Below are 54,423 nucleotides of genomic sequence, written 5' to 3' on the forward strand. Positions count from 1 at the left end.
CGTCAGGTGGGTGGTGTTCTCGCCCTCGTACGTGGTCGGGGCGGCGGCCCCGCCGCTCGCGCACGGCACCGGGCTGCTCGGGTCGCCGGGGGCGAGCGGACTGGTGAGGGCCGCGTCGTCACGGATCAGGCAGGCCCGGGAGTCGGCGAACCGCTGGGAGAGCAGGCCGCCCGTCGGCACGGACTCGAAGGCCGGGTCGCCGACCCAGCGGCCCCGGTCGGCGAAGGCGATGCGGCTGGCCTCGATGAAGCGGTGCAGGTAGCGGGCCTGGGAGGCCGTCGAGAGGTCGGTGCCCTCCAGGATGTTGAGCGCCTCGCCGACGCTCGTGCCGCCGGAGGAGGACGGGGCCATGCCGTAGACGTCGAGCCCGCGGTACGAGACCTTCGTGGGCCTGCGGGACTCGGTGCGGTACGCGGCGAGGTCGGCTTCCGTCAGGTCGCCGGGCCGGACGATCCGGGTGGCGCCCTCGCGGAGCGCGGGTGCGCGGACGGTGTTCACGATGTCGCGGGCGAGCGGCCCCCGGTAGAGGGCGCCGACGCCTTCGCGGCCGAGCTTCTCGTACGTACGGGCCAGGTCGGGGTTCTTGAAGACGGAGCCGACCACGGGCAGTCGCCCGCCGGGCAGGAAGAGCGCGGAGGTCGCCGGGAAGTCGCGGAACCGGGCCTCGTTGGCCGCGGTCTGGGAGCGGAAGGTGGGGTCGACGGTGAAGCCCTCGCGGGCGAGCCGCTCGGCGGGTTCGAGCAGGGTGCCGAGCCGCTTGGTGCCCCAGGCGTCGAGGGCGGTCCTCCAGGTGGCGGGGGTGCCGGGGGTGCCGACGCCGAGGCCGCTGGTCTGGCCCTCCTCGAAGGGGATGGGCTTGCCGTCCTCCGTGAAGAGGTCGGGGCCGGCGGTGCGGGGGGCGGTCTCGCGCCCGTCGACGGTCCGTACCGTACGGCTCTTCGCGTCGTAGTACACGAAGTAGCCGCCGCCCCCGATGCCCGCCGAGTAGGGCTCCGTGACGCCGAGGGCGGCCGCGACGGCGACGGCGGCGTCGACCGCGTTGCCGCCCTTGCGGAGCACCTCGACGCCGGCGGCCGAGGCGTCGGCGTCGACGCTGGCGACGGCGCCGCCGTAGCCGACGGCGACGGGTTCCTTGACGGGTGGGTCCACGACGGGCGGGGCCTTCGGGGGCGCGGCGGCGCCCAGCGAGAGCACCGTCGCCGCGACGGCGAGAAGAGAGACCCTGCCAGCGGCGGAGCGACGCATTCCTACCTCCAGTCAACGACCGTCCGCGCAGCGTAACTTCCCGCGCCCCTTTCCGTCAGGACCGCCTCGAACGGGAGGCCGGATCGCCGCTAGCATGCGCGCCCATGAACGACGACGTCCGCAACATCGTGCTCGGAGTCCTGGCGACCGGGGTCAGCGCCGCCTTCGGCTGGCTGGGCCGCACGTACCAATGGCGGCGCAGGCTCCGTCGCAAGCAGGCGTTCTTCGGTCTCCCGCGGAGCTCCGAGTGCCTGCTCGTGGTGAACAAGGAGGCGGGCGGCACCACCGCCGTGCACCGCTACGACGTGTTCGCCCTCCTCGAACTCTGCGCGCTCATCAAGGACTGCGGGGCGCACGCGCGCATACTGCAGCACGACCAGGCGCACCAGGGCTTCGGCGACCGGACGGAGTTCTGCGTCGGGGGGCCGTACTCGAACAGGCGCATGGCCGCCCATCTGGCCACCCTGCTGCCCGGGCTCACGATGAACACGGACGTGGAGCGGGGGCCGGACCAGGGTTCGTTCCTGATCGGTTCGGAGCGCTACCGGATGGACTCGGGGGTCGAGGAGTACGTGGTCCTGGCCCGCCTCACGGCGGGCGAGGACTGCCGTCCGGTCTTCCTCTTCTGCGGGCAGACGGCCATCACCAACCAGGCGGCGACCCGCTACCTGGCCCGTCACTACGAGTCGTTGGCGCGCCGCCACCGCGACGGCTCCTTCGTGATCCTCCTGAAGGTGGTCAACTCCCAGGCCTACGGCCCCGACGTGGTGGAGCTGGTGGCCGACGTCACGAGCGCGGCGCGGAGGGCTCCAGCGGTCGAACCGGCAGCGACTTGACGCCGTTGACGAAGTTGGAGACGAGGCGCCGGGGCGGTCCGGCGAGTTCCAGGCCGCCGCAGGCCGCGCGCACCTCCTCGTGGAACACCCGGAGCTGAAGTCGGGCGAAGTGGGCGCCGAGGCAGACGTGCGGGCCGTCGCCGAAGGAGACGTGCGGGTTCGGGGTCCGGCCGAGGTCGAGGCGGTGCGGGTCGGCGAAGACGCGCTCGTCGTGGTTGGCGGAGGCGTGGAAGACGACGACCTTGTCGCCCTCCCGGATCCGCTGCCCGGCGAGTTCGGTGTCGCGGGCGGCGGTGCGCCGGAAGGAGAGCACGGGCGGGTGCACGCGGAGGAGTTCGTCCACGGCCGTGTCCACGGAGACCTCGCCGGCCCACAGCCTCCGCCGCTCGTCGGGGTGTTCGGCGAGGGCGAGGATGCCGCCGGGGGCCGCGCTGCGGACGGTGTCGTTCCCGGCGACGGTCAGCAGGAAGAAGAACATCTCCAGTTCGGCGTCGGCGAGTTCGGAGGCCGCGAGCACGCTCATGACGTCGTCGGCCGGGTGTGCGCGCTTGTGTGCGGCGAGCTCCTGGGCGTAGCCGAACATCTCGGCGAGCACGGCGGGAGAGCGGGGGTCGACCGGCCGCCCCCCGGCGTCGAGGACGGGCGGCTCGTCGGGGTCCTGGTAGGCGATGACCTGTTCGGTCCAGGTGTGCAGCAGCCCCCGGTCGCTCGCGGGGATCCCGAGCAGGTCGGTGAGGTTGAGCAGCGCGTAGTCGTCGGTGACGGCCCGGACGAGGTCCACCTCCTCGCCGGCCGCGAGCGCGGCGCCGAGCAGTCCGCGGGCCCGCTCGCGCGCGGTCACGGCGAAGCGCTCGATCCGCCCGGGGGTGAAGGCCCGACTGACGAGCCGCCTCAGCCTGCCGTGCCCCGGCGGGTCCTGGTTGAGCATCATGCGCCGGATGAAGGGCAGGTCCGCGGGGTCGGGATCGCGGATCTGGGTGGCGCCGAGGTGCGAGGAGTACGTCCCCGGGTCCTTGAGCACCCGGACGACGTCGGCGTGCCGGGTGACGGCCCAGAACCCGGACCCGGCGGGCCAGCCGAGGACCTCCGGCTCCTCCTGGCGGGCGACGGGGGCCCGGTCGCGCAGGGCGCGGAAGCGGTCGTGCGGGATGCCCGTGGCGTAGATCCGCGGGTCGAAGACGTCGGGCGTGTCGTCCGTGCTCCCCACCGACCCTCCCCTCGGGGCGAAGACGCCCCCATCATGACAGGCCGGAGCCGGTTCTCGCAGGACGGAACGCACGGGCGGAGGCCACCGCCCTCCAGGAGGGCCGGGGACCAATCGTTACCCGCACGTAACTTACCGACCGGTTACCACGGGTAAGCCCCTCCGGTTACCGTCGGGTCACTTTCACTGCCCCCACAGTGCCCCGTGAGGAGTGCCCCGTGCGCACATCCCTGGTCCTCGCCGTCTCGGCCGCTCTCGTGGCCGGGACGGCCCTCGGGCTCGCCCCCGCCGCCCGGGCCGCCGACACCGCCGCCTCCCTCAGATTCGTCGACATCACCGGGGACGGCGGCACCGTCCTCAAGGCGAACGTCGTCACTCCCGCCGGAGCCGACGCCGCCTCCCGCCGCCCCGTGATCGTGCTGCCCACCAGCTGGGCCCTGCCCCAGGTCGAGTACCTCGCCCAGGCCCGGAAGCTCGCCGACTCCGGCTACGTCGTGGTGAGTTACAACTCGCGCGGCTTCTGGCAGTCCGGCGGGGAGATCGAGACCGCGGGCCCCCGGGACGTCGCCGACGCCTCCAAGGTGATCGACTGGGCCCTCGCGAACACCCCGGCCGACCCGGACCGCGTCGGCATGGCGGGGGTCTCGTACGGCGCGGGGATCAGCCTGCTCGCCGCCGCGCACGACCCGCGGATCAAGGCCGTCGCGGCGCTCAGCGGCTGGGCCGACCTCATCGAGTCCATCTACAGCGGCCGCACCCAGCACCTCCAGGCCGCTGCCCTGCTCGGCGGCGCCGGCTACCTCACCGGGCGACCCGGCCCCGAACTCCAGCAGATCCTGGGCGACTTCCTCTCCTCGAACCTGGCCAAGGAGGAGGACATGATCGCCTGGGGCCGCGAGCGCTCCGCCGTCGAGCAGATCGACCGGATCAACGCCAACGGCGCCGCGATCATGCTCGGCAACGCCTGGGGCGACACCGTCTTCCCGCCCAACCAGTACGCGAGCTTCTACGAGAAGCTCACCGGTCCCAAGCGCCTGGAGTTCCGCCCGGGCGACCACGCCACCGCCGAGGCCACCGGCCTCCTCGGACTGCCCAACGACACCTGGACCAGCGCCCACCGCTGGTTCGACCACTACCTCAGGGGCGTCGACAACGGCGTCGACCGCGAGCAGCCGGTCCGGCTGAAGCCCCGGTCCGACGCCGGCTACGAGGGCTACCCCGACTGGAAGTCCCTCGACGCGGACCGACGGAAGTTCGACCTCGCCGGTACGCAGCGGATCCGGGCGAACGTCGACTCCGGCGCCGACGGCGGCGTCGTCATGCTCTCCAACCTCCTGGACCAGTTCTTCCAGGCCCCGCCCGTCGTCTCCGTCCCCCTCCTCCCCCGCGCCTTCGCCGGCGTCTGGCAGTCGGAGCGGTACGACACCCCGCGGCGGGTGCGCGGCACGGTGAAGCTGCACACCACGGTCAGCTCCACCGAGGAGAGCGGCACCTTCGTCGCGTACCTCTACGACGTGGGCCCGCTCGGTCTCGGCAAGCTGGTGAGCAACGCCCCGTACACCTTCCACGACCGGACCCCCGGGCAGCCGTTCGGCGTCGACCTGGAGCTCTTCTCGACGGCCTACGACGTCCCGGCCGGGCACCGGCTCGCGCTGGTCGTCGACACCGTCGACCCGCTCTACATCGAGCACAACCCGACCGGCGCGCAGCTGACCTTCTCCTCCCCCACGGCCGACCCCTCGTACGTGTCGGTCCCGCTGCGGGCGGAGTGATCTCCGGCTGCTGCCGGGCGGGTGCGGCTCCCTGCTCGCTACTGCCGTCCCGGCAGCAGCGTCCTCGGTTCGGCCGGGGCGACGTCCGCGGCCTTCGTCTTCGGGCTGCGGCGCTCCCCGCGGGCCACCCGGGTGGCGAACCAGGAGAGCAGCATGCACATCCCGATGCAGATCGGTGAGATGACGAGCACGACGGGGACGAACGGCAGGTCGTGGTCGAGGTCGGCGGGGCGGTGAAGAACTCCTCCGGCGTGCGGTCCTCGACGATCCGGCCGTCGGCCAGGAAGACGACCCGGTGGGCGGCCGAGCGGGCGAAGCCCCTCTCGTGGGTGACGACCACCATCGTCATTCCCTCGCGGGCGAGTTGCCCCACGACCTCCAGGACCTCGTTGATCATCTCCGGGTCGGGGGCCGGGGTCGGCTCGTCGAAGAGGAGGGCCTTGGGGTCCGTGGCGAGGGCGCGGGCGAGGGCGACGCGCCGCTGCTGGCAGCCGGAGAGCCGGGCCGGGTACTTGTCGGCGTGCGCGGCGAGCCCGACCCGGTCGAGGAGTTCGCGCGAACGCCGGTCGGCCTCCTCCTTCTTGCGCTTGCGGACCTCGGTCTGCGCGCGGGGGACGTTCGCGAGGACGGTCTTGTGCGCGAAGAGGTCGAAGGACTGGAGGACGTGCAGCGTGCCGTGGTGCTTGTTGACGCCACGCAGTTCGATCAGCGGATCGACGACGGCCATGCGCTGCCCTGCCCCGTTTCTCGGCGGTGTCGCGGTCAGCGCAAACTATCCACGAGAAAAGGGACTTCGCGCCCGACACGCATAAAACGGGAATAAGCCTTATTTACTGCGGAAGGGCGGCGCGGGGGCGGTCCGGAGCTCAGTGCTCGGAGGCTTCCGCGTACACCTGGGAGAGCTGCGGCGCACCCGTCATCGCCCAGTCGAGACCGGCCTCGACGACCTGGATCTCCCGGCCGGAGGCCAGCCTCACCACGGGACCGCCGCCGGGCCACACCTGCCACCGGGCGCCCGGCACGTTCCGGACGATCACGGTGCCGAGGTAGAGCCCGGCGTCGTTCCCGAACCAGGGGAGCTCTTCAGGATCGTTTCGCCAGCGGGGCGAGAGCTGGTCGAGCTCCTGGAGGGAGCCGGGCGTGTCGTCCAGGGCCACCCCGGCCTCCGCGACCCGGGAGCGCAGCAGCTCGCACTCGGAGAGGAGCTCGGCCACCCCCTCCGGGTCGCGGTCGAAGGCCGCGACCAAGGGGGAGGCGGCGGGCTCGGGCTCATGGCGCTTGCGCCAGCCGTCCAGAAAGGGAATGTTCATCCGAACAGCGTCGCACCGTCGCCTCCCGGTCGACCACCCGGCGCGCGGTGATCTTCGTGACCCGGCGTCAGACGTCGAGGTCGACGACCACCGGGGCGTGGTCCGAGGCGCCCTTGCCCTTGCGCTCCTCGCGGTCCACGTAGCTGTCGGAGACCGCCTCGACGAAGGTCTTGTTGCCGTAGACCAGGTCGATGCGCATGCCCTTGTTCTTCGGGAAGCCGAGCGCGCGGTAGTCCCAGTACGTGAAGGGGTGGTCGTACTTGAGGGGGCGCGGGACCACGTCGGCGAGACCGGTCCCGCGGAGCCCGGCGAGCGCGGTCCGCTCCGGCTCCGTCACGTGCGTGGCGCCCTCGAAGACGGCGATGTCCCAGACGTCGTCGTCGGTCGGGGCGATGTTGTAGTCGCCGAGGACCGCGAAGGGGCGCTCCCCCGCCGCGTCCTCCGCGACGGCCGCCTTGAGCGCCTCCAGCCAGCGCAGCTTGTACGCGTAGTGCTCGTGGGCCACCTCGCGGCCGTTCGGCACGTACACCGACCAGACGCGGACCGGGCCGCAGGTCGCCGAGACCGCCCGGGGCTCCTGCACCCCGTCGTACTCCGGGCCGCCGGGCAGTCCGGTCACCACGTCCGCGAGGCCGACCCGGGAGACCAGGGCCACGCCGTTCCACCGCCCGGTGGCGTTGACCGCCGACTCGTAGCCCAGGGCGCGCAGCTCCTCGACGGGGAACTGCTCGGCGGTGCACTTGGTCTCCTGGATGCACAGCACGTCGGTGCCGCTGCTCTCCAGCCAGGCCAGGAGCCGGGGCAGCCGGGCGGTGATCGAATTGACGTTCCAGGTGGCGATGCGCATGGGCGCAAGCCTACTGGCGGGGTGTGACAGCGCGCGGTCTCAGAGCTCGACGGACGCGCCGGAGGCCAGTCGGGCGTGGGCCGTACCGCCCAGCCCGCCGATCTGGCGGTCGTAGATCGGCCGCGCGAGATCGGTGAGCAGGGCGTCGTGGATGTCGTACGCCCGGCGCGGCCCGACCTCGCGCACGTAGTCGATGACCTCGGAGATCTTGTTCCAGGGGGCCATGACGGGCAGCAGCAGCGTGTCGACCGGCCGGTCGGGCACGGTCAGCGCGTCGCCGGGGTGGAAGACGGCACCGTCGACGAGGTAGCCCACGTTGGTGATGCGCGGGATGTCCGGGTGGATCACCGCGTGCAGCTCGCCGTGGACCTGGACGTCGAAGCCGGCCGCCGTGAAGGCGTCGCCGTGCCCCACGGTGTGCACCCGGCCCGGAAAGGCCGCCGAGAGCCGGTCGGCGACGCTGCGCAGCGTCCAGATCTCGACGGCCCCGTCGGCCTCCAGGGCCGTGCGCAGCCGGCCCTCGTCGAAGTGGTCGGGGTGCTCGTGGGTGACGAGCAGCGCGTCGGCTCCGAGGACGGCGTCCTCCTCGGTGAACATGCCGGGGTCGAGGACGAGCGTGCGGCCGTCCTTCTCCAGCCGCACGCAGGCGTGGGACTTCTTCGTCAGCTTCACGCCGCCAGGCTACGCCGGGGGCGTCGTCTCCTCCGCGACGACCCGGTTGACCACCCGCAGCGCCGTCTCGGCGGCCGGGAGGCCGCAGTACACGCCCGCGTGGAGGACGATCTCGCGGAGCTCCTCGGGTGACAGGCCGTTGCGCAGGGCCGCCCGGGTGTGGTCGGCGAGGGCCTCCCGATGGCCCCCGGCGAGGAGGGCGGTGAGGGTGACGGCACTGCGGACGCGCCGGTCGAGCCCCTCGCGGCTCCAGACCTCGCCCCACGCGTAGCGGGTGACGAACTCCTGGAAGGCGCCCTCCGGGTCGTCGGCGAGGGCCTGGTCGACATGGGCGTCGCCGAGGACCTCGCGGCGCAGCCCGAGCCCCTTCTCGTACGGGTCGGGCCGGCCGGTCCCGGCGGGCTCGGCGTCCGGGGCGGGCTCGGCGACCGGCACGGGCGGCACCGGCGGCACGGGCGGCGGCACGTTCAGGGTGCCGCTGGCCTCCTGGGCGGTGCCGGAGAAGTGCTCGGTGAGCAGGTCCGTGACGGCGGCCGGCTGCTCGACGGGGGCGAGGTGCGAGGCGCCGGGGACGACGGCGAGCCGGGCGTCGGCGATGCCGGCGACCAGGGTGCGGGCCTCGGCGGGACCGGTGACCTGGTCCTCGGAGCCGACGAGGACCAGGGCGGGGATGCCGATGTTGCCGAGGGCCTCGCGGACGTCGAAGACGGCGAGGGCCTCGCAGGCGGCGATGTAGCAGGCGGGGTCGGTGGTCCGGACCATCTGGACGGCCCAGTCGACGATGGCGGGCTGGGCGCCGGCGAAGAGCGGGGTGAACCACCGCTCGGGGGCGGTGCGGGCCATTGGCTCCAGGCCGTTGGTGCGGACGATGACGCCCCGTTGGCGGAACTCGTCGGCGGTGCCGAACCGGGGCGAGGTGGCGACCAGGGCGAGCGAGGCGACCCGGTGGGGCGCGCGCAGGGCCAGGTCGAGGCCGACGGCGCCGCCCAGGGAGCAGCCCGCGTATCCGAACCGCTGGACGCCGAGCGCGTCGAGGGTCGCGAGGACCCGGTCGCCGAGTTCGGCGACGGAGGTGAAGGGCTCCGCGGGCGCGCCCCCGTGTCCCGGGAGGTCGAAGCGGACGACCCGCCACTCACGGGTGAGCTCCGGTATCTGCCGGTCCCACATGTGGAACGTGGTGCCCAGTGACGGGCCAAGGACCAGGACCGGAGCCTGTTCCGGCCCGTCAACGCGGTACTGCAGGGTGTTCGTCGGTGTCTCGCTCACCCGCTAGACCCTCTCATCTCTCACGATCCCTCACATCGCCGGGTCGAACCTAGCGGCTCCCGCCCCTCGGCCGAATGCCGGATCCGGAACCGGCCGCCCCGTCGAGGGGCCGTGAAGACCGTCCCGTGTCACGGCGGCCCCACGAGGATTCTCCACGTCCGGCTTCACGTACCGCCTCTTGGCGGCATCCACGTCCGCTCAGCCGCCGACGTGGATGCCGGGGCGGCGTTCGGGATCGGGCTCGTTCTCCCGGATGATCTCGCGGGTGACGGGGGCGGTGTCGCCGCGGCCGAGGAGGAAGTAGCGGAACATGTGCTTCAGGGGACTGCCCTCGGCCCAGGCGAAGTAGCAGTGCGGCCGGACCCCGGTGGCGTCGCGCAGGGCGAGGAGAACCGCGGCGATGGCGTTCGGGGCGGCCGGAGCCTCGGCGCGCAGCACCCGGTAGCCGTCGACCTCGACGCCGTGGACGGCGAGGACTTCGCTGAAGTCGGAGGGGTCGACGACGTCGATCTCCAGGAAGATCACGTCGGCCGGCCCGGGGACCGGATTGGTCCCTCGCTGCTCCCGCTCCTTCTCGCCGTACTCGGCGCCGTCACCGGCCTGACGGCGGTTGGCGATGATGTTGATGGCGTTGTCGTGGGCGAGGGTGTCGGCGATGAACTTCCGGGCGGCCTCGTCGAAGGCGATGCGGTCGGCCCGCAGTTCCGTGGTGCGCGAGACGCGGGAGACCAGCGAGACGACGACGATGCCGGCGATGAAGAAGCCGGAGATGGTGATGCCGTCGGGCTTGTCGACGATGTTGTAGACCAGGGCGTACAGCAGCACCAGGGCGAGCAGGGCGAATCCGGCGGCGACGGCTCGGCGGCCCCGGCGCGCCACGGAGACGGTGACGGCGAAGGCGCCGGAGACCATCATGGCCAGGATCCCCGTGGCGTACGCCCCCGCCTGCGCGTCGACGTCGGCGTCGAAGGCGATGGTGATCAGGACGCACAGGGCGGTGTAGACGAGGACGACGGGCCGGACGGCGCGGCCCCATTCGGGGGCCATGCCGTAGTCGGGCAGGTAGCGCGGGACGATGTTGATCAGTCCGGCCATGGCGGACGCTCCGGCGAACCAGAGGATCAGGATGGTGCTGACGTCGTAGACGGTGCCGAACGCCTCCCCGACGTGCTCGTGCGCGAGCCAGGCCAGGGCGCGGCCGTTGGCCGCACCGCCGGGCTCGAACTCCTTCTCGGGGATGAGGACGGTGGTAACGAAGCTGGAGGCCAGCAGGTACACGCTCATGACGAGCGCGGCCGTGGTCAGCAGCCTGCGGGCGTTGCGGACGCGCGAACGCAGCCGTTCCTCGTCGTCGGCGCCCTCCGCGGAGATCAGGGGCATCATGCTGACCCCGGTCTCGAAGCCGGACAGACCCAGCACGAGCAGCGGGAACGCCAGCAACGCCGGTTCCATCAGGCCGCCGAAGCCTCCCCCGCCCCCGACCAGCGCATCGGTCCAGGCGTGGAACGCCCCCGGGGTGGTCACGACCTGGACCAGACCGATGCCGATGACGACCGCGTTGAGGGCCAGGAAGACCACGACCAACGGAATGGCCACGCTCACGGCCTCGCTGAAGCCGAGCAGGAACACGCCTCCCAGCACCAGCAGCAGGGCCACCGTGAGTGCCACCTCGTGGCCGTGCAGGGCCTCGGGGAAGAACGGGTTCTCCACCACGTGCACGGAGGCGTCCGCAGTCGACAGGGTGATCGTGATGATCCACGACGTGGCGACGAAACCGAGCAGCACCAGCACGAACAACTTGCCCCACCAGAACGGCAGGAGATCCTCCAGCATGGCCACCGACCCGGCGCCGTGCGGGCTCTCCTCGGCCACCCGCCGGTACATGGGCAGCATGCCCAGCAGGGTCAGCGCCACGATCAGCAGCGTCGCCAGGGGGGAGGCCGCTCCCGCGGCGACCGCGGCGATGGCCGGGACGTACGCGAGACTGGAGAAGTAGTCGACCCCGGTCAGGCACATCACCTTCCACCAGGCGTGCGGCTCTGCGTGCCCCTCCCCGCTCGCCGGCCCGGCGGGCTGCACCCGGTGGCGCAGCAGCCACCGCGCCAGTCGCCCGGTCGGCTGCCGCCGCGGAGCGGGACTGTCCACCACCTCGGGCACGGCCGGGCCGTTCGCGTCCTTCATGTCTCCCATCGACTTCCCTCGCTCCTCCGCACCCGGGCCGGCGGCTGCGCTCCTCGCGGCGACGCGACCACCGGGTGTGCGGGACCTCGATACCGCCCTCTGTCTCCCTGTGACGTTCCGACTTCCCGCTCACCGGCCTGCCGAAGACGATGTCGAGGCGCTTCGTCCCTTCCGAGAAGGGGCCGTGTGCGCCTGTCGCGCATGCGTCCGGCGCACCGTGGTTCCCGAGTGACGGTTCCCGTCCGTCGTCCGGGCTGCCCCGTCCCGTTCCGTGAGGAGCATCCCGATGCGCCCGCCCCGTCCTGCCCGTCGCGGGCCCCCGCGCGGGCGGCGGCCGTCCTCACGGTCGCCGCCGTGGCGGCCGCGCCGCTCCGGACCGCTGCCGCCGATCCGTCCGCTTCCGAGGTCGACGCCTTCCTCGACGGGAGGAAGGTCGGTCACCGGAACTTCTGGATCGCCGGCGCGGCCCACGTCACCGGTGACGAGCAGCGCGTGAACGGGGTCGCCGGGCGTTCGGACGTCGCGAAGACCGTCATGGAGCAGACGTACGAGCTCGGCGGCTCGGCGTCGACGTCCGCTCGACGTGGCCGGGCAGCACGTACGACGCCGTCCGGGGAGCCGTACTCCTGCGGGGTTCCGTCGGGCGCGGTGGGCACGGAGAGCCGTGCGGTGAGGCCGAGTGCGGTCGTGGCCGTGTCCGTGGCTCCCCGGCACGCTGCCGGGGAGCCACGGCAGCCACGGCACGCTCGGGGAGTGACGACGGCGGGCCGCCGGTCAGGGAGTGACGACGGCGAAGTCGGCGTCGGGATCGCTGAGGCGTCCGAGCAGCTCCGCGATTCTGCCGGGGTCACCGGTGACCTTCACGTCGTCCCGGGCGCTCAGGTCCGCCGGGGCGACGACGCCGAGGAGGACGGCCCTCAGGTTCCGCTCGGTGAGGGTGATCTCGACGTCCGGGTCCGCCACGGCGGGGCCGTTGCCGGTCACGTGGGTGAGGACCCCGTTGCGGAGTCGCTGGGTGACCGGATCGCCGTCCGTCAGGTTCCAGCGCACGGTGGTGTCCGCGTCCCAGCTGCGCGGGCCGTCGATCCGGATGGCGAGGGCGTCGAGGTCCCAGACCGCGCGCCCGGCGGCGTCGCGAACGAGGTTGTCGCGTGCCGTGCCGATGAACCCGCGCCGCGCGGCCTCCAGGTCCTGGGTGTCGTCGAAGGGGAAACGCCGCCGCACGGCCCGGTTGGCCTCGGCGATGCTCGGCTCCGCGGGCTCGGGCTCGGTGGGCTGGGGCATGCGCGGATCTCCCTCTCGGACGACGGACCGCGGCGGACGCCGCTGCGGACGCCGCCTTGCCACCCTCGCCCGGCGCCCCGGCGCCCCGGTGCACACGAACGGATGCAGGCCGTCCGGGGCACAGGGCACGGGCCCCCTTCTCTCCTCCGGGACGACGGGCAAGGCCCGCGTGGCCCATGGACGCGTGGGACTCTGCGGACCGCCGTGCCCGCAGGCCGGCGCCGACGCCCCGCGCGTACGGTCACGCCCCGCGCCACGCACAAGGAGGAGTCGGGCAGGGCCGGGCGCGCGAGGCGGCGGAGCACGGTGGTCCGCCCGGCAGGACCGGGCGGACCACCGTGCTCCACGGGCCGGACGGGCGTTGCCGCCGCCGGTGCCCGCCCCTCAGATCCGACCGCGCGCGAGGCGGGCCAGGGGGCCCGTCAGCGGGCCGGTCAGCGGCTTGGCCGTGGAACGGCCGAGGGCGAACGCGGCGCCGGCGACACCGGCGACGCCGGCCGCCGCACCGGCGGCCACGGCCTTCCGGTGCTTGACGGCCGTCCAGGCGGTCGCGGCCGCGGTGGCCGCCTTGCTCGCGTTGGCCGTCACCAGCTCCCGGCCGCTCTGGAGTCCGTCGGCCGCCGCGCGGCCCGCGCGCTTGGTGGCCTCGCCGGCCGCCGACCCGCCCGCCTTCTCCGCGGCGGCGGCCGTCGTGGCGGAGGCGCGCTTCGCGGTCTGCCGCCCGGCCGTGGTGGTGGTCTTGCCGCCCGCCGTCTTCTTGGCGTTCGCGGTGCCGGAATTCTTGGTGTTGTCGCTCTCGTCAGTCATGACATTCCTCCTTGCCGCTCCACGTGAAATGACACGGGTCCCTGGTCATCTCATCCCCCGTTCCGGGGGAGCAGGGATCCCAGGGGTCCCAGATCCAGATTGAGGTCGTCCATCGTCAGGCCGTACCGGTCGCAGAGTTCCTCCATGCGTTCCTGCAGGACCATCAGGGTCAGCCCGATGCGCTCCTCCTGATCCTCCGTCAGGTCGCCCTGGTCGACCCGGTGCACGGCGGTGCGCTCCATCAGCTGCCGGAGCAGCTCGACAATGGTCAGGACGAGTTTGACGAGGTCCCGTTCCACCGTGTCCGCGTCCGTCCCCAGGCGTCGGGCCGCCTCGGAGACCTCGCTCTTCGGGCTCACCACGGCGCCGGCTCCTCTCCGGTGATGGACCGGATCACCGCGCGCAGGTTGATGTGGACCAGGTCGACGTCCGCGATGGACAGGACGAGGTCGCCGGTGAGCACCGCTCCCCCGTTCAGGAGCCGGTCCAGCAGATCGATCAGGGCGACGGGCGGTCCGGTGAGGGAGTCGGGGGTGGTGACGTCTCCGCCCGCGATCCGCGTGCCGTTCATCGGCCTCCACCTTCCTCCGCCCCGTACGGGTCCTCCTCGGTCACCGTGGCGAACGAGTACGGGGCCCACGGGCCGGTCACCTCGACGCGCACGCCCGGGGCGGCGCCGGCCGTCGCGCCGAGCGCGGACGTGAACCGGCCGACGTCGCCCGTGGGCACGAGATACGCCTCGTTCGCGATGTTCTCCCCCCGGGCGGAAGCCAGTCCGCCCTGCTGCGGCCGGTGGACGACCCGTGCGCGGGAGAGTCCCTCCGCCACCCGGGCCGCCTCCTCGGCGACGCCCGCGGCCGCGCGGTAGAGGTCCTGGGTGCCGCGGCGCTGGGCCCGGCGCCGCTGGAGGTAGGCGCGCCCCGGGCTCTCCGCGACCGCCTCCGCCTCCGCCTCCGCCTCCGGCGGCGTCACCGCGCCCGCGTCCGCGTAGACCTTCACGCCGAGTTCCACATGCCCGTCGAGGTGGGCCAGCAGGTCCAGGAAGCGGTCGCGCCGCGCGGTGAGCATCCCGGCCACCCGGGCGTCGTCCAGGTACACGGTCGCCAGCCGCAGGGGCAGGACGGTCGCCCCCGTGAACGCGGCGTCGACCACCGCGTGATGGGACCGGGCGATCGCCTCCAGCCTGGCCATGTCCTCCAGCTGCGCGCGCAGCCCCCGTTCCCCGTACGCACCGGGCGGGACGGAGGACACCACCGCCGCGAGACCGGCGGATTCGACCAGCCGAAGAGCCCTTCCGTCGACGCCGGTGAGGCGGGCGACGACGTCCCGCAGGGCGGGCTCGCCGACACGGCCGAGGGCGTAGACGTACGACATCTCCTCACCGGCGTCGAGGGGCCCGTACGCCCGCTGGAGCTCCGGGTCGGTGGTCACCGCGTCCCCTCCTCTTCCTGCCGGGACGCGTGCGCCGCGTCGGACGACGGGCCGGGGAGCCCGACCGCCGCCCTCAGCTGCGCCAGCTCGGCCCGCAGCCGCTCGTTCTCCTCGGCCGGCGACTCGCCCCCGGCGGCCGGAGCGGTCGCCACGGACGGAGCGGGCCTGGCCCGGGAGGAGAGCGAGGGGTCGTGCTCCCACCAGTCGATGCCCATCTCCTTCGCCTTGTCGACGGACGCGACCAGCAGACGCAGCTTGATCGTCAGCAACTCGATGTCGAGCAGGTTGATCTGGATGTCGCCCGCGATGACGATGCCCTTGTCGAGCACCCTCTCGAGGATGTCCGCGAGGTTCGCGGACGAGCCCTGCGCGCCGTGTGCCGGTGCGGCCCGTGGGGAACCCGGCATGCGGCCGGCCAGTGAATCGGACACGATGTCACCCCTGTCCTGTGCTGCGGTGTCGGTCAGCGAGCGGAGGCCGCGGTGCGACGCCGGGAGCGACGGGCGGGCCCGGGCTCCTCGTCAGGCTCGTCGTCGGGGAGCTCGTCGTCCTCCTCGGCCTCGGTCTCGTCGACGTACTCGTCGTCGGGCTCGTCGTCGGACTCTTCGTCATCGGGCTCCTCGTACTCGGCCGCCCGGTCGTCGGGCTCCTCGTACTCGGCCGCCCGGTCGTCGTCCGCCTCGTACCCGTCGTCCGCCGCGTCCTCGTCGGTCTCCGCCTCCTCGGCGGCGTCACCGGCCTCGTCCGAGTCGTCGGGGTCCTCCGGGTCGTCGGCGTCCTCGAAGTCGTCCTCGGCGCCGGCCTCCTCCTGTTCCTCGCCGGCCTCCCGCTCCTCCTCCTCGATCGCCTCGTCGTGCCCGACCACGACCTCGCCGTCGCGGATCTCCCCGCGCCAGCCGTCCGTGGCCTCGCCGCGCATCATGAGGAACTTGCGGTAGAGCTTGAGGTCGAGCCGCGCCCGGCGGCCCTGGGCGCGCCACATGTTGCCGGTCTTCTCGAAGAGCCCCTTCGGGAAGTACTCGAGCACCAGCAGCACGCGCGTGAGGTCGTCGGTGAGCCGGTGGAAGGTCACGACGCCCTTGACGGTGCCCTTCGCGCCCTCCGTGGTCCACGCGATGCGCTCGTCCGGCACCTGCTCCGTGACGTTCGCCCGCCAACTCCGCGTGGACTTGGCGACCTTGACCTTCCAGTTGCTCGTCGTGTCGTCGGTCCTCTCGACGCTCACGACGCCCTTGGCGAAGGTGCTGAACTCCTGGAACTGCGTCCACTGGTCGTACGCCTCGCGCACGGGCACGCCGACGTCGATGTCCTCGACGATCGTCACGCTCCGGGCCTTGCCGCCGCCCTGCTTGCGGCCCTTGCCGAACAGTCCCTTGACCTTGTCCTTCACGGTGTCCTTGAGGTGGGAGACGCCGGCGGTCACGGCCGCCTGAGCGGGCGACCTGCCCTCGCGGAGGGCCTGGCCGCCCTTGGCCAGGCTCTTGGCCGCACCGCCCGCGCCCGTTCCGGGCTCCGCCAGCTTGGCCACCCCTTCGCCCAGGCGCTCTCCGAGCCGCGTCACGGTGTGTTCGGCCCGGGCCCGCAGATAGGTGTGGAGCTCTTCCTTGAGCCGGTCGGTGGCGGGGTGGTCGGCCAGCTCGTCCTTGAGCCTGCCCAGTGTCGAGTCAGCCACGGTCACCACCGCCCCGGGTCCTGCGGCCGGTCGACGTCGTCTTCTTGGCGGTGGACCGCGCGGCAGTGGTCCGCTTGCGCGCCGCGGGGGCCGGCTTGCCCGAGCCGTCGGCGGACTTCGTCCGTCCGGTGGCCTTCTTGGCGGGCGCCTTGCTCCGGGTGGTCCGCCTCGGCTTCTCCTTTGCGCCGTCCTCCCGCTCGTCCGGGTCATCCGGCTCGCCCCGCTCGTCCGAGTCGTCCCGCTCGTCCGGCTCGTCCCGCTCGTCCGGCTCGGCCTCGGAGGCCTCCTCGTCCCGCTCGTCCTCACGGGCGTCGCCGGACCCGTCCAGAGCCCGTGTGCGCCGGCTCAGGGAGTCGGCGAGGCCTTCCGCCCGCTTGGTGAGCGCCTGCGTCGCTGCGGTCTTCGTGGCCTCCACCAGCTCCTTGCGCACCTGGTCGTTCAGGCTGCCGACGAGCGGTGAGTCGGCCAGGGCCCGACCGACCCGGCGGGGGTCGAGGTCGAGTCGCCTGCCGGCCAGGAACAGACCGAATCCCAGGGCCATCTTGGCCTTCTTGGTCCTCCCCAGCAGGTATCCCCCCACCAGGGCCGCCCCTATCCTGACGTTCTTCGTCATCTCTCGTGCACCTCGTCCTCCCCCGGTCGGTCGTCTGTCGTCGATGTGGGCTCAGCGGCTGTCCGGCGAGCCCTGCCAGTACTCCTCGGCCTCTTCGAGCCGGTCGAGGAGCTCGTCCTCGCGGCGGTCGAACTCGTCGGCGTCGATGCGGCCGCTCGTCAGTTCCTGTTCGAGTGCCGCCAGCTGTTCGCGCACCCGTCCCGGGTCGTAGTACTCCCGTTCCGCGGCGAGGACCACCTGGTCGAGGACCCAGGCGGTGCCGCGGAAAGGGGCCAGCGGGAGGGTCAGGACGTCGGTGAGGAGTCCCATGCCCCTCGCCTCCCCCTAGACGAAGCTGTACGGCGGCAGCGGTCCGGTGAGGGTGAAGTCGTACGCGTCCCCGCACCGGTCGGCCTCGGCCCGCACGGCCCGGACGAACTCGTCCGTGTGCTCGGCCGGGACCAGGAACGAGGCGTTGAGGAAGTGGTTGCCGCCGACGCCGGCCACCGCGGAACGGGTCGCCGCCCCGCCCAGCCGGGTCACGATCTCCTCGGCCTCCCGCTCGCCCCGGGTCGCGACCTCGCGCGAGACGAGCTCTCCCAGGGCCACCCGGTCCTCGTGGGTGCCGGCGCCGCCGCGGGTGCGCTCGTTGAGCTCCCGGGCCTGCTCGGAGTCGGTGAGGACCGCGCGGAGCATGTCGTTCTCGTCCCTGCCGGCCTTGAGGTTGTACTCGACGTGGCCGTCGAGCTCGGCGAGCCGCTGCCGGTACGCCGGTTCCTCGCGGTCCAGGACGTCGGCGACGCGCTCGTCGTCGGGGCCGAGCAGGCCGAAGCGCATCGGCAGGGTCGCCCCGTCGGACATGAGCGACTCCAGGACGTTCTGATGGGCCATGACGTCGCGCCGCTTGGCCCGCAGGCCGGGAGGCGCGTCGCTCACGACGGCCGTCAGCGTCTCGGTGCGGACGGTGCGCAGGGGTGACGGCGGGTCGCCGACTCCCTGGAGACCGTCCAGGCGCAGCGGGTGCTTGGCGTCGGTGATGGCGTAGACGTACGTGGACAAGGTGTTACTCCTCTCGCTTCCGGGCCGTCTGGCGGCTGGACGTCGACTTGCGGGCCGGGCGCCTGGAGGACTCCTCCTCGGGCTCGTCGCGCTTGCCCTGCAGCGTGTCCGTGAAGGCCTCGACGGCGCCGCTCAGTGCTCCTTTGGACTTGCCCTTGGCACCGCTCTCGGTCATCTCACCGACGATGTCGGTGAGTTGGGTGGGCGCCTTGCGACCGGATTCCAGGTCGAGGCGGTTGCACGCCTCCGCGAAGCGGAGGTACGTGTCGACGCTGGCCACGACCACCCGGACGTCGATCTTGAGGATTTCGATTCCGACCAGGGAGACGCGGACGAACGCGTCGATCACGAGCCCTCGGTCGAGAATGAGTTCGAGCACGTCGTAGAGATTGCCCGAGCCACTGCCACCGGCCGTGGTGTTGCCCTGCTGGACGAGTGTCACGATGGAACTCCTTCCGGTGATTGCGCGGGGGCGGCGACGGCCGCGAAAACCCGCCGGTCACCCGTTGGTTTCAGCGGCGGTCGATCTGCCCCCTCGCGTAACGGCGAACGCGTTCGTAGGCGATGAGCCGCCCTTCGGTGTCGAGTTCGACGTGGTAGGTCGCCATGACGCTCATGGTGTCGGGGATCTTTTCGAGTTCGACCACCTCCACGTCCGCGGTCCAGCCCTCGCTGCTGCCCTTCACCGCCGAGACGGATCCCGGCGCGCACTGGAGCAGGTCCGCGAGCTGGCCGGAGGCGCGGCGCATCGCGGTGGCGATGTCGCAGCGCCCTTCGGCGGCGTCGGCCGTCCCGCTTTTCCTGTCGTCGGTCATGTTCCTGATCTCGCCTCCGTACCCCTGGAAATCGGTCCGGTGAAATTCCCGGCCGCCGAGTGCGGCTGCGGTCCGCGTGCCCCTGCGATCCGAACGTATGCGTGATCCCGGCCGATTCGCCGGGCGGGCGGTGTCGCCGCACGGTTTTCCTCCCGTGGTTTCCGCGCCGAATGCCCCGCCTCCGCACGGGTAGGCGGGCGCGGAAACCACCAGGCCTCGGCGAAAGGGAAGTCATGACGATTTCGGGAGTCCTCAGCGCCTTGGTCGTCGGTGTCGCGGTCGGGCTGCTGGGCCGTCTCGTCCTGCCCGGAAGACAACACATCGGCGTCCTGTGGACGGTTGTCGTGGGAATCGCCGCGGCGCTGCTCGGGTCGTTGGTCGCCGCCCTCTTCGGGCTGTCGGGCACCCGGGGCGTCGACTGGACGGAGTGCCTGCTCCAGGTCGCGCTCTCCGCCCTCGGGGTGGCGGCCCTGGACCGCGTCCTGGGCGACGTGCGCCCTCCCGGGCACTGAGGACCGCGGCTCGCTCAGCCGCCCTCGGGAAGGTCGCCCTCGGGAAAGGCATCGGCCCGCACGTGGGGCATGGGGCGGCTGGCCACCCGGTACGACTCGCCGGGCGGACACGCGGCCGGGACGACGCGTACGGTCAGCGGTCCCGCCCACTCGTAGCCCTTGCGCTCCCCGTACCGGGCCAGTTCGTCCGTCAGGGACTCGCCCACGCCGCCCCGGCCGCGGCGGGCCAGCTCCTCGTGCACCGCGGCGTCGAGTTCCACCTCGTAGGCGTTCGGTACGACCACTCTGCTCTCGCTGCACACCACGGCGTGGTCGTCGCACTCCTGGTGCAGCGCTTCGACCAGCTCGACGTGTTCGCGGTGGCGGACCTTGGAGAACAGCCTGTTCTGCCAGCGTTCCAGGGCGCGCTCCCATCGCGAGAGCCCTTCTCCCGCCGCGTGCCTGCCGCCCCTCACCGTCGCCCACGCAGCCGTCCGAGCAGACTGCGGGCCTGCGCGCGCGTGCGGGGGTCGGCGGCGGCGCGACGGGCCGTCGCGATCGCCCGCTGTCCCTGCGGACTGCGGGTGAACTGCTTGATGCGGGTGATCAGTCCGGACATGGTTCCTCCTCGGGCCGTGTACGGTCCGCCTGCCCGGAGACGCCGGGAGAATGCCGACGACCTTCGGCGGTGCGCGGAGCGCGACGGTCAACCACCCTGCGGGCGAAGGATTTTGGGGCCGGTCGCCGACGGCGGGCCTTGAGGCCGGTCGTCGGCGGCGGCCGGCCCGCGCCTCCGCGGGGGACGCGTCAGGGGCTCGTGGCGGACACCGCGTACACCCGGGGGAAGGCCGGGTCGGTGAGGTCGACGGTGAGGTCGGTCCGCGGGCGGGGTTCCTCGCGGGTGACGGTGGTGCCCGCCCAGGTCGCGCCGTCGGCGAAGGTCCAGCCGGCGATGTCGGCGTCGCGCTCGCCGACGGTGATCCGGCCCGGGGTGAGCGCGGAGCGGGAGGTCCCGGACTCGGCGAGGAAGGCGTCGAGACCACCGGCGGTCGTCGTGAACTGGACGTACAGCCGGCTGGTCTTCCAGTTGCTGGTCTCGTAGTAGGCGACGCCCCAGGCCCCCGAGGGGATCGGAACCTCGAAGACCCGGCGCTTCATCAGCGAGGGCCAGTTGTCCTGGAGACCGGCCGCCGAGGACTCGCGCTCCTTGTCGCGGCCGCTGTCCCGGCTCTGGCCCGCGGAGATGACGAGGTAACCGGCCGGGATGCCGACGAGGAGCACGATGATGACGGCCGTCAGCCAGCGGCGGCGGATCATGTGCCGATGGTCCTCGGGCAGCCTTTCCTGCGGGGGACGGGGCAGGGTGGACTGGTGGGGCAGGGTCATGAAGGGGGGTCCTCGGGGGTGCGTGCGGCCCGGCCCGAGGTCCCGTTGCGCAGGGCCTGGGCGTAGCGCTCGTACCGTTCGTACCGCTCGACGCGGCGCCGGTTGGCGCGGCGGAAGCGGCGGGCGACGAGCCGGGCGAGGTCGGCGGCGCCGACCATGCCGGCCTCGGGGCCGAGCTGGGCGCGGACGATGCGGGCCTCGGGGCGGTAGCCGCGGCCGGTGAGGTGGCGGCGGAAGGCGTCCCTGGCGGGGCCGATGAGCAGGTCGTCGGCGGCGGAGACGCCTCCGCCGACGACGAAGCAGGAGGGGTCGAGGGCGGCGGCGAGGTTGGCGATGCCGACGCCGAGCCACTGGCCGATGTCCTGGAACAGTTCGACGCACATGGCGTCGCCCTCGCGGGCGAGCTCGGTGATGAGGGGGCCGGTGATCTCGGGGATGTTCCCCTTGACCCGCTCGATGATCTCGTAAGCGACCGGGGAGTCGGCGGCGGCCAGCTCGCGGGCCTCGCGGACCAGCGCGTTCCCCGAGCTGTACTGCTCCCAGCAGCCGCGGTTGCCGCAGGGGCAGCGGTGGCCGCCGGGGACGACCTGCATGTGGCCGAACTCTCCGGCGACGCCGTACTTGCCCCGCTTGACCTGGCCGTCCTCCAGGATGGCGCCGCCGATGCCGGTGCCGAGGGTGATCATGACGAGGTGGTCCTCGCCGCGCCCGGCGCCGAAGCGCCACTCGGCCCAGGCGGCGGTGTTGGCGTCGTTGTCGACCATGACGGGCACGGCGAGGCGGCCCTGGAGGGCGTCGCGGAGGGGTTCGTTGCGCCAGGCGAGGTGCGGGGCGAAGAGGACCCTGGCCCGGTCGGCGTCGACCCAGCCGGCGGCGCCGATGCCCACGGCGTGCACGTCGTGCCGGTCGGAGAGGTCCAGGACCAGCTCGACGATGGTGTCCTCGACGACCTTGGGGCTCTTGGACTTGTCCGGGGTCTCCGTGCGGAGCTTCTCCAGGATGTTGCCGTCGGCGTCGACGACGCCGGCCATCACCTTCGTACCGCCGATGTCGATGCCGACGGTCGGCACCCGGGGCGCCGTCAGGTGGGAGCGCCGCTCCCGGCTCCCGACGGTCCGCAGCACGGTCCCGCGGGCGGATCCCCGGTGGGCGAGGTCACGGTAGGTACTCATCGGCTCCGATTCTGCCAGGTGGGGTGTGAAGGGGCCGTTATGCGCCGGTCGGCCGCTCCAGCTCGTGGCGCAGGTCCTCCAGCTCGCTGCCGCCCGCCATCTGCCGGGTCAACTCGTCGAGCGTGACGGAGTCCTTGGTGTGGCTCGCGGCCATGACGCCCCGCTTGAGGAGGACGAAACGGTCGCCGACGAGGTAGGCGTGGTGCGGGTTGTGGGTGATGAGGACCACTCCGAGACCTTCGTCGCGGGCGGCCGCCACGTACTTCAGGACGACCCCGGACTGCTTGACGCCGAGCGCGGCGGTCGGCTCGTCGAGGACGAGGACCTTGGCGCCGAAGTGGACCGCGCGGGCGATGGCCACGCACTGGCGCTCGCCGCCGGAGAGGGTGCCGATGGGCTGGTCGACGTCACGGAGGTCGATGCCCATGCGCAGCAGCGCCTCGCGGGTCGTGGTGCGCATCAGCTCGACGTCGAGCCGCTTGAGCGGGCCCCTGCCCTTCGTGGGTTCGGAACCGAGGAAGAAGTTCCGCCAGACCGGCATGAGGGGGACGACGGCGAGGTCCTGGTAGACGGTGGCGATGCCCCGGTCGAGGGCGTCGCGCGGGTTGGCGAGGGCGACCTCCTCGCCCTCGATGCGGAAGGTCCCGGCGTCGTGCCGGTGGAGGCCGGCGACGATCTTGATGAGGGTGGACTTGCCGGCGCCGTTGTCACCGAGGACGCAGGAGATCTCGCCCGCGCGGACCTCCAGGGAGACCCCTTCGAGGGCCCGGATGTTGCCGTAGTACTTGCTGACGTCGTCGAGCTCGACGAGCGCGGGGGCCGCCGTCGTCACTTGGTCGCCTCCACGCGCTTGCGGATCCAGGCGTTCAGCAGGGTCGCCAGGAGGAGCATCGCTCCCAGGAAGAACTTGAACCAGTCGGGATTCCACTCGGCGTACACGATGCCCTTGCTGGTCATGCCGAAGATGAGGGCGCCGACCGCCGAGCCGATGGCCGAGCCGTATCCGCCGGTGATCAGACAGCCGCCGATGACGGCCGCGATGATGTAGATCAGCTCGTTCCCGACGCCTTCGCCCGACTGGACGACGTCGAAGGAGAGGAGGAGGTGCTGGCCGGAGATCCAGGCGCAGAGGGCCACGCCCATGTAGAGGCCGATCTTCGTGCGGTGGACGGGGACGCCGACCGCGCGGGCCGCGTCGGCGCCGCCGCCGACGGCGAAGATCCAGTTGCCGAAGCGGGTGCGGAGCAGGATCCAGGTGGCGAGCGCGACGAGGCCGAGCCACCACAGGATGGTGACCTTGAACTCGACGCCGCCGATCGTCGCCTCCGAGGCGAAGAGCTTCCGCGCGGAGGGGAAGCCCTCCATGTCGGCGATGGTCTTGGTGGAGACGGTGCCGCTGATCAGCTTGGTGAGGCCCAGGTTCAGGCCGGTCAGCATGAGGAAGGTGCCGAGCGTGATGATGAAGCTGGGCAGCTTGGTGCGGGTCAGCATGAAGCCGTTGAAGGCCCCGATCGCCAGGGTGACGAGCAGCGAGACGCCGACGCCGACCCAGACGTTCGCCGTCATCTGGTAGCTGAACATCGAGGAGACCAGCGCGGAGCTGGTGACCAGGACGCCGGCGGAGAGGTCGAACTCGCCGCCGATCATCAGCAGGGCGACCGGGACGGCCATGATGCCGATGGTGGAGGCCGCGTAGAGGACCGTGCCGAGGCTGGAGGGCCTCAGGAAGCTGTCGGCGACCACCGCGAAGAAGGCGAAGACGGCGATCGCGCCGACGACCGAGCCGAGCTCGGGGCGGGCGAGCAGCTTCTTCAGGGGGGTGGTGCGCAGCAGCCGTTCGTCGACGTGGTCGACACCGTCCGACGGCGGGGCGGTGGAGCTCATCGGGTGCCCCGATCCGCGTACCGCTTGAGCGCGGCGGCCTGGTCCCCGGTGATGATCTGCGGGCCGGTCAGGACCGGCTTGCCGCCGCCGAGGACGTCGGCGTTGTAGCGGTACAGCCAGAGCAGGTCGACGGCCTCGTAGCCCTGGAGGTAGGGCTGCTGGTCGACGGCGAAGCCGAGGGTGCCGGCCTCCAGGGCGGTCGCGACCTTGGCGTTGAGGTCGAAGGTGTCGACCTCGGCCTTGCTGCCGGCGCCCTTCACGGCCTGGACGGCGGTGTCGGCGAAGGGGGCGCCGAGGGTGATGACGGCGTCGACGTCCTTGTCGGACTGGAGCTTGGCCTCGATGGAGGCCTTGACGTCGGGCATGTTGGTGCCGTCGACGTACAGGTTCACCAGCTCGCCGCCGAAGGTCTTCTTCACGCCGGCGCAGCGCTGCTCGTGGCCGACGTTGCCCTGCTCGTGCAGGACGCAGAGGGCCTTCTTCCTGCCCCGCTTGTCGAGTTCCTCGCCGACGGCCTCGCCGGCGACCGTCTCGTCCTGGCCGATGTGGGTGAGCGCGCCGTACGCCTCGGACTGCTCGGCGCCCGAGTTCACGGTGATCACCGGGATGCCGGCCTTGACGGCCTTCTCGACGGCGGCCTTCATGGCGTCGGGCTTGGCGAGGGTGACGATCAGTCCGTCGACGCCCTTGGCGACGTACGAGTCGATCAGCTGCGCCTGCTGCTGCGCCTCGTCGTTGTGGGCGTAGAGGAAGTTGACGTTGTCCTTGACCGCGGCCTGTTTGGCGCCCTTCTGGACGATGTCCCAGAAGGTGTCGCCGTCGCCCGAGTGGGTCACCATCGCGAAGGTCCACCGGGGGGTGTCGACGGCCGCCCTGCCCTGGGCCTCGGCCGCCCTGCGGGCGTCCTCCGCGCGCTTTCCGCCGGTGCTGCTGCACCCGGCGAGCGCCGCGGTGAGTGCGAGGGCGAGCACGGCGCCGACTGCGGCGCGTACCCCTCCTGTCCGAAGCCTGGTCACGAGGCCGTGCCCTCCTTTGTGTCCTTCTGCGTGCATTGCAGTATCGGTCATGCGGGTCGTGGCGCTCGTCGGGGGGTGCCCCGGGTCACGGGCGGACCATCAGCTGGAACTCGAAGGAGTAGCGGGTGGCCCGGTACAGGTGGGAGCCGTACTCGACGGCGCGTCCGGTGTCGTCGAAGGTGACGCGCTCCATGGTGAGCAGCGGCGCGCCCTCCGGTTCGTCGAGGAGCGCGGCCTCCTCGGCGGTCGCGGCACGGGCGCCGACGGCCTGGCGGGCGCTGTGCAGGGTGAGCGCGGCGGAACGGAGCACGCGGTAGAGGCCGGTGGCCTCCAGGCGTTCGGTGTCGGCGTCGACGAGGCCCGCGGGCAGGTGGTTGCACAGGTACGCCATCGGCTCGCCGTGCGCGGTGCGGAGCCGTTCGAGGTAGTGGACCTCGGTGCCCTCGGGCAGGCCGAGGGCGGCCGCGACCGGTCCCGCGGCGGGTTGGAGCCGGTTGACCAGGACCCGGGTGGCGGGGCGCTGTCCGGCGGCGGCGAGGTCGTCGTAGAGGCTGCTCAGCTCCATCGGGCGGCGGAGCCTGCCGGGCATGACCTGGGTGCCGACGCCGCGGCGGCGGACCAGGAGGCCCTTGTCGACGAGGGTCTGGATGGCCTGGCGGACGGTGGGCCGGGAGAGGCCCAGGCGGGTGGCGAGGTCGATCTCGTTGCCGAGGAGGGTGCCCGGGGCGAGCGTCCCGTTCTCCACGGCGCCCTCCAGCTGCTGGGCGAGCTGGAAGTAGAGCGGGACCGGACTGGTGCGGTCCACGGAGAGCGGGGGCAGGGGGGAGCCGGACTGCTTGGGCACGGGGGGAGCGTAGCCCGGGGCGCCGGTGACCGGAAGCTGATGACGGGAAGTCGTGACGTCCGGTTGTCCTGACAAATCCTTGACAGTCGGGCCGCCCGCCTCCACGGTGGGGCCATGCGCATCGGACTGATCGGTACGGGACGGATCGGGAGTTTCCACGCGGGGGTGCTGGCCCGGCATCCGCAGGTCGAGTCGCTGGTCCTGGCGGACGTGGACGCCGTCCGGGCGGCCGCGGTGGCGGGGACGCTCGGCGCGGAGGCGGCGCCGGACGTGGACGCGTTGCTCGGGCACGCCCTGGACGCCGTGGTGATCGCCTCGGCGACGGCCGCGCACGCGGAGCTGATCGCCCGCGCCGCCCGGGCGGGCCTGCCGGCCTTCTGCGAGAAGCCGATCGCCCTGGACGTGCCGGGGACGCTGGGGGCGCTCGACGCGGTGGCGGAGGCGGGGACGGCGCTCCAGCTGGGCTTCATGCGCCGCTTCGACGCGGGGTACCGGGCGGCGCGCGAGGCCGTGCGGTCGGGGCGGCTCGGCCGGCTGCACACCGTGCGGGCGGCCACCTCCGACCCGGAGCCGCCGCCCGCCACGTACCTGCCGCTCTCCGGCGGCCTCTTCCGCGACTGCCTCGTGCACGACTTCGACGTCGTCCGCTGGGTGACCGGGCGGGAGGTCGTCGAGGTGTACGCGACGGGCTCGGACGCCGGCCCCGCGATGTTCCGGGAGGCGGGTGACGTGGACACGGCCGCGGCCGTGCTCACCCTGGACGACGGCACGCTGGTGACGGCGACCGCGACCCGGTGCAACGGCGCGGGGTACGACGTCCGCATGGAGCTGGCGGGCGAGCGGGACCAGATCGTGGTGGGCCTGGACGACCGGACCCCCCTCGCCTCGGTGGAGCCGCAGGGCCCGCCCGCCCCGGGCAAGCCCTGGCCCGGCTTCCTGGAGCGGTTCGCCCCCGCGTACGAGGCGGAGCTGGACGCCTTCGTACGGCTGGTGCGCGGCGAGGCGCCCAACCCCTGCGACGGCCGGGAGGCCCTGGCGGCGCTCCGGATCGCCGAGGCGTGCGAGCGCTCGCGCCGGGAGCGGGGTCCGGTGCGGGTCGACTGCTTCTAGGGCCTGTCGATCGGGCCGCATCGGGGAGCGGCGGCACCGGGCGCCGCGAGCCCGGCCCGACCGGCGGGACGCCCCCTGGGGGGTGTCGTCACCAGCGGACGGGGAGCCGGCGGACGCCGCGCATCAGGAGGCCCGGCAGCCATTCCCAGGGCGCGCCCTCGGGGTCGAGTTCCAGCCGGGGGAAGCGCTCCAGGAGCGTCCGGAGGGCGATCCTGCCCTCCAGGCGGGCGAGCGGCGCGCCCAGGCAGTAGTGGATGCCGTGGCCGAAGGCGAGGTGGCCCCTGGTGTCGCGGCGGATGTCGAAGCGGTCGGGCTCGGGGAAGCGGGCCGGGTCCCGGTCGAGCGCGCCGATCCCCACCAGGACGCTCTCTCCCGCCGGGACGACGGTGTCGCCGATGGTGACGGGCTCCCGGGTGAAGCGGAAGGTGCCGGTCTCCACCGGTCCGTCGTAGCGCAGGGACTCCTCGACGGCCCCGTCGAGGAGGTCCGGGTCGGCGCGCAGGGCGGCGAGCTGCTCGGGGTGGGTGAGCAGGTTGCGGACGGTGTTGGAGATCAGGTTGACGGTGGTCTCGTGGCCGGCGATGAGCAACAGGTAGGCCATGGCGCGGAGTTCGGGCCCGGAGAGCCGGTCGCCGTCCTCGGCGCGGGCGGCGATCAGGCCGGAGAGCAGGTCGTCGGCGGGCCCGGCGGCCCGCTTGTCCTCGATGAGCCCGTCGAGATAGCCGCCGAAGCCCTCCAGGGCGTCGAGGATGCTCCGCTCACCGGTCGGGGTGACGAGCTCGTTCGACCAGCCGCGGAAGGTGTCGCGGTCCTCGGCGGGGACGCCGAGGAGTTCGCAGATGACGGTGATCGGCAGCGGGAAGGCGTAGGCGTCGACGAGGTCGGCGCGGCCGGCCGGTTCCATGGCGTCGGCGAGTTCGTGGGTGAGCCGTTCGATGCGGGGGCGCAGGCCCTCGACCCGGCGGCCGGTGAACTCCGCCGTGACCAGGCGGCGCAGCCGGGTGTGGTCGGGGGCGTCCGCCGAGAGGAGGTGGACACCGATGACGTCCTCCTCCGGGGGCCGGACGCCGGTGACGGAGGAGGACTTGGCGAGCCGGGGGTCGGCGAGCGCCGCGCGCCCTTCCTCGTGACCGACGACCAGCCAGAACCGGAAGCCGTCGGGCATCCGCACCTCGTGGACGGGCCCTGCTTCACGGAGCTTCGCGTAGAAGGGGTACGGGTTCGCGGTGAAGTCCGCTCCGTACTCCCCCAGTTCGATGACGGACATCGAAGCAGACTATCCGACTAGTCTCCGTCGGTCCCGTCCAGCAGGCCCGCGTCGTGCACCAGGAGCGCGATCTGGACGCGGTTGTTGAGGCCGAGCTTGGCGAGGATCCGGGAGACGTGGGTCTTGACCGTGGGGACGCTCATGTACAGCTCGGCGGCGATCTCGGCGTTCGACCGGCCGTGCCCGACGGCGGCGGCCACCTCCCTCTCGCGGTCGCCGAGTTCGGCGAGGCGCCCGGCGGCCGTGGCGCGTCGCGGTGGCTGTTCCGGACGCTCCGCGACGTGGGTCATGAGCTGGCGGGTGACGGCCGGCGAGAGGACGGGGTCGCCCGCGGCGACCCGGCGGACGGCGGCGACGATCTCCGCGGGCGGGGTGTCCTTGAGGACGAAACCGGCGGCGCCGGCCCGCAGGGCGCGCAGCACCTGTTCGTCGGCGTGGAAGGTGGTGAGGACGACGACCTCGGGGGCGCCGGGGCGGGCCCGGAGCCGCTCGGTGGCGGTGAGGCCGTCCACGTGGGGCATGCGGATGTCCATGAGGACGACGTCCGGGGCGTGCCGGTCGACGAGTGCGGGGACGTCCCGGCCGTCGGCGCCCTCGCCGACGATCTCGAGGTCGTCGGCGCCGCCGAGCATGAGGGTGAGGCCCGCGCGGACCAGGGGGTCGTCGTCGACGACGATCAGCCGGATGGTCATGGGGGCCACGGTAGCCGCGCGTACGGCGGGGGCGGGTCGGAAGGTCATGCCGACCACGGCAGGGGGCGGCCGGAAGGTCACGCCGGCCACGGCAGCCAGGCGTGCAGGGCGAAACCGCCGTCGGGGGCCGGGCCGTGCTCCATTCGGCCGCCGGCGAGGGCGGCGCGTTCGGTGAGGCCGATGAGTCCCTGGCCGGAGCCGGGGACGTGGGGCACCGGGCCCGCGGGGGCCGGGTTGCGGACGTCGACGGTGAGGCCTTCGCCGGGCCGGCCGCGCACGGTGACGGTGACGGGGGTGCCGGGGGCGTGCTTGCGGGCGTTGGTGAGGGCCTCCTGCGCGATGCGGTAGACGGTGCGGCCGGTGGCGGCGGGCACCGCGGCCGGGTCGTCGACGGTGGTGTCGAGGACGACCTCCGCACCGGCCGCGCGGGACTCGTCGATCAGCGCGTCGAGGGTGGCGAGGGTGGGCTGGGGCCGGTCGCCGTCGCCGTTCTCGCCGGGGGCGCGCAGGACGCCGATGATCTCGCGGAGGTCCTGGAGGGCTTCGTGGGCGCTGTCGCGGATGACTCCGGCGGCGCGGGCGATCTGCTCGGGCGGGGCGTCCGGCCGGAACTCCAGGGCTCCGGCGTGCACGCTCAGCAGGGTGAGCCGGTGGGCGAGCACGTCGTGCATCTCGCGGGCGATGGCCTCGCGGGCGAGCCGCTGGGCCTGGGCGGCGCGCAGTTCGGCCTCGGCCTCGGCCCGGCGGGCCCGCTCCCTGAGGGCTTCGACGAGCTGGCGCCGGGAGCGGACGAGCATGCCCCAGGCGGTGACGAGGAGGATGAGGACGGCGCCGAGGGCGACGGACAGACCGGCGTTGGTGGTGGGATCGGGGCGGACGAAGACCTGGGCGACCGAGGTGGCGACGGCGAGCGCGCCGATCCAGGCGACCTCGCGGAAGGGACGGCGCACGGCGACGCTGAACAGGCTCGCGAGGAGGGCTCCGGCGGCGGTCGGGGCCACGACGTTCGCCAGGGCCAGGGCGACGGGGAGCCCGACGGGCCGGCGGCGGCGCAGCCACAGGGCGCAGCAGGCGGCGGCGCCGGCCAGCTGGTCGAGGAGCGTGACGGTCTCGCTGGTGTAGTCCGCGCTGGTGTCGGCGGCGAGGAGGCCGACGAACGCGGCGAGGAGGAAGAGGGAGGTGTCCACGATCCAGTCGCGGAGGGTACGGCGGGGCCGGGCCGCTCCGGTCCCGCCCGGTTCGACCAGGTGGGAGGGGAGCAGCCAACGCTGCCGGTCCGTACGAGTCACGTCCGCAAATGTACGCAGGCCGGGCCCGGTTCGACGGGCGTACGGGCCGTCGGGCTACCGGAGTCGTCGAGGTCGATACTTTGGTATCGGCGGCGATGGACGACCGGCGGACGCGACCGGTCGGCCCGCCCCGCCAGGATCGGATCATGAAGAGATTTCTCGAGGGCCTCGGAGTCCTGCTGCTCGTGGCCGGCGTCGCCGGGGTGATCCGCGAGCTGACCGGCGGCTGGTTCCACTTCATGGGCCTGACCCGGTTCCTCACGGAGAACGTGGGGTTCCTGGAGGGCCGCGAGTTGTTCACGAACGTCGTCATCGCGGTCGTCGGACTGGTCCTCGCGATGGCGGGAGGGCGCATGGCCAAGGCCTGAGGGAGCGGTTCCCCTGCGGTCAGGCGCTCGCGCGGTCGAGGCGGTTGACCTCGGCCAGGTGCTCGGCCATGCGGTGGGAGACGGCGCCGCTCGTGTAGAGGACGGAGCCGATGACGGCGAAGGGGACGGAGCCGCCGAGCAGGGCGAGCGTCCCGGGCCAGTCGCGGGATTCGACGCAGTCCTCCTCGTGGACGTAGTCGCTGGCGAGGAGGGCGGGGCAGGGGCTGCCACCGCCGTCGGCGTCCTCGTACGGGGTGAGGAGGAGGACGCCGAACCAGACCCAGAGCAGGGCGGCCACGGCGAGCAGGCCCAGGCCCCAGCCCTGGGTGCGTCGGGCGCGGGCGCGGAACGCGTTGTCGTACACGAGTGAACGCATGGTCGAAGAACCTACCCGGCGCCCTTGTCGACCGTGCGGCGGCCCCAACTGGTGCCCGCGAGGACGAGGACCGCGCCCCCGAGGCCGAGGACGCCGGGGCGGTCGCCGGCGAGGGCGATGCCCGCGGCGGCGGCCCAGAGCGGTTCGGTGCCGAGGAGGAGGCTGACCCGGGAGGGCGAGGTGCGACGGACGGCCCACATCTGCACGAAGAAGGCGAAGAGCGTGCAGAAGACGGAGAGGAAGAGGAGCCCGGCCCACTCGCGCGGGCCGAAGTCGAGGGCGACGGCCCAGGGCGGGGCGCCGGTTCCGGGGAGGGCGGCGATGACGGCGAACACGGCGACGGCGGAGCCGAGCTGGACGGTGGTGAGGGAGAGCGAGTCGGCCGACCGGACCGCCTCGATCCGGGACATGGCCAGGACGTGGACGGTGCGGGCGAGGGCGGCGAGCAGCATGAGCAGATCGCCGGCGGAGGGGGCGGTGAAGCCTCCGCCCTGGGTCAGCAGGACGACGCCGGTGACGGAGAGCGCGGCGGCGGCGAGGAAGGCGCGGGGCGGGAGGACGCGGGTGACGGCGGCCTCGGCGAGCGGGGTGAAGATCATGGTCAGGCTGATGATCAGACCCGCGTTGGTGGCGGAGGTGTGGACGACGCCGTACGTCTCCAGGAGGAAGATCCCGCTGAGGATCAGCCCGAGGGTCGCGGCGCCGCGCCACTGGGCCGCGCTCAGGGCCCGGAGCCGGCGCCGGCCGGCGGCGACGAGGACGGGCAGCACCACGGCGAACCGCAGCACGAGGACCGCGATGACGGTGTGGCCGGTGGTGATGCCCTTGGCCGCGAGGTAGCTGGTGCCCCAGACGAGGGCGACGAACAGGACGGGCAGGTCGGTGAGCCAGGCGCGACGCGGGGCGCCGAGGGTCACGGGTGCGGCGATCGACGAAGCTGACATCGCGGGCCGGTTCTCCGACTCTCTGGACGGGGTGGAGACTTCGGCGGCTCGCACTCGGAGCGATCACCGTACCCGGACGGTCCCATGGCGGCTACACCTTTCCTCCGATCCGGGCTTCCCTCGGTCCGGGCCCCCCTCTGCCCGGATCAGCGACCCGCCGTACGCGGGGCGTCGGGGTCGGCGTCTGATTCCTGCCGGTGTCCGGCCGCCCCGCCGACTTTCATGGAACCCGCAACCGGTTGGTGCTTCTCACGGAGGTTTCGGGATGTCCACGATGAACGGCACGGCGGTCCTGGTGACGGGTGGCAGCCGGGGGATCGGCGCGGCGACGGCGGTCCGGCTGGCCCGGGAGGGCGCCGACGTGGCCTTCACCTACGTCCAGGACGAGGTGCGGGCCGAGGAGGTCGCCGGGCGGATCGAGGCGGCCGGCCGCAAGGCGCTCCCCCTGCGGGCCGACGCGGCCGACGCCGGGGACGCGGCGGGCGCGGTGGAGTGGGCGGCGGACGCCCTCGGCCGGCTCGACGTCCTGGTGAACAACGTCGGGGCCGGCGTCCTCGGCCCGTTGGAGTCGCTCTCCCTCGCGGACGTGGACCGGGTCCTCGCGGTGAACGTCCGGGCGGCCTTCCTCGCCTCGCAGACGGCTGCGGCGCGGCTGCCCGAGGGCGGCCGGATCGTCACGATCGGCACCTGCATGACCCAGCGGGTGCCGGGCCCCGGAGGGAGCCTCTACACGATGAGCAAGGCCGCGCTGATCGGCCTGACGAAGGCGCTCGCCCGGGAGCTGGGCGGGCGGGGCATCACGGCGAACATCGTCCACCCCGGTCCGGTCGACACCGACATGAACCCGGCGGACGGACCGTACGCGGAGGGGCAGGCCGCCCTGACGGCGCTCGGCCGCTTCGGCACCCCGGACGAGGTGGCGGCGATGGTCGCCTTCCTGGCGGGGCCCGGCGGGCGGTACGTGACGGGCGCCGAGTTCTCGGTGGACGGCGGGCACGCGGCGTAGGGCTCGCGCGCGGGGCCCGGCGAGCGAGCCGGAGGACGCCGCCGGGGGAACGGCCCCGAGCGCGCGGAGCCCCCCGAGGAACGAGGGAGGCGAGCACGGTCGGGGCCGTGAGCCCGGCTCCGGGCGCCCTGAGGCGAGCCGAGCCCTCGAAAAGGGTGGCGCGAGGGCGCACCGGTGCTGTCGGGTCGGTGCGCCCTCGCGGGCCGGGCGGGGTGTCGTGCCCGCCCAGTCGGTGGAGGAGCCGGTCAGCCGCCGAGCTCCTGGTGGCGGGCGGTCAGCCGCGCCGTACCGGCCTCCGTGAGGGAGCCGAAGAGGCGGAGGCGGGAGATGCCGCCGTCCGGGTAGATGTCGATCCGGACGCGGGAGCCGACGGCCGGGGCGTCGAGCACGAACCGGTGGTTGGTGTCGGGCTGGAGGCGGGTCCGGGGCAGGATCTCGGTCCACTCCTCCGAGCCCTCGGCCGCGACGGAGAGGGCGGCCCAGCCCGCGCTGTTGCCCTTGAGGTAGGCGGTGTCGATCTCGACGGCGCGGATCTCGGACTCGGCGACCAGGCCGTAGCGGATCCAGTCGTTGCCCTTGTCGCGGCGGCGGCGGGTCTCCCAGCCGTCGTCCATCTTGCGGGAGCGGCCCGGCTGGATGGTGTTGGTGGCCGGGGAGTAGAAGCGGTCCGAGGCGTCCTCGACCTGGCCGCCGTTCTCCAGGGCCGCGAGGTCGAAGGTGCCGAGGACGCCGAGCCACGCCGGGTCCGGGGCGACCTCGCCGTGGACGCGGAGGCGGGCGATGCCGCCGTCGGGGTGCTGGTTGACGCGCAGGTGCGTGAAGCGCTGCTCGACGTCGACGGCGAAGCCGTTGGCGGCGTGGCCGCCGACCGCGGTGCGCGGGACCAGCGTCGTCCACTTCACGTCGTCGGCGAGGAGCTCCTCGGGCGAGGGCGAGCCGGCCACGGAGGCGGCCTCGACGGAGACGGCCTGCGGGTAGTTGCCGCGGAAGTGGGCGGTGTCGACGACGATGCCGCGGACGACGCCGGGCGCGCCGAGGCGTACCAGGGCCCAGTCGTGGTCGTCCTCGGTGGGGTGCGGCTGCCGGGCCGAGACGCCGCGGCGGCGACGGGTCTCCCAGCCGTCCATGATCTTGCCCTTGTGGCCGAAGTGCTCGGGGTCGAACTCGGCGGCCTCGGGCTTGAGCAGGTTCTCGCGCTCGGCGAAGAACTCGTCGTTGGCCGCGATGACGCCCGCGCCCAGGCGCCGGTCCGCGAGGTCCGCGTACTGGGCGAAGGGGAAGTCGGCCGTCCGGTAGTCGGCGTACGGGTCGCCGCCGCCGTAGGGGCTCGCGTCACCGGTGAAGCGGGGTAGGGACGACACGTCAGTTGTTCCTTTCGAGGAGGCGGCCGGAGGGCTCGGCGAGGGTGCCGTGGTCGGCGATCCGCTCGCCGCGCAGCCAGGTGGAGGTGACGACGCCGCTGAGGGTCTTGCCCGCGTAGGCGGTGATCCGGTTGCGGTGCTGGAGCTCGGCCGGGTCGACGGTGAAGGTGGCCTCGGGGGCGAGGACGGCGAAGTCGGCGTCGCGACCGGCCTCGATGGCGCCCTTGCGGGTGAGTCCGGCGAGCCGGGCCGGGCCCTCGGACATCCAGCGGACGACGTCCTCCAGGGTGTGGCCGCGGCGGCGGGCCTCGGTCCAGATGGCCGGCAGGCCGAGCTGGAGGGAGGAGATGCCGCCCCAGGCGGAGGCGAAGTCCGGGGTCTTCAGGTCGGCGGTGGACGGGGAGTGGTCGGAGACGATGCAGTCGATCGTGCCGTCCGCGAGCCCCTGCCACAGGGCGTCCTGGTTCGAGGCCTCGCGGATGGGCGGGCAGCACTTGAACTCGGTGGCGCCGTCCGGGATCTCCTCGGCCGTGAGCGTGAGGAAGTGCGGGCAGGACTCGACGGTGATCTTCACGCCCTCGGCCTTGGCGGCGGCGAGGGCCGGCAGCGCGTCCGAGGAGGAGAGGTGCAGGACGTGGACGCGGGCGTTGAGCCGGCGGGCCTGGTTGATCAGGTTCTCGATGGCCGTGTTCTCGGCGTCCCGGGGGCGGGAGGCGAGGAAGTCGGCGTACGCGCCGCCCGCCCGCTGGGGGGCGGCGGCGAGGTGGTGCGGGTCCTCGGCGTGCACGATCATCAGGCCGCCGAAGCCGGAGATCTCGGCGAGCGAGTTGGCCAGCTGCTCCTGGTCGAGCTCGGGGAACTCCTCGACGCCGGAGGGCGAGAGGAAGCACTTGAAGCCGAAGACGCCGGCGTCGTGGAGGGGGCGCAGGTCCTTGACGTTGTCCGGCAGGGCACCGCCCCAGAAGCCGACGTCGATGTGGGCCTTGCTGCGGGCGACCTCCTGCTTGACGCGCAGGTTCTCCACGGTGGTGGTCGGGGGCAGCGAGTTGAGCGGCATGTCGAGCAGGGTGGTGATGCCACCGGCGGCGGCCGCGCGGGTGGCGGTCCAGAAGCCCTCCCACTCGGTGCGGCCCGGGTCGTTCACGTGGACGTGGGTGTCGACGAGGCCGGGGAGGACGACGTCGTCGCCGACGTCCTCGAGCCGGGCGCCGGCGGGCACCTCGGCGTCGTACGGCAGTACGGCCGCGATCGTCCCTCCGGAGACGGCGATCGACGCCGGGCGCGTCCCCTCGGGGGTGATGACGCGTGTCGAGCGCAGGACCAGGTTGACGTCCACCCGTACCCCTAATCTTCGAGCGATCCGCAGAGAGAGCGGGAATTTCAACGAACTGTTGAAAAGGAGTCTTCACTTCCGAGCGAGGGGTCGTCAAGGGCACACTTCCAGCATCGGCCGCCGGAGGACCCGTCTTAGAGGTTTCCACAAAGTGGAATGGAAATTTCGTACAGTAGAAGGTAGCTCTGCACATGCGAGCCGGACCCGGACCGCTCCGGGCCGTCACCGACACCGGACAAACACCCCCTGACCGGCGCTGACGCCGACACCGGGCCCGTGTGCCCCGACCGGCGGCCCGGTAGGCTGCTGCCTTGCCCGCCTGCCCCGAAAGGACCGTTGACGTGCCGACGTCCAGCGCCAGCACCACCGACGCCGCCAAGCCCGCCGCGAGCGGGGGCGTCCAGTCCCTTGAGCGCGCCTTCGACCTCCTGGAGCGGATGGCCGACGCCGGGGGCGAGGTCGGGCTGAGCGAGCTCTCCGCCAGCAGCGGACTCCCGCTCCCCACCATCCACCGTCTGATGCGCACCCTCGTCGCCTGCGGCTACGTGCGCCAGCAGCCCAACCGCCGGTACGCCCTCGGTCCCCGGCTCATCCGGCTCGGCGAGTCCGCCTCCCGCCTGCTCGGCACCTGGGCCCGCCCCTACCTGGCGCGGCTCGTCGAGGAGACCGGCGAGACCGCGAACATGGCACTGCTCGACGGCGACGAGATCGTGTACGTCGCGCAGGTGCCGTCCAAGCACTCCATGCGCATGTTCACCGAGGTGGGCCGCCGGGTCCTGCCGCACTCGACCGGCGTCGGCAAGGCGCTCCTGGCGCACACGCCGGCGGAGGAGGTACGGGCGCTGCTCGCCCGCACCGGCATGCCCGCCGCGACCGAGAAGACCATCACCACGCCGGACGGCTTCCTCGACGCGCTCGTGGCGGTCCGCGCGACGGGCTACGCGGTCGACGACAACGAGCAGGAGATAGGAGTCCGCTGCCTCGCCGTCCCCGTGCCGGACTCCCCCACCGCGGCGGCCATCTCCATCTCGGGCCCGGCGGGCCGGGTCACCGAGGCGGCCACGGAGAAGATCGTCCCGATCCTCCAGGAAGTGGCCCGCGAACTGTCGACGGCCCTGGCGAACACCTCGGGCAACGGCCAGGGCTGAGCCCCGGGACGCCCTCCGGGCCCGTCCCCGGGAGGGCGTCCCCAGAGTCGTGAAGACGCACGCGCGCGCGACGGCCGCCGGGCCGTCGGCCCCGACGTCGTGCGTCAGGGCCGGGGAGCACGCGGTGACACCAGACCCGACTCGTAGGCGAGGACGACCAGTTGGGCCCGGTCGCGGGCCCCGGTCTTGACCATGGCCCGGTTGACGTGGGTCTTCGCGGTCATCGGCGTGATCACCATGCAGTTCGCGATCTCGTCGTTGGACAGGCCCCGCGCGACCAGGGCCACGGCCTCGCGCTCGCGTTTGGTCAACTCCTCCAGACCGGTGCCGGGGCCCGTCCCGAGCGGCTCGGAGACGTACCGGTCGATGAGCCTGCGCGTGATCGACGGCGCGAGCAGCGCGTCACCGCGCGCCGCGACCCGCACGGCGTGCAGGAAGTCCTCCGGCAGGACGTCCTTGACCAGGAACCCGGCGGCGCCCGCGCGCAGCGCCTCGAAGACGTACTCGTCCAGGCCGTAGTTGGTCAGGACGACCACGTGCACCCCGGCCAGAGCCGGATCGGCGGCGATGCGCCGGGTCAGCTCGACGCCGTCCATGACGGGCATCCGGATGTCCACGAGCGCGATGTCCGGCAGGTGCTCCTCCGCCAGGGCCAGCCCCTCCCGGCCGTCGCCGGCCTCGCCCACCACCCGGATGTCGTCCTCCAGGCCGAGGAGCGCGCGGAACCCGCTGCGGATGAGCGGCTGGTCGTCGACCAGCAGGACGCGGATCACGAGGTCCGCTCCAGGGGGAGCCGGGCCCGGACGGTGAAGCCGCCCTCCGTACGCGGCCGCGCGCTCAGGCCCCCGCCGAGGGCGGCGACCCGTTCGCGCATCCCGAGCAGCCCCGTGCCGGGCGTCGGCACGGCGCCCGGCGCCGCCTTCCCGTCGTCGTCGACCCGTACGGTCAGGGCGTCGGGGCGGCAGTCGATCCGTACCGAGGCCGTAGCCGCGTCCGCGTGGCGGGCGATGTTGGTGAGCGACTCCTGGACGATCCGGTAGACGGTCCTGTCCACCGCGACCGGCACCCCGGACCCCTCGCCCTCGATCGTCAGCGTCGCGTCCAGACCGGTCAGCCGGGCCCGCGCCACCAGGTCCGGAACGTCGGCGAGGCCGCGCGGCGGGGCCGTGTCGTCGTCGCGCAGCGCCTCCAGGGTGGCCCGCAGTTCCCGGGTCGCCTCCCGGCCGGCCTCCTGGATCGCGAGCAGCGCCTCCGGCACCCGCTCGCCGCGCCGGCGGGCCACGTGCACCGCGACCTCGGACTGCACCTTGATGATCGAGATCTGGTGGGTGAGCGAGTCGTGCAGCTCGCGCGCGATGCGCAGCCGTTCCTCGTCGGCGCGGCGGCGCGCGGTCTCCTCCCGGGTGCGCTCGGCCTCGTCCGCCCGCCGCTCGGCCTGCCGCAGCGCCTCCCCCGCGGCGCCGGCGGCCACCAGCCAGGCCAGCTCCAGGGCGCCGCGGGCCCGCGCGAACGCCTCGCCCGTGTCGTGCAGGCCCGAGGCCAGCGCCGCCACCGGCAGGGCGGCGAGCACGAGCACGCTCACCGCGACCGTGACGGAGCGGTGCCCCGCCCGTACGGCCGCGTACACCGCGAACAGGTACGCGACGGCGGGCACGTCGAAACCGGCCGTCTGATGGCCGACCGCGCACAGCCCGGTCACGACCAGGACGGCGACCGGAGCGCGGCGGCGCGCGGCCAGGGCCAGTCCGCCGACGGCGAGGAACCCGAGGCCCAGGAGGGCGGGGCCGTCGGCCGCGTGCTCCCCGGAAGCCCCGGTGAGCAGCAGCGCCCCCGTCAGGCCGACGGCGATCGCCGCGTCGACGACGCCGCCCGGGACACCGAACCGTCCTCTGATCATGCGCGCACCCTAGCCGCGCGGGAGGCGCGGGCGGATCCCGCCCGCGGAGGAGCCGCGACTACCGCGGACGCGGTAGTCCGCCCGTTCCTGCCGCGCCCGCGGCAGCGCGAAGTGACCGCGCCCGCCGGACGACGCGCGGCCGGCCCGGCACCCATGCTCGGGAGGTCCCGTTCCCCGAGGAGAAGGAGCCCCCATGTCGGTCCGCACCGTGCTCGCCCTGACCGGAGCCGTCCTGATCGGCGGCCTCGCGCTCGCCGTGCCGGCGGCCGCCGAACCCGCCGTCCAGCCGGTCGCCGCGAGCGTCCGCACCCTGAGCGTCGGCCGCGTCGCATCCTCCGTGGCCGCGCTGGTCGGCCTCCTCGGCGCGGTCGACGGCGGCCTCGCACTGTCCCGCACGACGGGCCGGGGGCGTCTCCGCGACCGGGCCCGCTGGAACGGTTCCCTCACGGCTCTCGTGGCCGGACCGGTCGCCGTGGCCGTCGGGGCGGCGGTCGCGGTCACCGCCGACGGCGGGCTCGGCACCGGCAACGGCCTCGGCGGCGCGTACGTCGCCGTGCTGGTGGGCCTGGTCTCGGTCGCCCTGGGGTGGCGGGCCCGCTCCCGGGCCCACCGAGCGGGATGACCGACCCTCCCCGGGCCCGCCGAACCGGACGACCGACCCGCCTCAGGCCCGCACCGGCTCCGTCAGACGGCCGTCCTGGACCGTCACCGTGCGGTCCGCCCGGGCCAGGTGCGTGCGGTCGTGGGTGACCAGGACCGTCGCCGTCCCGCGCTCGGCCGTCAGCGCGGCGAGGAGGTCCATGACCGCCGCCCCCCGCTCGTGGTCCAGGGCGCTCGTCGGCTCGTCGACCAGGAGCACGGACGGCTCGTTCATCAGCGCCCGCGCGATGTTCACGCGCTGCCGCTGACCGCCCGACAGCTGGTGCGGCCGCCGGTGGGCCCGGTCCGCGAGGCCCACCGCGTCGAGGAGGTCCATGGCCCGGTCCCGTACCGCCTTCGGGGGACGTCCCGACAGATGGGCCATCACCTGGAGCTGCTCCGCCGCGCTCAGCGAGGGCAGCAGATTGGGCTGCTGGAAGACGATCCCGATGTGCTCCCGGCGCAGCTCCGCCTTGGCGGCCGCGCCGAGCGCCCCCGTGTCCGTACCGGCGACGACGACCCGCCCCTCGTCCGGGGTCACCAGGGTGGCGGCGACCGCGAGGAGGCTGGACTTGCCGGAGCCCGAGGGGCCGACGACGGCCGTGAGCGTGCCGGCGGGGACGGCGAGGGAGACGGCGTCGAGGGCGGTGAGCCGGCCGTCGCCGTCGGGGTAGGTGAGGGTGACGGCGTCGAGGACGAGGCTCATCGGGCGCTCCCGAGGGCGGTGAGGGGATCGACGGCGGTGATCCGCCGGATGGACAGGGCGGCGCCGAGGACACCGAGGACGACGATCACGGCGGCCGGCCCGAGGACGGTGAGCGGTTCCAGGACGAAGGGCACGTTCCCGCCGCTGACCAGGGCGCCGATGCCGACCGCGAGCGCGGTGCCGAGCAGGGTGCCCGCCGTGAGCATGAGGACGGCCTGCCCGAGGGCGTCCTTGAGGAGGTACGGGGTGGAGGCGCCGAGCGCCTTGAGGACGGCGACGTCGCCGCTGCGCTGGATGGTCCAGACGGTGAAGAAGGCTCCTATGACGAGCGCGGAGATGGCGAAGAGGAAACCGCGCATCAGCTGCAGCGAGCCGTTCTCGGCCTGGTAGGACCCTATGGCGGTGAGGGCCCCGTCGAGGGTGCGGGCCTCGGTGCCGGCGGCCTCGTCGCCCGCCGCCCAGTCCACGCCGTCGCCGCTGAGCGCGATCACGGTGGCCTGCTCCTGGGCGGTGGTGCCGCTGCGGCCGAGCTTCTGCCAGTCGTCGAGGGAGGTCCACGCCACGGGCGTGTGGCTGTACGAGGCGTCGCCCGCGACCGCCGCGACGGTGACCTCCAGCGGGCCGAGGCGGACCCGGTCACCGGCCCGCACGGCCAGCTCCTGAGCCGCCGACTCGGACAGGACGGTCCTGCCCGCGCCGACGGCGGCGGGGGCGAGTCCCGCGTCCGGTTCCGCACCGAAGGCGGAGACGGCGGCGGTGCGCTCCCCGGCGGTGGCGTTCAGGGTGCGGATGCCGAGCGGATCGGCCCCCGTCACCCCGGGCCGCCCCGCCCAGCCGCGCCACTGCTCCTCCGTCACCGTCGAGTTGGTGAAGGAGGCCGACTGCCCGGACGGCGGCGCCGCGAAGGCCAGCCGGTCGGCGGGCAGACCGGTGATCGCGGAGACGTTCTCTCGCGCGAGTCCGGCGGTCAGCCCGGACAGCAACCCCACGAGCAGAGTGATCAGCACGATCACCGTGCCCATGAGGGTGAAACGCCCCTTGGCGAATCTCAGGTCTCTCCATGCCACGAACATGCCGACCAGAGTGGTCCGCGAGGCCCCCCACGGGCATCGCGCCACGGATGGCTCCGCAATCAAACTTTCGGTTGAGCCCGGATCGTCGCCCGGTGCCTACGCTGGAGGGATCATGGATCCCCGCTCCCTCACCCCCGCCCTGCGCGCACTGCGCCTCTGCCTGCACCTCCTCATGGCGGGGCTGCTCGTCCTGGCGGCGGTGCGGGCGGACTCGGCCGCAGGGACGGCGATGGCGGCGGTCATGGGCGGGATCTACGCGGCCGGCTCGTACCTGCCGTCCGTGCGGAGCTCGCAGCGCGCCGCCACCGCGTGGCTGACGGTCCTCGGGGCCTCCTGGCTCGGACTGCTCTGGCTCACCCCGGAAGCGCTCTGGCTGGCCTTCCCCCTGTACTTCCTCCAGCTGCACCTGCTGCCCACGCGCTGGTCGCTGCCGGCCGTGGCGCTGACGGCGGGCGCGGCGATCCTCTCGTACGTGGGACACGGCGCCGCGCTCAATCCGGGGGTCTTCATCGGGCCGCTGCTCGGCGCCGCGGTCGCGGTGGCGACGGTCCTCGGCTACCAGGCGCTGTACCGGGAGAGCGAGCGCCGGCGGCGGCTCATCGAGGAGCTGATGGAGACGCGGGCGGAGCTGGCGGCGGCGGAGCGGCACGCGGGGACGCTCGCCGAGCGGGAGCGGCTGGCGCGGGAGATCCACGACACGCTCGCGCAGGGCCTGTCCTCGATCCAGCTGCTGCTGCGGGCGGCCGAGCGGGTGCTCCCGCCGGACTCCCCCGCGTCGGGCCACATCGGCCGGGCCCGCGAGGCGGCGCAGGACAACCTGGCGGAGGCGCGGCGCTTCGTCCGGGCGCTCTCGCCGCCGGACCTGGAGCACGGCTCCCTCGCGGCGGCGCTGGAGCGGCTGTGCGAGCCGGGTTCCGGGGCTGGTCCGGGGCCGGGCTTCGGGCCTGGTTCCGGGCCGGGCTCCGGGCCTGGTTCCGGGACGGACCCGGAGGGGCCGTTCGATGCGAGCGCGCACGTCCCCGGGGGCGGGGCCGACCCCGGGGACGTGCCCGAGGGCGGCCCCGGGAGCGGGCCTCGGGTCCGGTTCTCGGTGAGCGGCACGCCGGTCGAGCTGCCGACCCCGTACGAGGTGGCGCTGCTGCGGATCGCGCAGTCGGCGCTCGCGAACACGGTGCGGCACGCCTCGGCCTCGCGGGCGGAGATCACCTTGTCGTTCATGGACGCGTCGGTGACCCTGGACGTGGTCGACGACGGCCGGGGCTTCGACCCCGCGTCCGTACGCCCCTCCTCGGACGGCGGTTTCGGGCTTCCCGCGATGCGCTCGCGGGCGGAGTCGCTGGGCGGCACGTTCACCGTCGAGTCCGCGCCCGGCCAGGGCACCGCCGTCGCCGTCTCCCTCCCCCTCCCCGCCGGAGCGTCCGCATGACCATCCGACTCCTCCTCGCCGACGACCACCCGGTGGTACGGGCGGGCCTGCGCGCGGTCCTCGACACCGAGCCGGACTTCGCGGTGGTCGCGGAGGCGGCCACGGCCGAGCGCGCGGTGGAGCTGGCCGGCGCCGGGGACGTGGACGTGGTCCTGATGGACCTGCAGTTCGGGGCCGGGATGCACGGCTCGGAGGCGACGGCGGCGATCACGGCGGTGCCGGGCGGGCCGAAGGTGCTGGTCCTGACGACGTACGACACGGACGCGGACATCCTGGCGGCGGTGGAGGCGGGCGCCTCCGGCTACCTCCTGAAGGACGCGCCGCCGGAGGAGCTGGCGGCGGCGGTCCGGACGGCGGCGGCCGGCCAGTCGGCCCTCGCACCGGCGGTGGCCCACCGGCTGATGGACCGGATGCGGACCCCGGCGGAGGCCCTGACCAGGCGCGAGCTGGAGGTGCTCCAACTGGTGAGCGAGGGCCTGTCGAACCAGCAGATCAGCAAGGCGCTGTTCCTGAGCCAGGCGACGGTGAAGTCCCACCTGGTGCACGTCTTCGCGAAGCTGGGCGTGGACTCGCGCACGGCGGCGGTGGCGGCGGCGACGGCGCGACGGCTGATCAGACGGTGAGGCCGTCCGACCGGCCCTCGGCCGACGTGTCGGCCCGGGCGGCCATCAGGTCCTGGAAGGACCGCATGCACGGCAGACAGTGCCGGTCCGTCCGCATCCCGTCCGCGTCGCGGTCGACGGTCTGACCGCAGAGGCTGCTGCCCGCCTGTTTGGCGATCACGTGCCAGACCAGGAGTCCGCTGGAGTTGTCGGGCGCGATGTGCATCTCGTACATGGCAGGTTCCGTTCTCGGGGTGTCCGGGCTCGGGGTGTCCGGGTTCCACCCAACTCGTGCCCGGCGGCACCGGCACGGCGACCAGGTCAAGTGGGTGAAAGGGAAGCACGCCCCGGGGCTCGGCCCCCGGCCCGGGCCAGGCCGCCGCAGACCGTCGGACCGGCCCGCCCCCGACCCCGACACCGGCCGCCATCTGCCGACCTGCCGCCCGTCCGCCCGTCCGCCCGTCCGCCCGTCCGCCCGTCCGCCCGTCGCGGGCCTACCGCCCGGGCTGCGGGGGACCGAAGAGCTCGACCGCGCGCCGGACCCCGGCGAGGCCTTCGGCGAGGGCGCTGACGGAGCCGACGGAGCCCGCGACGAGCAGCAGCGAGCGGCGCAGCCGCCGTACCTCGGGGTCGCCGCTGAGCGCCATGGCGTCAAGGGCGGCGAGCTCGTCCTCGGCGATCCCCCGGTCGGTGAACTCGACCCGGTGCGCGGCCAGTTCGCGCCGGAGCCGGGACACGGCGGCCCGCAGTTCGGCCACCCTGGGGTCCACGCCCTCGCCGGTCACTCGCCTCTGCCCCACGCTTCGCAACACGGTTCTCCCCCTCGCACGACACTGTGCGCAGAACTCCACCCCGAACACTCCGAGCCGCCCCCGGACGGCGGTCGGGCGCCGTGAGTCGCGGGCCAGTTAACTCCTTCGCCACCCCGGCGCGCCACCCTTGGTGGACGGAATTCAGGCGACCGTGTGATTCCGCCCCGTGAGGTATGCAGTCCCCATGACAACTGTGGAGGATCGAAGCCCCGTCGTGGCCGGACTGCTGCTCGCCGCGGGGGGCGGCAGGCGCCTCGGGGGGCGGCCGAAGTCGTTGCTCACGCACCGGGGGCGGCCGCTGGTCGAGCATGCCGTGGGGGTGCTGCGCGGGGCGGGCTGCGAGGTGGTGCACGTGGTCCTGGGGGCCTCGGCGGAGGTCGTACGGGAGCGGGCGGAGCTGCCCGGATGCGTCCTGGTGGACAACCCGGAGTGGACGGAGGGGATGGGGTCCTCGTTGCGGGCGGGGCTCGCCTCGCTGGCCGCCGACCCGCGCGGGGTGGACGCGGCGCTCGTCCTCCTCGTCGACCAGCCGGGGATCGGGGTGGAGGCCGTCGCCCGGGTGCGGGCGGCGTACGGTTCGCGGGATTCGCTGGCGGCCGCCTCGTACGACGGGGTGCGGGGCCATCCGGTGCTGTTCGGCGCCGGGCACTGGACGGGGATCACGGAGGCGGCGGTGGGCGACCGGGGCGCGCGGGACTATCTGGCGGCGCACCGGGATGCGATCACCCCGGTGGACTGTTCGGATGTGGCCGAGCCCTACGACATCGACACGGAGGCGGATCTGTCCCGTCTGGAGTGAACCCCCACGGAGTGAACGGCCTGGCACCGAGCGCCACGTTCTGTCGATCCGGAGAATCTCGACATCAACAAACCATTGAACTTCCACCATGAGGAAACTAGTATCCACTGTTCAGAAGCGCCTGCTCGTTCAGAAGGCGCTTGCGGCCGTATCTCGGCGCCTGCGGCACTCCGTGCCGTCCCGTGACGCCCGGCGGCCGCCTGGCACCGCCCGTGAAGTCCGCTGAAGGAAGTGACAGTTCATGTCCGCACCAGCGCCGTCCCCCCTGGCCGTCGTCGATGCCGAGCCCCTCCCGCGTCAGGAGGAGGTGCTCACCGAGGCCGCCCTGGCCTTCGTCGCCGAACTGCACCGGCGGTTCACCCCGCGCCGGGACGAGCTCCTCGCCCGCCGAGCGGAGCGTCGCGCCGAGATCGCCCGCACGTCCACCCTGGACTTCCTTCCGGAGACCGCCGCGATCCGCGCCGACGACTCCTGGAAGGTCGCGCCGGCCCCGGCGGCCCTGAACGACCGCCGCGTCGAGATCACCGGTCCGACCGACCGCAAGATGACGATCAACGCGCTCAACTCCGGCGCGAAGGTCTGGCTCGCCGACTTCGAGGACGCCTCGGCGCCGACCTGGGAGAACGTCGTCCTCGGCCAGGTCAACCTGATCGACGCGTACACCCGGAAGATCGACTTCACGGACCCGCGCTCGGGCAAGTCGTACGCCCTGAAGCCCGCCGACCAGCTCGCCACCGTCGTCATGCGGCCGCGCGGCTGGCACCTGGAGGAGCGTCACCTCACCTTCGAAGGACGCCCGGTGCCCGGCGCGCTCGTCGACTTCGGCCTGTACTTCTTCCACAACGCCCAGCGTCTGATCGACCTCGGCAAGGGCCCGTACTTCTACCTCCCGAAGACGGAGTCGCACCTGGAGGCCCGCCTCTGGAACGACATCTTCGTCTTCGCGCAGGACTACGTCGGCATCCCGCGGGGCACCGTCCGCGCCACGGTCCTCATCGAGACCATCACGGCCGCGTACGAGATGGAGGAGATCCTCTACGAGCTCCGCGAGCACGCCGCCGGCCTGAACGCGGGCCGCTGGGACTACCTCTTCTCCATCGTCAAGAACTTCCGTGACGGCGGAGCCAGGTTCGTCCTGCCGGACCGCAACGCGGTCACGATGACGGCCCCGTTCATGCGCGCGTACACCGAACTCCTCGTGCGCACCTGCCACAAGCGAGGCGCGCACGCGATCGGCGGCATGGCCGCGTTCATCCCGTCCCGCAAGGACGCCGAGGTCAACAAGGTCGCCTTCGAGAAGGTCAAGGCCGACAAGGACCGCGAGGCCGGCGACGGCTTCGACGGCTCCTGGGTCGCCCACCCCGACCTGGTCCCGATCGCGATGGCCTCCTTCGACGCCGTCCTCGGCGACAGGCCGAACCAGAAGGACCGCCTCCGCGAGGACGTCTCGGTGGCCCCCGGCGACCTCATCGCCATCGACTCGCTGGACGCGAAGCCCACGTACGACGGCCTGCGCAACGCCGTCCAGGTCGGCGTCCGCTACATCGAGGCGTGGCTGCGCGGCCTCGGCGCCGTCGCCATCTTCAACCTGATGGAGGACGCGGCCACCGCCGAGATCTCCCGCTCCCAGATCTGGCAGTGGATCAACGCCGGCGTGGTCTTCGAGAACGGCGAGAAGGCGACCCCGGAGCTGGCCCGCAAGGTCGCCGCCGAGGAACTGGCCGCGATCCGCGCCGAGATCGGCGAGGAGGCCTTCGCGGCCGGCAGGTGGCAGCAGGCGCACGACCTGCTCCTGCACGTCTCGCTCGACGCGGACTACGCGGACTTCCTCACGCTCCCCGCGTACGAGCAGCTGGTCGGCTGACGCGGGAACACCGGCCGACCGCACAGCGGCCGCACACCTCCTGAACAGGGCTCCTCCCCCGGTGACGCACATCGCCGGGGGAGGGGCCCCGTGCCGTTCCCGGTGGCGACACAGGCGACGTGACGGAACCGAGATGTGCAGCTACCTAGCGGTAACAAGTCGCACCGTGCGAGATTCCGCCATGCCACCGGCCGGCGGCTGTCCCCCACGTCACTGCGTACCGCAGGAGCACAGCCATGCCTTCGTCCCCGCACCGTGCGCTGCGCGCACTCCTGGCACTGTGTACCGCCGCCGGGCTCGCCTCACTGACCGCTCCCGCCGCCCACGCCTCCCCCGGCTCCGGCCCCACCGCCGTCGTCGCCATGGGCGACAGCTACGTCTCCGGCGAGGCCGGCCGCTGGCTCGGCAACAGCCTCACCAACTCCGGCAGCCGCAACGGCACCGACCGCGCCTGGACGGGCAGCGCCTACGACCCGTCCCGGGTGTACGGCGGCACCGCCGGCGACTGTGACCGCTCGGACGTCTCCGAGGTGAGGAGCGCGGGCCCGATCGCGAGCTCGCTGGTCAACCTCGCCTGCTCCGGGGCGACCACGGCGAACGTCTTCCGCGCCTCCCGGGGCGGCCGGCCCTTCAAGGGCGAGGCGCCCCAGGCCGACCAGCTGGCGGCCGTGGCCGCCGCGAACGACGTCAAGCTGATCGCCCTGTCCGTCGGCGGCAACGACCTCGGCTTCGGCGACATCATCAGCACCTGCGCGAGCGACTACATCATCTGGTACTCGTACTGCCACGACGACCAGCAGGCCGCCGTCGACGCGAAGATCGACGGCGTGATGGCCGACGTCGGCCGGTCCGTCGACGAGATCCGGGCGGTCATGTCCGCCGCCGGATACGCCGCCGGCGACTACCGGATCGTCCTCCAGTCGTACCCCTCCCCCATCCCGCGCGCCGCCGAGAACCGGTACGCGGAGAGCGGCTGGGCCCGCACCAACACCGGCGGCTGCCCCTTCTGGGACGGCGACTCCGACTGGGCCCGCGACTCGCTGGTCCCCCAGATCGCCGACCGTCTCAAGGGCGTCGCCACGGCGAAGGGCGTGCAGTTCCTGGACCTGCGGGACATGCTCCAGGGCCGTGAGGTCTGCGCGAAGGCGAGCAGGCAGGTCACGTCGACCGCGCCTCCGTCGGCGACGACGAGCGAGTGGGCGCGCTGGATCGACAGCCAGAGCACGCAGGGCCTCGTCCAGGAGTCGATGCACCCCAACGCCTACGGCCAGCAGGCCCTCGGCCGTTGCCTGGCCCTGGTCAACGCCGTGCCCGCGGGGAACCGGAGCTGCCGGAACACGGCGGGGACGGGGGCGTCGGGGATGTACCTCACGACGGGCTGACGATCACCACCGGCGCCGGTGCGGGCACCGGCGCCGTCCTCGTCGCTCGTCACGGGAGCGTGATGCCGAGCGGGCCGAGGACCCGCTCGGTCTCGTGGCGGTCCGCCGTCGCCATCGCGCGGACCAGCGCGGCGGAACCGCCGGGCCAGGCGGCCGCCGCCCTGTCGAAGGCTGCGCGGCGGGACTCCAGGGGGCCCTTCTTGGCCGGCAGCCCGTCGAGGACGTGCAGGGCCCGGGCCGAGGCCCGCACCTGGATCGGGTCCGCCGGCTCGCCCCGGTCGCGCAGGGCCTCCAGGGCGTACGCGCCGACGACCGGGTCGCGCAGGGCGCCGCGCAGGGCCTCGGGTGGCGCCCCGGACGTGTCCAGGACGGCGAAGAGGCCTCGGGTGGCGGCCGCGTCGGAGGTCCCGGCGTGGACGGTGCCGAGGGCGGCGAGCAGCTCGGACCAGGCGTCGACGGAGTCCACGCGCGCGCGGAGCCAGTCGGCGAGCACGCGCGCGGCGACGGAGGCCGGCCAGCCCCCGGCGGCGGTGACCGCCTCCGACGCGGTCCAGGCGGCGGCCTCGGCGGCGTCGGGCGCGGTGACCCCGCGCACCGAGAGCAGGTAGCGCACGGCGCCCGCCCCGCGCGGGGTGAGCCCGAAGGCGTCGCCGCGGCGGAAGACCAGGCCGGTGGCGGCGAGGCGGTCGAGGACCGCGGCGAGGTCGCGGGCCGCTTCTTCGAGCCGGGCCCGGTCGGCCTCGGTCGGCTCGACCGTGCCGAGGAGCCGTACGAGCTCCGGCAGGGGCGGGGCGGTGTACTCCTCGGGCGCCGCGTCCGGCACCGGTACGGGCAGGTCCTCCAGGGCCGGGTCGACGGCCCAGTCCTCGTACTCGGCGGCCTTGCGGGCGACGGACTCGGCGGCGCAGCCGCGCTGGTAGACCACGTACAGCAGGTGCGGCGCCTCGCCCCCGTAGGGCTCGAACTCCTCCTCCGCGAGCTCCTCGACGGCGCCGATGAGGCTGTCGGCGTCCTCCTCCACGGGCCCGTCCTCGACGGCGGGCGGCGGGGGCACGGGGGTGGCGGGGTCCCCGTGGTAGTCGAGGTGCTCGTCGAGGAGGGCGTCGGCGAGGACGAGGTGGGGGAAGGCGTCGGGCCCCGGCGCGAACCGCGCGTACGGTCCGGCGAGCTGCTCGGCGAGCCCGGCGGCGGTCCACCGGTCCTGGAGCGCGGCGGCGAGCTGCCCGATGCCGGTCGCGACGGCGTGGTCGGTGAGCAGCGGCCCGACGGCCGGGGGCTCTTCGGCGTCCCGCACGTACGCGCGCGTGAGCGCCTCGGCGAGCAGGACGTCGGCGAGGGCGGTGCGCCCCATGAGGTGGGCGCGGCGCACCCCGTCGGGCAGCGGCGCCCCGTCGAGGGCGGCGAGCCGGCGCCGCACGTCCTCGGGATCGGTGAGGTCGGCGCCGCAGGTCCGCAGGAGCGAGGCGTACCAGCGGTGCCAGGTGAGGTTGCCGGGGTCGTTCATGGCGCGTTCGAAGTCGGCCGCGGACTCGGCGACGACCGCGGCGATCCGCTCCCGGCGCCCTCCGTCGAACCGTGCCGCGAGCGCCCCGAGGACGGCCGGGTAGGCGGCGAGGTGCCCGGGCGGGACGTACACGAAGGTCGGCAGGTCCTCCACCAGGAGCTGCCGCACGAGGCCGGGCGTCGGCTCCGGCAGCCCCGTCGCCCGGTCGGCGCCGCGCAGGGCGAGCAGCCCCAGGACCGCTTCGGCGGCCCGCGCGAACGCGGGGTCACGATGCTCGGGCGCTCCGTCGAGGAGGCTGTCGAGCCCGGTGTTGGTGAGGACGGTCTCGGCCACGCTTCCCAGGGTAGTTCCGGGGAGCCCGTTCCGTCGGGCAGGCGCCACGGCTCAGGAGTGTCGCCGCAGTTCACGGGCGACGCGGGCGAGGTGCCGGCTGTGGCCGGCCCGCGCCGAAGCCGGGGAGGCCCGGCTCGCGCTCGACGTGGCAGGTGTTGACCCGGGCGGGCCGGTCGCACTGGACCCGCGCGATGGGGGCCAGGGCGCGGTGCGCGTGGCGGTCGAGGGCGGCGGGGCGGGGTCGAGGGGGTGGGGCGGCGGGCACGCGGGGGTCCGCTCGCGGCCGACGCGGGGCGGGACGGTCCAGGGCGGCGCCACGACGGCCCGGACGTCCGGCGCCGGTCCGGCATAGGCGGCGAGTGCGCTCGGAAGGGCGGGCAGCGCGGGCACGTGGAGCAGCTCGGACGGCGGCTCGGACGGCGGTGCGGACAACGACTCGGACATCGGCGCCCCCAGCGGCCTGTCGCTTCCCCCGGTCGCAGGGTGAGGCGCCGTCAGGTTGCGCGAAAGGGTGCGACTCCGGCCAAGGGGCGGCCGAGGAGGAGGAGTTCAGCGGACCACCACGGTCCTCGGGGCCGAGAAGTCGCCCCAGGTGCCGTCCGGGAGCCGGGCGCGGAGGGTGACGGTGTGGCGGGTGCCCGGGGGGTCCTGGACCTGGAAGGTGTAGGTGGCCCGGCCCGGGGGCGGGGCGGTGCCCCAGACGATGGTGGTGGCGAAGCGGCCGTCGAGGTGGAGCTCGTGGTCGGTGACGGGGCCGCCCGTCTCCGGCGGGGTCCAGGTGAGGGTGATCCGTCCCTTGGCGGCCGTGGCGGTGAGGTCCCTGGGGGCGGTGTTCGGCGGGGCGCCCGGGGACGGGGCGGTGGTGAGGTCGGCCGGGGAGCTGTCCGGGGAGGAGTTCTCGGCGGCGTCGCGGGCGCGGACGGTGAACGCGTAGGCGGTGCCGGGGCGCAGACCGGTGAGGCGGGCGGTGGTGGCGGTGCCCGGGACGGTGTGGACGCGGACGTCGGCCCGGTAGACGTCGTACGCGGTGACCCGGGTGTCGTCGCGGGCCGGCGACCAGCGCAGGGTGGCGGCGCGGCTGCCGTCGGCGGTGACGCGGAGGGCGGTCGGGGCGGTGGGCGGCGTGCGGTCCTCGGCGGCGGCGGGGAGGGTGGTGGCCGTGACGCCGGCGCCGGGGGGCGAGACGTTCCCGGCGGCGTCGCGGGCGCGGACGGTGAAGCGGTGGCGGGTGGCGGGGGCGAGCCCGACGACGTCGGTCATCAGGGTGGTGGCGGGGAGGTCCCTGACCTTGCGGCCGTCGCGGTAGACGGTGTATCCGGTGACGGCGCGGTCGTCGGTGGCCGCGCTCCACATGACGTGGACGGTGCTCGCGCTGCCCGCGGTGGCGGTGACTCCGACCGGGGCGGTGGGCGCCCGGGTGTCCCTCGGCGCGGGGGCGGGGGCAGGGGAACAGGCCGTGAGGGCGAGGGCTGTCGCCGACGCGAGTGCGGTCAACAGGATTGCGGCGAGCGGGCGTTGCACGGGCCGGCCTCCGTCCGTCGAAAAGGTCCAGACCTATATCGCACAGCCTGCGCCGCATCGGCAAGGGGGGCGTTGTCAGTGGGGTGCGCTTCACTGGAGTCGTCACTCTCCGTAGTCGAACCAGGGGGAATCATGACGGACCGTACGACCTATGTGACGCTCGCCGGAGTGCGCCGACGCGGCTGGACCGACGCGATGGTGCGGGACCTGCTCGGCACCCCGGACGTGCAGGGGCGCGATCCGCGCCGCTGGTCCCTCGCGCCCGTGCGGCTCTATCTGCTGGCCCGGGTGGAGACGGTGGAGCGGACGCCCGAGTTCGCCGAGACGGCCGCGCTCTGCCGGGCTCGGGCCTCGGCCGCCGGGGTCCAGGCGGAGCGTCGGCGGGCCGCCGTCCTGGCCGCGATCCGCGCGGAGCCGATCGAGGTGCCCCTGCTGCCCGGGCCCGAGCTGGAGCGGCGCGCCGTGCGCCATCGGCACCTGCTCGGGGCCCGAAGCCCCGGGCCGCGGCAGGAGGGAGCACCGCCCGGGACGGCCGCGCCCTCACCCGCCGCCGGGGCCCGACCCAGGTCCGCACCCGCACCCGCCGGGGCGCTCGTGCGGTGGCAGGTGAGCTATCTGCGGCACGCCCTGTCGCGGTACGAGACGCTGCTCGACGGTTTGTACGGGGAGACCGGGCGCGGCGAGGCGGAACGGCTGCTGAGGCGACGGTTGTACGAGGCGATCGCCGCCGCCTATCCCCCGCTGGCGGGGGAGTGCCGTCGGCGGATCGCGGTGGAGCGGTGAGCGGGGTGGAGCGGTGAGCGGGGTGGAGCGGTGAGCGGGGTGTGTCCGCTGTCGGCCCGTCAGCCCTCCGGCCCGTCGGTCCGTCAATCCTCCGGCCCGTCGGTCCGTGGGCCCGTCAGCAGGCGGGCGATCGCACGGCAGGCCGCCGGGATCGGGGCCACGACGCGGACCGCGCAGCGGTCGTGGAGCTCGTCGGCGGCCTCGCCGAGCGGTCCGCCGCCGATGACGACGGCGCGGGCCCCGTCGCGTTCGGCGCAGGCGCGGACGGCGCGCTCCAGCCGGTCGAGGAGGAGCGCCGGGTCGGCGGAGAGCCGCTCGGGGGCGCCGGCGGTGAGCCGGAGGCCGGTGTACCGGTCGGCGAGGCCGAGGGCGGTCACGCGCGCGTGGATGGCGTCGGCGAGGAGCGGGGTGGTGGTGGCGATCCCGAAGGGCGTCCCGCCGGCGGCCGCTTCCAGGAGCGCCGCCTCGCCGAGGCCGACCACCGGCACCCCGGCGGGGGCGGCCGCCTCGCGCAGCCGCGCGAGGCCCGGGTCCCCGAAGGCGGCGACGAGGAGGGCGGCGCAGTCGCCCCCGGCGGTGGCGCGCAGGCCCGCGGCGAGGACCTCGGGGGCGGCGGTCCGCAGGGCCTCCGGGTCGGTGAGCATGCGCGGGCCCCGGGCGACGGTCACGCCCCGGACGGGCCGGGCGGGGCCGAGGGCGCGCCGGGCGATGGCGGTCATCATCGCGGTCGTGGCGGCGGAGGTGTTGGGGTTGACCAGCACCACGGCCCCCGTGCGGTCGGCACGCGCCACGGCCCCGGGCCCCGCGGCGAGCGCGGGAACCGGGGCGGGCGGGGGGACGGGGAGCGGGTTCAGTGGACGTGCGCCGCCTTCGCGGTGCGGCTGCCGGAGATCTCCTCGCCGGGCTCCATGGGCGCGGTGACCTCGTCGGCGTCGCGGTTCCGGCCCAGGTGGTTGAAGACCACGTTGAGGAGGACGGCGGCCACGCAGCCGGTCGAGATGCCGGAGTCCAGGATGATCTGCGCGGTCTCCGGGAAGGCGTGGTAGAACTCCGGCTTCGTGATCGGGATGATGCCGACGGCCAGCGACACGGCCACGATCAGGACGTTGTTGTCCTTCTCCAGACCGGCCTTGACCAGGGTCTGGATGCCGCTGGCGGCGACCGAGCCGAAGAGGACGACGCCCGCGCCGCCGAGGACCGGCCGGGGCACGACCGAGATGAGCGAGGCGGCGACCGGCGAGAGGCCCATGAGGACCAGGAAGCCACCGCCGCAGGCGACGACGAAGCGGCTGCGGATCCTGGTCATGGCGACCAGGCCGATGTTCTGCGCGAAGGCGCTGCACATGAAGCCGTTGAAGAGCGGGCTGAGCGCGGAGCCGAGGGTGTCGGCGCGCAGTCCGGCCGCGATGGTCTTCTCGTCGGCGGGCCGCTCGACGATCTCGCCGAGCGCCAGCATGTCGGCGGTCGACTCGGTCATGGAGACGAGCATGACCACGCACATGGAGATGATCGCGGCGAGGGCGAACTGCGGGGCGCCGAAGTGGAAGGGGGTCGGGAAGCCGACGATGTCGGCCTCCTTCACCGGGGAGAAGTCGGCGACCCCGAAGGGTATGGCGATGAGCGTGCCGAGGACGAGGCCGACCAGGACGGCGACCTGCTTGAGGAAGCCGCGGGTGAAGCGGCGCAGCAGCAGGACCACGACGAGCGTGATGCCGGCGAGCGAGAGGTAGGTGGTCGAGCCGTAGTCCTGGGCCTTGGGGTTGGGCCCCTGGGCCCAACCGAACGCGACCGGGAGGAGGGAGACACCGATGAGGGTGATCACGGTGCCGGTGACGACCGGCGGGAAGAACCGCACGAGCCGGGAGAAGAAAGGGGCGGCGGCGAAGCCGAGGAGTCCGGCGACGATGATCGCGCCGAAGATCACGGGGAGCGCGTCGGCCTTGTTCTCGGTGGTGTCGACGATCGCCAGCATGGGCGCGACACCGGCGAAGGTGACGCCGTTGACGAACGGCAGCCGGGCGCCGATCTTCCAGACGCCGAGCGTCTGCAGGAAGGTGGCGAGACCGGCGGTGAAGAGGCTGGCACCGGTGAGGAAGGTGAGTTCGGTGCCGGAGAGGCCGACGGCCGCTCCGACGATCAGGGGCGGGGCGACGACGCCCGCGTACATGGCGGCGACGTGCTGGAGGCCGCTGGTGAGCATCTTGAGTGGGGGCAACGTCTCGTTGATCGGATGCTTCTCGCGGTCTTCGGGGGCGGGGCCTGCGTCTGGTGCATTGCGAACCTGGGGCTTGGCGGCCACGGCGGTTCCTCCGGTCGGTTACACGTCGGCGGCGACGAGGGGTTCAGGGAGGTGGTGCGATGCGGTGCGAAGTGCAGGAGGTGCGGCTCGTTGCGGGGTGGAG

Annotated in this window: 58 protein-coding genes and 2 pseudogenes (1 of these 60 cut by a window edge); 14 read left to right on the forward strand and 46 right to left on the reverse strand. The window is 73.6% G+C overall.

All coding sequences use genetic code 11. From position 1 onward, the window contains the following. Positions 1–1,245, reverse strand: partial view of a gamma-glutamyltransferase gene (gene ggt / locus ACZ66Z_RS02635; RefSeq protein ID WP_469932119.1) — the 5' portion only. Its footprint begins 561 nt before the window's first position; 1,245 of the gene's 1,806 nt are visible here — the first part of the coding sequence; it begins with the start codon at positions 1,243–1,245; its stop codon lies off the left edge, out of view. 104 nt (positions 1,246–1,349) lie between these two features. Here ggt and ACZ66Z_RS02640 point away from each other — a divergent pair, with 104 nt between their 5' ends. Further along, the gene (locus tag ACZ66Z_RS02640; protein ID WP_469932120.1) at positions 1,350–2,081 is read left to right on the forward strand and encodes a hypothetical protein; all 732 of its coding nucleotides are present in this window, start codon (positions 1,350–1,352) and stop codon (positions 2,079–2,081) included. Here the strand turns inward: ACZ66Z_RS02640 and ACZ66Z_RS02645 are convergent. Further along, positions 2,032–3,288: a cytochrome P450 gene (locus ACZ66Z_RS02645; RefSeq protein WP_469932121.1), complete on the reverse strand. Its 1,257-nt coding sequence runs from the start codon at positions 3,286–3,288 to the stop codon at positions 2,032–2,034. The two genes, ACZ66Z_RS02640 and ACZ66Z_RS02645, sit on opposite strands and share 50 nt — an antisense overlap. 215 nt (positions 3,289–3,503) lie before the next feature. Between ACZ66Z_RS02645 and ACZ66Z_RS02650 the strand changes: the two genes are divergently transcribed. Next, positions 3,504–5,057: a CocE/NonD family hydrolase gene (locus ACZ66Z_RS02650; protein ID WP_469932122.1), complete on the forward strand. Its 1,554-nt coding sequence runs from the start codon at positions 3,504–3,506 to the stop codon at positions 5,055–5,057. A gap of 38 nt (positions 5,058–5,095) precedes the next feature. On the opposite strand, the pseudogene ACZ66Z_RS02655 reads toward ACZ66Z_RS02650, so the two are convergent. The 19 genes and pseudogenes from ACZ66Z_RS02655 to ACZ66Z_RS02745 all read right to left on the reverse strand — a co-directional run. After that, positions 5,096–5,278: pseudogene (locus tag ACZ66Z_RS02655) on the reverse strand (amino acid ABC transporter permease); the annotation flags it as partial. Between the two features lie 5 nt (positions 5,279–5,283). Next, positions 5,284–5,721 (reverse strand): annotated as a pseudogene (locus ACZ66Z_RS02660) (amino acid ABC transporter ATP-binding protein); the annotation flags it as partial. A 202-nt stretch (positions 5,722–5,923) separates the two neighbouring features. Continuing rightward, the gene (locus ACZ66Z_RS02665) at positions 5,924–6,367 is read right to left on the reverse strand and encodes a DUF6278 family protein (RefSeq protein WP_469932123.1); all 444 of its coding nucleotides are present in this window, start codon (positions 6,365–6,367) and stop codon (positions 5,924–5,926) included. 67 nt (positions 6,368–6,434) lie between these two features. Next, on the reverse strand, positions 6,435–7,214 hold the full coding sequence (locus ACZ66Z_RS02670) for an exodeoxyribonuclease III (RefSeq protein WP_469932124.1): 780 nt from the start codon (positions 7,212–7,214) through the stop codon (positions 6,435–6,437). Between the two features lie 39 nt (positions 7,215–7,253). Next, positions 7,254–7,886, reverse strand: coding sequence for an MBL fold metallo-hydrolase (locus ACZ66Z_RS02675; protein WP_469932125.1), 633 nt, complete (start codon positions 7,884–7,886; stop codon positions 7,254–7,256). Between the two features lie 9 nt (positions 7,887–7,895). Then, positions 7,896–9,152, reverse strand: a complete 1,257-nt coding sequence (gene pcaDC, locus ACZ66Z_RS02680; RefSeq protein WP_469932126.1) for a bifunctional 3-oxoadipate enol-lactonase/4-carboxymuconolactone decarboxylase PcaDC — start codon at positions 9,150–9,152, stop codon at positions 7,896–7,898. A 198-nt stretch (positions 9,153–9,350) separates the two neighbouring features. Next, entirely contained in the window at positions 9,351–11,333 is a 1,983-nt protein-coding gene (locus ACZ66Z_RS02685; RefSeq protein ID WP_469932263.1) for an APC family permease, read from the reverse strand. A gap of 774 nt (positions 11,334–12,107) precedes the next feature. Beyond that, entirely contained in the window at positions 12,108–12,617 is a 510-nt protein-coding gene (locus ACZ66Z_RS02690) for an alkyl sulfatase C-terminal domain-containing protein (protein WP_469932127.1), read from the reverse strand. A gap of 384 nt (positions 12,618–13,001) precedes the next feature. Next, positions 13,002–13,424 carry a hypothetical protein gene (locus ACZ66Z_RS02695; RefSeq protein WP_469932128.1) on the reverse strand — a complete coding sequence of 141 codons (423 nt, stop codon included), beginning with the start codon at positions 13,422–13,424 and terminating at the stop codon, positions 13,002–13,004. A gap of 50 nt (positions 13,425–13,474) precedes the next feature. Further along, complete coding sequence (locus ACZ66Z_RS02700) at positions 13,475–13,786, reverse strand: gas vesicle protein K (RefSeq protein ID WP_469932129.1); 312 nt, start codon at positions 13,784–13,786, stop codon at positions 13,475–13,477. Beyond that, the gene (locus ACZ66Z_RS02705; protein WP_469932130.1) at positions 13,780–13,995 is read right to left on the reverse strand and encodes a gas vesicle protein; all 216 of its coding nucleotides are present in this window, start codon (positions 13,993–13,995) and stop codon (positions 13,780–13,782) included. The genes ACZ66Z_RS02700 and ACZ66Z_RS02705 overlap by 7 nt, the downstream gene beginning before the upstream one ends. Next, positions 13,992–14,855 carry a GvpL/GvpF family gas vesicle protein gene (locus ACZ66Z_RS02710; protein WP_469932131.1) on the reverse strand — a complete coding sequence of 288 codons (864 nt, stop codon included), beginning with the start codon at positions 14,853–14,855 and terminating at the stop codon, positions 13,992–13,994. Before ACZ66Z_RS02710 ends, ACZ66Z_RS02705 begins: the two co-directional genes overlap by 4 nt. Further along, positions 14,852–15,286, reverse strand: coding sequence for a gas vesicle protein (locus ACZ66Z_RS02715; RefSeq protein WP_469932132.1), 435 nt, complete (start codon positions 15,284–15,286; stop codon positions 14,852–14,854). The genes ACZ66Z_RS02710 and ACZ66Z_RS02715 overlap by 4 nt, the downstream gene beginning before the upstream one ends. 32 nt (positions 15,287–15,318) lie before the next feature. Next, the gene (locus tag ACZ66Z_RS02720) at positions 15,319–16,527 is read right to left on the reverse strand and encodes an SRPBCC family protein (protein ID WP_469932133.1); all 1,209 of its coding nucleotides are present in this window, start codon (positions 16,525–16,527) and stop codon (positions 15,319–15,321) included. Further along, the gene (locus ACZ66Z_RS02725) at positions 16,520–17,140 is read right to left on the reverse strand and encodes a hypothetical protein (protein ID WP_469932134.1); all 621 of its coding nucleotides are present in this window, start codon (positions 17,138–17,140) and stop codon (positions 16,520–16,522) included. Before ACZ66Z_RS02725 ends, ACZ66Z_RS02720 begins: the two co-directional genes overlap by 8 nt. Positions 17,141–17,191: 51 nt before the next feature. Continuing rightward, positions 17,192–17,449, reverse strand: coding sequence for a gas vesicle protein GvpG (locus tag ACZ66Z_RS02730; RefSeq protein ID WP_469932135.1), 258 nt, complete (start codon positions 17,447–17,449; stop codon positions 17,192–17,194). A 15-nt stretch (positions 17,450–17,464) separates the two neighbouring features. After that, positions 17,465–18,178 (reverse strand): GvpL/GvpF family gas vesicle protein, encoded by a 714-nt coding sequence (locus ACZ66Z_RS02735; RefSeq protein ID WP_469932136.1) that lies wholly within the window; start codon positions 18,176–18,178, stop codon positions 17,465–17,467. A 4-nt stretch (positions 18,179–18,182) separates the two neighbouring features. Further along, entirely contained in the window at positions 18,183–18,620 is a 438-nt protein-coding gene (locus ACZ66Z_RS02740) for a gas vesicle structural protein GvpA (protein WP_469932137.1), read from the reverse strand. A gap of 70 nt (positions 18,621–18,690) precedes the next feature. Further along, positions 18,691–18,993, reverse strand: coding sequence for a gas vesicle protein GvpO (locus ACZ66Z_RS02745; RefSeq protein WP_469932138.1), 303 nt, complete (start codon positions 18,991–18,993; stop codon positions 18,691–18,693). Positions 18,994–19,226: 233 nt separating this feature from the next. On the opposite strand from ACZ66Z_RS02745, the gene ACZ66Z_RS02750 reads away from it, so the two are divergent. Continuing rightward, positions 19,227–19,505: a GlsB/YeaQ/YmgE family stress response membrane protein gene (locus tag ACZ66Z_RS02750; protein ID WP_469932139.1), complete on the forward strand. Its 279-nt coding sequence runs from the start codon at positions 19,227–19,229 to the stop codon at positions 19,503–19,505. Positions 19,506–19,519: 14 nt separating this feature from the next. Here the strand turns inward: ACZ66Z_RS02750 and ACZ66Z_RS02755 are convergent, their stop codons facing one another. The 8 genes from ACZ66Z_RS02755 to ACZ66Z_RS02790 all read right to left on the reverse strand — a co-directional run bounded on the left by ACZ66Z_RS02755 (position 19,520) and on the right by ACZ66Z_RS02790 (position 25,747). Then, positions 19,520–19,960 (reverse strand): FhaA domain-containing protein, encoded by a 441-nt coding sequence (locus ACZ66Z_RS02755; protein WP_469932140.1) that lies wholly within the window; start codon positions 19,958–19,960, stop codon positions 19,520–19,522. Then, positions 19,957–20,103, reverse strand: a complete 147-nt coding sequence (locus ACZ66Z_RS02760; RefSeq protein WP_469932141.1) for a hypothetical protein — start codon at positions 20,101–20,103, stop codon at positions 19,957–19,959. The genes ACZ66Z_RS02755 and ACZ66Z_RS02760 overlap by 4 nt, the downstream gene beginning before the upstream one ends. Before the next feature lie 188 nt (positions 20,104–20,291). Further along, complete coding sequence (locus ACZ66Z_RS02765; RefSeq protein WP_469932142.1) at positions 20,292–20,870, reverse strand: hypothetical protein; 579 nt, start codon at positions 20,868–20,870, stop codon at positions 20,292–20,294. Next, the gene (locus ACZ66Z_RS02770; RefSeq protein ID WP_469932143.1) at positions 20,867–22,042 is read right to left on the reverse strand and encodes an ROK family glucokinase; all 1,176 of its coding nucleotides are present in this window, start codon (positions 22,040–22,042) and stop codon (positions 20,867–20,869) included. Before ACZ66Z_RS02770 ends, ACZ66Z_RS02765 begins: the two co-directional genes overlap by 4 nt. Before the next feature lie 37 nt (positions 22,043–22,079). Continuing rightward, the gene (locus tag ACZ66Z_RS02775; RefSeq protein WP_469932144.1) at positions 22,080–22,874 is read right to left on the reverse strand and encodes an ATP-binding cassette domain-containing protein; all 795 of its coding nucleotides are present in this window, start codon (positions 22,872–22,874) and stop codon (positions 22,080–22,082) included. After that, the gene (locus tag ACZ66Z_RS02780; RefSeq protein ID WP_469932145.1) at positions 22,871–23,926 is read right to left on the reverse strand and encodes an ABC transporter permease; all 1,056 of its coding nucleotides are present in this window, start codon (positions 23,924–23,926) and stop codon (positions 22,871–22,873) included. Before ACZ66Z_RS02780 ends, ACZ66Z_RS02775 begins: the two co-directional genes overlap by 4 nt. After that, positions 23,923–24,942 carry a sugar ABC transporter substrate-binding protein gene (locus tag ACZ66Z_RS02785; protein ID WP_469932146.1) on the reverse strand — a complete coding sequence of 340 codons (1,020 nt, stop codon included), beginning with the start codon at positions 24,940–24,942 and terminating at the stop codon, positions 23,923–23,925. The genes ACZ66Z_RS02780 and ACZ66Z_RS02785 overlap by 4 nt, the downstream gene beginning before the upstream one ends. A gap of 85 nt (positions 24,943–25,027) precedes the next feature. Beyond that, on the reverse strand, positions 25,028–25,747 hold the full coding sequence (locus ACZ66Z_RS02790) for a GntR family transcriptional regulator (RefSeq protein ID WP_469932264.1): 720 nt from the start codon (positions 25,745–25,747) through the stop codon (positions 25,028–25,030). Positions 25,748–25,900: 153 nt separating this feature from the next. Here ACZ66Z_RS02790 and ACZ66Z_RS02795 point away from each other — a divergent pair, with 153 nt between their 5' ends. After that, entirely contained in the window at positions 25,901–26,896 is a 996-nt protein-coding gene (locus ACZ66Z_RS02795) for a Gfo/Idh/MocA family protein (protein WP_469932147.1), read from the forward strand. Positions 26,897–26,984: 88 nt separating this feature from the next. On the opposite strand, the gene ACZ66Z_RS02800 is transcribed toward ACZ66Z_RS02795, so the two are convergent. The 3 genes from ACZ66Z_RS02800 to ACZ66Z_RS02810 all read right to left on the reverse strand — a co-directional run bounded on the left by ACZ66Z_RS02800 (position 26,985) and on the right by ACZ66Z_RS02810 (position 30,144). After that, positions 26,985–28,163 carry a cytochrome P450 family protein gene (locus ACZ66Z_RS02800; RefSeq protein ID WP_469932148.1) on the reverse strand — a complete coding sequence of 393 codons (1,179 nt, stop codon included), beginning with the start codon at positions 28,161–28,163 and terminating at the stop codon, positions 26,985–26,987. A gap of 17 nt (positions 28,164–28,180) precedes the next feature. Continuing rightward, on the reverse strand, positions 28,181–28,855 hold the full coding sequence (locus ACZ66Z_RS02805) for a response regulator (RefSeq protein ID WP_469932149.1): 675 nt from the start codon (positions 28,853–28,855) through the stop codon (positions 28,181–28,183). Between the two features lie 77 nt (positions 28,856–28,932). After that, on the reverse strand, positions 28,933–30,144 hold the full coding sequence (locus tag ACZ66Z_RS02810) for a sensor histidine kinase (protein WP_469932150.1): 1,212 nt from the start codon (positions 30,142–30,144) through the stop codon (positions 28,933–28,935). Positions 30,145–30,290: 146 nt separating this feature from the next. On the opposite strand from ACZ66Z_RS02810, the gene ACZ66Z_RS02815 reads away from it, so the two are divergent. Further along, the gene (locus tag ACZ66Z_RS02815) at positions 30,291–30,512 is read left to right on the forward strand and encodes a hypothetical protein (protein ID WP_469932151.1); all 222 of its coding nucleotides are present in this window, start codon (positions 30,291–30,293) and stop codon (positions 30,510–30,512) included. Between the two features lie 19 nt (positions 30,513–30,531). On the opposite strand, the gene ACZ66Z_RS02820 is transcribed toward ACZ66Z_RS02815, so the two are convergent. Continuing rightward, entirely contained in the window at positions 30,532–30,888 is a 357-nt protein-coding gene (locus tag ACZ66Z_RS02820; RefSeq protein ID WP_469932152.1) for a hypothetical protein, read from the reverse strand. Between the two features lie 11 nt (positions 30,889–30,899). Further along, complete coding sequence (locus ACZ66Z_RS02825) at positions 30,900–31,832, reverse strand: DMT family transporter (RefSeq protein ID WP_469932153.1); 933 nt, start codon at positions 31,830–31,832, stop codon at positions 30,900–30,902. A gap of 265 nt (positions 31,833–32,097) precedes the next feature. Here ACZ66Z_RS02825 and ACZ66Z_RS02830 point away from each other — a divergent pair, with 265 nt between their 5' ends. Further along, positions 32,098–32,838, forward strand: coding sequence for an SDR family NAD(P)-dependent oxidoreductase (locus ACZ66Z_RS02830; protein WP_469932154.1), 741 nt, complete (start codon positions 32,098–32,100; stop codon positions 32,836–32,838). Between the two features lie 245 nt (positions 32,839–33,083). Here the strand turns inward: ACZ66Z_RS02830 and alc are convergent, their stop codons facing one another. Together alc and allB are read right to left on the reverse strand one after the other, a co-directional pair. After that, the gene (gene alc, locus ACZ66Z_RS02835) at positions 33,084–34,199 is read right to left on the reverse strand and encodes an allantoicase (RefSeq protein ID WP_469932155.1); all 1,116 of its coding nucleotides are present in this window, start codon (positions 34,197–34,199) and stop codon (positions 33,084–33,086) included. Position 34,200: 1 nt separating this feature from the next. Next, positions 34,201–35,535, reverse strand: coding sequence for an allantoinase AllB (gene allB, locus ACZ66Z_RS02840; RefSeq protein WP_469932156.1), 1,335 nt, complete (start codon positions 35,533–35,535; stop codon positions 34,201–34,203). A 338-nt stretch (positions 35,536–35,873) separates the two neighbouring features. Between allB and ACZ66Z_RS02845 the strand changes: the two genes are divergently transcribed. After that, positions 35,874–36,680 (forward strand): IclR family transcriptional regulator, encoded by an 807-nt coding sequence (locus tag ACZ66Z_RS02845; protein ID WP_469932157.1) that lies wholly within the window; start codon positions 35,874–35,876, stop codon positions 36,678–36,680. A gap of 104 nt (positions 36,681–36,784) precedes the next feature. On the opposite strand, the gene ACZ66Z_RS02850 is transcribed toward ACZ66Z_RS02845, so the two are convergent. Beyond that, positions 36,785–37,453 carry a response regulator gene (locus tag ACZ66Z_RS02850; RefSeq protein ID WP_469932158.1) on the reverse strand — a complete coding sequence of 223 codons (669 nt, stop codon included), beginning with the start codon at positions 37,451–37,453 and terminating at the stop codon, positions 36,785–36,787. Next, positions 37,450–38,577, reverse strand: a complete 1,128-nt coding sequence (locus ACZ66Z_RS02855) for a sensor histidine kinase (RefSeq protein ID WP_469932159.1) — start codon at positions 38,575–38,577, stop codon at positions 37,450–37,452. The genes ACZ66Z_RS02850 and ACZ66Z_RS02855 overlap by 4 nt, the downstream gene beginning before the upstream one ends. Before the next feature lie 193 nt (positions 38,578–38,770). Here ACZ66Z_RS02855 and ACZ66Z_RS02860 point away from each other — a divergent pair, with 193 nt between their 5' ends. Continuing rightward, a complete protein-coding gene (locus ACZ66Z_RS02860) occupies positions 38,771–39,199 on the forward strand; it encodes a DUF6223 family protein (protein WP_469932160.1) in 429 nt (142 codons plus the stop codon). A gap of 42 nt (positions 39,200–39,241) precedes the next feature. Here ACZ66Z_RS02860 and ACZ66Z_RS02865 read toward each other — a convergent pair whose 3' ends face one another. Together ACZ66Z_RS02865 and ACZ66Z_RS02870 are read right to left on the reverse strand one after the other, a co-directional pair. Further along, on the reverse strand, positions 39,242–39,922 hold the full coding sequence (locus tag ACZ66Z_RS02865) for an ABC transporter ATP-binding protein (RefSeq protein ID WP_469932161.1): 681 nt from the start codon (positions 39,920–39,922) through the stop codon (positions 39,242–39,244). Further along, on the reverse strand, positions 39,919–40,995 hold the full coding sequence (locus tag ACZ66Z_RS02870) for an ABC transporter permease (RefSeq protein ID WP_469932162.1): 1,077 nt from the start codon (positions 40,993–40,995) through the stop codon (positions 39,919–39,921). The genes ACZ66Z_RS02865 and ACZ66Z_RS02870 overlap by 4 nt, the downstream gene beginning before the upstream one ends. Positions 40,996–41,107: 112 nt before the next feature. Here ACZ66Z_RS02870 and ACZ66Z_RS02875 point away from each other — a divergent pair, with 112 nt between their 5' ends. After that, on the forward strand, positions 41,108–42,421 hold the full coding sequence (locus tag ACZ66Z_RS02875) for a sensor histidine kinase (RefSeq protein ID WP_469932163.1): 1,314 nt from the start codon (positions 41,108–41,110) through the stop codon (positions 42,419–42,421). After that, positions 42,418–43,044 (forward strand): response regulator, encoded by a 627-nt coding sequence (locus tag ACZ66Z_RS02880; protein ID WP_469932164.1) that lies wholly within the window; start codon positions 42,418–42,420, stop codon positions 43,042–43,044. Before ACZ66Z_RS02875 ends, ACZ66Z_RS02880 begins: the two co-directional genes overlap by 4 nt. On the opposite strand, the gene ACZ66Z_RS02885 is transcribed toward ACZ66Z_RS02880, so the two are convergent. Next, positions 43,034–43,258 (reverse strand): hypothetical protein, encoded by a 225-nt coding sequence (locus tag ACZ66Z_RS02885; RefSeq protein ID WP_469932165.1) that lies wholly within the window; start codon positions 43,256–43,258, stop codon positions 43,034–43,036. The genes ACZ66Z_RS02880 and ACZ66Z_RS02885 overlap by 11 nt on opposite strands. Positions 43,259–43,517: 259 nt before the next feature. Continuing rightward, complete coding sequence (locus ACZ66Z_RS02890) at positions 43,518–43,835, reverse strand: DUF5955 family protein (RefSeq protein ID WP_469932166.1); 318 nt, start codon at positions 43,833–43,835, stop codon at positions 43,518–43,520. Positions 43,836–44,019: 184 nt separating this feature from the next. Between ACZ66Z_RS02890 and ACZ66Z_RS02895 the strand changes: the two genes are divergently transcribed. The 3 genes from ACZ66Z_RS02895 to ACZ66Z_RS02905 all read left to right on the forward strand — a co-directional run bounded on the left by ACZ66Z_RS02895 (position 44,020) and on the right by ACZ66Z_RS02905 (position 47,880). Next, on the forward strand, positions 44,020–44,634 hold the full coding sequence (locus ACZ66Z_RS02895) for a nucleotidyltransferase family protein (protein WP_469932167.1): 615 nt from the start codon (positions 44,020–44,022) through the stop codon (positions 44,632–44,634). A gap of 241 nt (positions 44,635–44,875) precedes the next feature. Continuing rightward, positions 44,876–46,498 carry a malate synthase A gene (gene aceB / locus ACZ66Z_RS02900; protein WP_469932168.1) on the forward strand — a complete coding sequence of 541 codons (1,623 nt, stop codon included), beginning with the start codon at positions 44,876–44,878 and terminating at the stop codon, positions 46,496–46,498. 236 nt (positions 46,499–46,734) lie between these two features. After that, positions 46,735–47,880: a GDSL-type esterase/lipase family protein gene (locus ACZ66Z_RS02905; protein ID WP_469932169.1), complete on the forward strand. Its 1,146-nt coding sequence runs from the start codon at positions 46,735–46,737 to the stop codon at positions 47,878–47,880. Between the two features lie 49 nt (positions 47,881–47,929). Here the strand turns inward: ACZ66Z_RS02905 and ACZ66Z_RS02910 are convergent, their stop codons facing one another. Together ACZ66Z_RS02910 and ACZ66Z_RS02915 are read right to left on the reverse strand one after the other, a co-directional pair. Beyond that, entirely contained in the window at positions 47,930–49,717 is a 1,788-nt protein-coding gene (locus ACZ66Z_RS02910) for a hypothetical protein (protein ID WP_469932170.1), read from the reverse strand. A gap of 549 nt (positions 49,718–50,266) precedes the next feature. Then, positions 50,267–51,238, reverse strand: a complete 972-nt coding sequence (locus tag ACZ66Z_RS02915) for a fibronectin type III domain-containing protein (protein WP_469932171.1) — start codon at positions 51,236–51,238, stop codon at positions 50,267–50,269. A 132-nt stretch (positions 51,239–51,370) separates the two neighbouring features. Here ACZ66Z_RS02915 and ACZ66Z_RS02920 point away from each other — a divergent pair, with 132 nt between their 5' ends. Next, positions 51,371–52,021: a hypothetical protein gene (locus ACZ66Z_RS02920; RefSeq protein ID WP_469932172.1), complete on the forward strand. Its 651-nt coding sequence runs from the start codon at positions 51,371–51,373 to the stop codon at positions 52,019–52,021. Positions 52,022–52,104: 83 nt separating this feature from the next. Here ACZ66Z_RS02920 and ACZ66Z_RS02925 read toward each other — a convergent pair whose 3' ends face one another. Both ACZ66Z_RS02925 and ACZ66Z_RS02930 read right to left on the reverse strand, forming a co-directional pair. Beyond that, positions 52,105–52,812 (reverse strand): aspartate/glutamate racemase family protein, encoded by a 708-nt coding sequence (locus ACZ66Z_RS02925; protein ID WP_469932173.1) that lies wholly within the window; start codon positions 52,810–52,812, stop codon positions 52,105–52,107. Between the two features lie 59 nt (positions 52,813–52,871). Next, complete coding sequence (locus ACZ66Z_RS02930; protein ID WP_469932174.1) at positions 52,872–54,320, reverse strand: nucleobase:cation symporter-2 family protein; 1,449 nt, start codon at positions 54,318–54,320, stop codon at positions 52,872–52,874. Positions 54,321–54,423: the final 103 nt, after the last annotated feature.

Source organism: Streptomyces sp. NPDC107498, assembly GCF_055582805.1.

Bases quoted from the DNA above. Each gene is read 5' to 3' on its own strand.
- ACZ66Z_RS02750 (WP_469932139.1), top strand. From the start codon at position 19,227: ATGACGATTTCGGGAGTCCTCAGCGCCTTGGTCGTCGGTGTCGCGGTC.
- ACZ66Z_RS02765 (WP_469932142.1), bottom strand. From the start codon at position 20,870: ATGACCCTGCCCCACCAGTCCACCCTGCCCCGTCCCCCGCAGGAAAGG.
- ACZ66Z_RS02805 (WP_469932149.1), bottom strand. From the start codon at position 28,855: ATGACCATCCGGCTGATCGTCGTCGACGACGACCCCCTGGTCCGCGCG.
- ACZ66Z_RS02860 (WP_469932160.1), top strand. From the start codon at position 38,771: ATGTCGGTCCGCACCGTGCTCGCCCTGACCGGAGCCGTCCTGATCGGC.
- ACZ66Z_RS02885 (WP_469932165.1), bottom strand. From the start codon at position 43,258: ATGTACGAGATGCACATCGCGCCCGACAACTCCAGCGGACTCCTGGTC.
- ACZ66Z_RS02825 (WP_469932153.1), bottom strand. From the start codon at position 31,832: ATGTCAGCTTCGTCGATCGCCGCACCCGTGACCCTCGGCGCCCCGCGT.
- ACZ66Z_RS02770 (WP_469932143.1), bottom strand. From the start codon at position 22,042: ATGAGTACCTACCGTGACCTCGCCCACCGGGGATCCGCCCGCGGGACC.
- ACZ66Z_RS02685 (WP_469932263.1), bottom strand. From the start codon at position 11,333: ATGAAGGACGCGAACGGCCCGGCCGTGCCCGAGGTGGTGGACAGTCCC.
- ACZ66Z_RS02870 (WP_469932162.1), bottom strand. From the start codon at position 40,995: ATGTTCGTGGCATGGAGAGACCTGAGATTCGCCAAGGGGCGTTTCACC.
- ACZ66Z_RS02745 (WP_469932138.1), bottom strand. From the start codon at position 18,993: ATGACCGACGACAGGAAAAGCGGGACGGCCGACGCCGCCGAAGGGCGC.
- ACZ66Z_RS02905 (WP_469932169.1), top strand. From the start codon at position 46,735: ATGCCTTCGTCCCCGCACCGTGCGCTGCGCGCACTCCTGGCACTGTGT.
- ACZ66Z_RS02865 (WP_469932161.1), bottom strand. From the start codon at position 39,922: ATGAGCCTCGTCCTCGACGCCGTCACCCTCACCTACCCCGACGGCGAC.
- ACZ66Z_RS02875 (WP_469932163.1), top strand. From the start codon at position 41,108: ATGGATCCCCGCTCCCTCACCCCCGCCCTGCGCGCACTGCGCCTCTGC.
- ACZ66Z_RS02880 (WP_469932164.1), top strand. From the start codon at position 42,418: ATGACCATCCGACTCCTCCTCGCCGACGACCACCCGGTGGTACGGGCG.
- ACZ66Z_RS02730 (WP_469932135.1), bottom strand. From the start codon at position 17,449: ATGGGACTCCTCACCGACGTCCTGACCCTCCCGCTGGCCCCTTTCCGC.
- ACZ66Z_RS02795 (WP_469932147.1), top strand. From the start codon at position 25,901: ATGCGCATCGGACTGATCGGTACGGGACGGATCGGGAGTTTCCACGCG.
- ACZ66Z_RS02725 (WP_469932134.1), bottom strand. From the start codon at position 17,140: ATGACGAAGAACGTCAGGATAGGGGCGGCCCTGGTGGGGGGATACCTG.
- ACZ66Z_RS02695 (WP_469932128.1), bottom strand. From the start codon at position 13,424: ATGACTGACGAGAGCGACAACACCAAGAATTCCGGCACCGCGAACGCC.
- ACZ66Z_RS02800 (WP_469932148.1), bottom strand. From the start codon at position 28,163: ATGTCCGTCATCGAACTGGGGGAGTACGGAGCGGACTTCACCGCGAAC.
- ACZ66Z_RS02780 (WP_469932145.1), bottom strand. From the start codon at position 23,926: ATGAGCTCCACCGCCCCGCCGTCGGACGGTGTCGACCACGTCGACGAA.
- ACZ66Z_RS02705 (WP_469932130.1), bottom strand. From the start codon at position 13,995: ATGAACGGCACGCGGATCGCGGGCGGAGACGTCACCACCCCCGACTCC.
- ACZ66Z_RS02665 (WP_469932123.1), bottom strand. From the start codon at position 6,367: ATGAACATTCCCTTTCTGGACGGCTGGCGCAAGCGCCATGAGCCCGAG.
- ACZ66Z_RS02690 (WP_469932127.1), bottom strand. From the start codon at position 12,617: ATGCCCCAGCCCACCGAGCCCGAGCCCGCGGAGCCGAGCATCGCCGAG.
- ACZ66Z_RS02815 (WP_469932151.1), top strand. From the start codon at position 30,291: ATGAAGAGATTTCTCGAGGGCCTCGGAGTCCTGCTGCTCGTGGCCGGC.
- ACZ66Z_RS02670 (WP_469932124.1), bottom strand. From the start codon at position 7,214: ATGCGCATCGCCACCTGGAACGTCAATTCGATCACCGCCCGGCTGCCC.
- ACZ66Z_RS02760 (WP_469932141.1), bottom strand. From the start codon at position 20,103: ATGTCCGGACTGATCACCCGCATCAAGCAGTTCACCCGCAGTCCGCAG.
- ACZ66Z_RS02820 (WP_469932152.1), bottom strand. From the start codon at position 30,888: ATGCGTTCACTCGTGTACGACAACGCGTTCCGCGCCCGCGCCCGACGC.
- ACZ66Z_RS02855 (WP_469932159.1), bottom strand. From the start codon at position 38,577: ATGATCAGAGGACGGTTCGGTGTCCCGGGCGGCGTCGTCGACGCGGCG.
- aceB (WP_469932168.1), top strand. From the start codon at position 44,876: ATGTCCGCACCAGCGCCGTCCCCCCTGGCCGTCGTCGATGCCGAGCCC.
- ACZ66Z_RS02920 (WP_469932172.1), top strand. From the start codon at position 51,371: ATGACGGACCGTACGACCTATGTGACGCTCGCCGGAGTGCGCCGACGC.
- ACZ66Z_RS02830 (WP_469932154.1), top strand. From the start codon at position 32,098: ATGTCCACGATGAACGGCACGGCGGTCCTGGTGACGGGTGGCAGCCGG.
- ACZ66Z_RS02640 (WP_469932120.1), top strand. From the start codon at position 1,350: ATGAACGACGACGTCCGCAACATCGTGCTCGGAGTCCTGGCGACCGGG.
- ACZ66Z_RS02895 (WP_469932167.1), top strand. From the start codon at position 44,020: ATGACAACTGTGGAGGATCGAAGCCCCGTCGTGGCCGGACTGCTGCTC.